40 protein-coding genes, 1 tRNA gene and 1 rRNA gene are annotated in these 43737 nt (G+C 64.1%); 20 read left to right on the top strand and 22 right to left on the bottom strand.

Annotated features, from left to right (window positions below; translation table 11 throughout):
- Window positions 1–248: 248 nt before the first annotated feature.
- On the top strand, window positions 249–1061 hold the full coding sequence (locus GBB14_RS10145) for an HAD family phosphatase (RefSeq protein WP_151529395.1): 813 nt from the start codon (window positions 249–251) through the stop codon (window positions 1059–1061).
- Window positions 1062–1084: 23 nt separating this feature from the next.
- On the opposite strand, the gene GBB14_RS10150 is transcribed toward GBB14_RS10145, so the two are convergent.
- Window positions 1085–1702 (bottom strand): hypothetical protein, encoded by a 618-nt coding sequence (locus tag GBB14_RS10150; protein ID WP_151529396.1) that lies wholly within the window; start codon window positions 1700–1702, stop codon window positions 1085–1087.
- Window positions 1703–1830: 128 nt separating this feature from the next.
- On the opposite strand from GBB14_RS10150, the gene GBB14_RS10155 reads away from it, so the two are divergent.
- Both GBB14_RS10155 and GBB14_RS10160 read left to right on the top strand, forming a co-directional pair.
- The gene (locus tag GBB14_RS10155) at window positions 1831–2322 is read left to right on the top strand and encodes a phage holin family protein (RefSeq protein ID WP_151529440.1); all 492 of its coding nucleotides are present in this window, start codon (window positions 1831–1833) and stop codon (window positions 2320–2322) included.
- A gap of 105 nt (window positions 2323–2427) precedes the next feature.
- The gene (locus tag GBB14_RS10160) at window positions 2428–3390 is read left to right on the top strand and encodes an alpha/beta fold hydrolase (protein ID WP_192796186.1); all 963 of its coding nucleotides are present in this window, start codon (window positions 2428–2430) and stop codon (window positions 3388–3390) included.
- Window positions 3391–3413: 23 nt separating this feature from the next.
- Here the strand turns inward: GBB14_RS10160 and GBB14_RS10165 are convergent, their stop codons facing one another.
- The 4 genes from GBB14_RS10165 to nth are packed head-to-tail and all read right to left on the bottom strand — an operon-like array spanning window position 3414 to window position 6683.
- Window positions 3414–4604, bottom strand: coding sequence for a MarP family serine protease (locus GBB14_RS10165; protein WP_151529398.1), 1191 nt, complete (start codon window positions 4602–4604; stop codon window positions 3414–3416).
- Between the two features lie 46 nt (window positions 4605–4650).
- Window positions 4651–5376, bottom strand: a complete 726-nt coding sequence (locus GBB14_RS10170) for a CoA pyrophosphatase (RefSeq protein ID WP_151529399.1) — start codon at window positions 5374–5376, stop codon at window positions 4651–4653.
- Window positions 5373–5927: a TlpA disulfide reductase family protein gene (locus tag GBB14_RS10175; protein WP_151529400.1), complete on the bottom strand. Its 555-nt coding sequence runs from the start codon at window positions 5925–5927 to the stop codon at window positions 5373–5375. Before GBB14_RS10175 ends, GBB14_RS10170 begins: the two co-directional genes overlap by 4 nt.
- Complete coding sequence (nth, locus tag GBB14_RS10180) at window positions 5928–6683, bottom strand: endonuclease III (RefSeq protein ID WP_151529401.1); 756 nt, start codon at window positions 6681–6683, stop codon at window positions 5928–5930.
- A gap of 61 nt (window positions 6684–6744) precedes the next feature.
- Between nth and GBB14_RS10185 the strand changes: the two genes are divergently transcribed.
- Together GBB14_RS10185 and glxR are read left to right on the top strand one after the other, a co-directional pair.
- Window positions 6745–6936 (top strand): hypothetical protein, encoded by a 192-nt coding sequence (locus GBB14_RS10185; RefSeq protein ID WP_151529402.1) that lies wholly within the window; start codon window positions 6745–6747, stop codon window positions 6934–6936.
- Between the two features lie 389 nt (window positions 6937–7325).
- Window positions 7326–8009 carry a CRP-like cAMP-activated global transcriptional regulator GlxR gene (gene glxR / locus GBB14_RS10190; RefSeq protein WP_151529403.1) on the top strand — a complete coding sequence of 228 codons (684 nt, stop codon included), beginning with the start codon at window positions 7326–7328 and terminating at the stop codon, window positions 8007–8009.
- Between the two features lie 126 nt (window positions 8010–8135).
- Here glxR and GBB14_RS10195 read toward each other — a convergent pair whose 3' ends face one another.
- From GBB14_RS10195 to GBB14_RS10210, 4 genes are all read right to left on the bottom strand, one after another.
- Window positions 8136–8957, bottom strand: a complete 822-nt coding sequence (locus GBB14_RS10195; RefSeq protein WP_151529404.1) for an MBL fold metallo-hydrolase — start codon at window positions 8955–8957, stop codon at window positions 8136–8138.
- A 42-nt stretch (window positions 8958–8999) separates the two neighbouring features.
- Window positions 9000–9464: a RidA family protein gene (locus tag GBB14_RS10200; RefSeq protein ID WP_151529405.1), complete on the bottom strand. Its 465-nt coding sequence runs from the start codon at window positions 9462–9464 to the stop codon at window positions 9000–9002.
- Window positions 9457–9615, bottom strand: a complete 159-nt coding sequence (locus tag GBB14_RS10205; protein ID WP_018019595.1) for a DUF4177 domain-containing protein — start codon at window positions 9613–9615, stop codon at window positions 9457–9459. Before GBB14_RS10205 ends, GBB14_RS10200 begins: the two co-directional genes overlap by 8 nt.
- Window positions 9616–9767: 152 nt before the next feature.
- Entirely contained in the window at window positions 9768–10067 is a 300-nt protein-coding gene (locus tag GBB14_RS10210; RefSeq protein ID WP_151529441.1) for a WhiB family transcriptional regulator, read from the bottom strand.
- Between the two features lie 183 nt (window positions 10068–10250).
- Here GBB14_RS10210 and GBB14_RS10215 point away from each other — a divergent pair, with 183 nt between their 5' ends.
- On the top strand, window positions 10251–12623 hold the full coding sequence (locus GBB14_RS10215) for a transglycosylase domain-containing protein (protein WP_151529406.1): 2373 nt from the start codon (window positions 10251–10253) through the stop codon (window positions 12621–12623).
- On the opposite strand, the gene GBB14_RS10220 is transcribed toward GBB14_RS10215, so the two are convergent.
- The gene (locus tag GBB14_RS10220; protein WP_151529407.1) at window positions 12620–13066 is read right to left on the bottom strand and encodes a GatB/YqeY domain-containing protein; all 447 of its coding nucleotides are present in this window, start codon (window positions 13064–13066) and stop codon (window positions 12620–12622) included. The two genes, GBB14_RS10215 and GBB14_RS10220, sit on opposite strands and share 4 nt — an antisense overlap.
- Window positions 13067–13095: 29 nt before the next feature.
- On the opposite strand from GBB14_RS10220, the gene GBB14_RS10225 reads away from it, so the two are divergent.
- Window positions 13096–14001 carry a metallophosphoesterase gene (locus tag GBB14_RS10225; protein WP_151529408.1) on the top strand — a complete coding sequence of 302 codons (906 nt, stop codon included), beginning with the start codon at window positions 13096–13098 and terminating at the stop codon, window positions 13999–14001.
- Between the two features lie 52 nt (window positions 14002–14053).
- Window positions 14054–14130 (top strand) — tRNA-Pro (locus tag GBB14_RS10230).
- A gap of 59 nt (window positions 14131–14189) precedes the next feature.
- Here GBB14_RS10230 and GBB14_RS10235 read toward each other — a convergent pair.
- The gene (locus GBB14_RS10235) at window positions 14190–15809 is read right to left on the bottom strand and encodes an amidohydrolase (protein WP_151529409.1); all 1620 of its coding nucleotides are present in this window, start codon (window positions 15807–15809) and stop codon (window positions 14190–14192) included.
- 140 nt (window positions 15810–15949) lie between these two features.
- Between GBB14_RS10235 and GBB14_RS10240 the strand changes: the two genes are divergently transcribed.
- Window positions 15950–17314, top strand: a complete 1365-nt coding sequence (locus GBB14_RS10240) for an MFS transporter (RefSeq protein ID WP_151529410.1) — start codon at window positions 15950–15952, stop codon at window positions 17312–17314.
- Here GBB14_RS10240 and GBB14_RS10245 read toward each other — a convergent pair whose 3' ends face one another.
- Both GBB14_RS10245 and GBB14_RS10250 read right to left on the bottom strand, forming a co-directional pair.
- Window positions 17315–18253, bottom strand: a complete 939-nt coding sequence (locus tag GBB14_RS10245; RefSeq protein ID WP_225976596.1) for a potassium channel family protein — start codon at window positions 18251–18253, stop codon at window positions 17315–17317.
- Window positions 18254–18258: 5 nt separating this feature from the next.
- Window positions 18259–19752: a YhgE/Pip domain-containing protein gene (locus GBB14_RS10250; protein ID WP_151529412.1), complete on the bottom strand. Its 1494-nt coding sequence runs from the start codon at window positions 19750–19752 to the stop codon at window positions 18259–18261.
- Window positions 19753–19864: 112 nt separating this feature from the next.
- On the opposite strand from GBB14_RS10250, the gene GBB14_RS10255 reads away from it, so the two are divergent.
- Genes GBB14_RS10255 through GBB14_RS10280 form a run of 6 tightly spaced genes read left to right on the top strand, consistent with a single transcriptional unit; the run spans window position 19865 to window position 25954 of the window.
- Window positions 19865–22786, top strand: coding sequence for a DUF4040 family protein (locus tag GBB14_RS10255; protein ID WP_151529413.1), 2922 nt, complete (start codon window positions 19865–19867; stop codon window positions 22784–22786).
- On the top strand, window positions 22783–23217 hold the full coding sequence (locus GBB14_RS10260; protein ID WP_151529414.1) for a sodium:proton antiporter: 435 nt from the start codon (window positions 22783–22785) through the stop codon (window positions 23215–23217). The genes GBB14_RS10255 and GBB14_RS10260 overlap by 4 nt, the downstream gene beginning before the upstream one ends.
- Complete coding sequence (locus tag GBB14_RS10265) at window positions 23217–24740, top strand: monovalent cation/H+ antiporter subunit D family protein (RefSeq protein ID WP_151529415.1); 1524 nt, start codon at window positions 23217–23219, stop codon at window positions 24738–24740. The genes GBB14_RS10260 and GBB14_RS10265 overlap by 1 nt, the downstream gene beginning before the upstream one ends.
- A gap of 7 nt (window positions 24741–24747) precedes the next feature.
- Window positions 24748–25284 (top strand): monovalent cation/H+ antiporter subunit E, encoded by a 537-nt coding sequence (locus tag GBB14_RS10270; RefSeq protein WP_151529416.1) that lies wholly within the window; start codon window positions 24748–24750, stop codon window positions 25282–25284.
- Entirely contained in the window at window positions 25281–25550 is a 270-nt protein-coding gene (locus tag GBB14_RS10275) for a cation:proton antiporter (protein ID WP_151529417.1), read from the top strand. Before GBB14_RS10270 ends, GBB14_RS10275 begins: the two co-directional genes overlap by 4 nt.
- A 2-nt stretch (window positions 25551–25552) precedes the next feature.
- Complete coding sequence (locus GBB14_RS10280) at window positions 25553–25954, top strand: Na+/H+ antiporter subunit G (protein ID WP_151529418.1); 402 nt, start codon at window positions 25553–25555, stop codon at window positions 25952–25954.
- Window positions 25955–26067: 113 nt separating this feature from the next.
- Here GBB14_RS10280 and GBB14_RS10285 read toward each other — a convergent pair whose 3' ends face one another.
- Complete coding sequence (locus GBB14_RS10285) at window positions 26068–27441, bottom strand: HNH endonuclease signature motif containing protein (protein ID WP_151529419.1); 1374 nt, start codon at window positions 27439–27441, stop codon at window positions 26068–26070.
- Window positions 27442–27535: 94 nt separating this feature from the next.
- Entirely contained in the window at window positions 27536–28918 is a 1383-nt protein-coding gene (locus GBB14_RS10290; protein WP_151529420.1) for a GntP family permease, read from the bottom strand.
- A gap of 53 nt (window positions 28919–28971) precedes the next feature.
- On the opposite strand from GBB14_RS10290, the gene GBB14_RS10295 reads away from it, so the two are divergent.
- Complete coding sequence (locus GBB14_RS10295) at window positions 28972–29547, top strand: TetR/AcrR family transcriptional regulator (protein WP_151529421.1); 576 nt, start codon at window positions 28972–28974, stop codon at window positions 29545–29547.
- Here the strand turns inward: GBB14_RS10295 and mmsB are convergent, their stop codons facing one another.
- The 3 genes from mmsB to GBB14_RS10310 form a co-directional block, all read right to left on the bottom strand.
- The gene (gene mmsB, locus GBB14_RS10300) at window positions 29548–30429 is read right to left on the bottom strand and encodes a 3-hydroxyisobutyrate dehydrogenase (RefSeq protein WP_151529422.1); all 882 of its coding nucleotides are present in this window, start codon (window positions 30427–30429) and stop codon (window positions 29548–29550) included.
- Window positions 30430–30447: 18 nt separating this feature from the next.
- Entirely contained in the window at window positions 30448–31980 is a 1533-nt protein-coding gene (locus tag GBB14_RS10305) for a CoA-acylating methylmalonate-semialdehyde dehydrogenase (RefSeq protein ID WP_151529423.1), read from the bottom strand.
- Between the two features lie 152 nt (window positions 31981–32132).
- Window positions 32133–33680 (bottom strand): catalase, encoded by a 1548-nt coding sequence (locus GBB14_RS10310; RefSeq protein ID WP_225976597.1) that lies wholly within the window; start codon window positions 33678–33680, stop codon window positions 32133–32135.
- A 162-nt stretch (window positions 33681–33842) separates the two neighbouring features.
- Between GBB14_RS10310 and GBB14_RS10315 the strand changes: the two genes are divergently transcribed.
- Window positions 33843–34421: an RNA polymerase sigma factor gene (locus GBB14_RS10315; protein WP_151529424.1), complete on the top strand. Its 579-nt coding sequence runs from the start codon at window positions 33843–33845 to the stop codon at window positions 34419–34421.
- Here GBB14_RS10315 and tgt read toward each other — a convergent pair.
- Both tgt and GBB14_RS10325 read right to left on the bottom strand, forming a co-directional pair.
- Window positions 34418–35653: a tRNA guanosine(34) transglycosylase Tgt gene (tgt, locus tag GBB14_RS10320; protein WP_151529425.1), complete on the bottom strand. Its 1236-nt coding sequence runs from the start codon at window positions 35651–35653 to the stop codon at window positions 34418–34420. The two genes, GBB14_RS10315 and tgt, sit on opposite strands and share 4 nt — an antisense overlap.
- Window positions 35654–35673: 20 nt before the next feature.
- Window positions 35674–38085: an MMPL family transporter gene (locus GBB14_RS10325; protein ID WP_151530569.1), complete on the bottom strand. Its 2412-nt coding sequence runs from the start codon at window positions 38083–38085 to the stop codon at window positions 35674–35676.
- A 138-nt stretch (window positions 38086–38223) separates the two neighbouring features.
- Between GBB14_RS10325 and GBB14_RS10330 the strand changes: the two genes are divergently transcribed.
- From GBB14_RS10330 to GBB14_RS10340, 3 genes are read left to right on the top strand one after another with little or no spacing between them, the layout of a single operon-like run.
- Window positions 38224–39231 carry a pseudouridine synthase gene (locus GBB14_RS10330; protein WP_151529427.1) on the top strand — a complete coding sequence of 336 codons (1008 nt, stop codon included), beginning with the start codon at window positions 38224–38226 and terminating at the stop codon, window positions 39229–39231.
- Window positions 39232–39278: 47 nt separating this feature from the next.
- Window positions 39279–40013 (top strand): ABC transporter ATP-binding protein, encoded by a 735-nt coding sequence (locus tag GBB14_RS10335; RefSeq protein ID WP_151529443.1) that lies wholly within the window; start codon window positions 39279–39281, stop codon window positions 40011–40013.
- Complete coding sequence (locus tag GBB14_RS10340; RefSeq protein ID WP_151529428.1) at window positions 40014–42596, top strand: ABC transporter permease; 2583 nt, start codon at window positions 40014–40016, stop codon at window positions 42594–42596.
- Between the two features lie 66 nt (window positions 42597–42662).
- Here the strand turns inward: GBB14_RS10340 and GBB14_RS10345 are convergent, their stop codons facing one another.
- Window positions 42663–43382, bottom strand: a complete 720-nt coding sequence (locus GBB14_RS10345) for a hypothetical protein (RefSeq protein ID WP_151529429.1) — start codon at window positions 43380–43382, stop codon at window positions 42663–42665.
- 240 nt (window positions 43383–43622) lie between these two features.
- Window positions 43623–43737: ribosomal RNA gene (gene rrf, locus GBB14_RS10350) — 5S ribosomal RNA — on the bottom strand; the annotation flags it as partial.

Raw genomic sequence — 43737 nt, forward strand, 5'->3', positions numbered from 1 at the left:
ATTCAAGCTGTGACATACTCGGAACCGCACGACCCCGATATACAGTGTGGTCTGCCCCGGCCACTGGGGGGGGGGACGGGCCGGGGCAGACCACACTGTATATCGGGGTCGTGCGGTTCCGAGTATGTCACAGCTTGAATAGCACGTCAATAGCCCCACAGAGGCCTAAAGATGCAGGCACAGCCACTTCTCAGTAGCATCACTCTTAGCCACTTGTTTCACATCAGTATCACACGAGGAGGTGGGTCATGGTGCTCGAACAGCCCTCGGAGGAATCTGTTGCTGCCTTCTTCGATTTGGATAAGACCATCATCGCCACCTCCTCCGCCTTTGCCTTCGGCCGCACGCTCGTCTCCCACGGGATGCTCAGCACCAGAGATGCGCTCACTCTGGTGCTCGCCGAAACGGGGTACATGATTGCGGGGCACTCCCAAACCCAGATGGATGGCACCAAGGATCAGTTGACCCAGATGGTCAAGGGGCTGCGCATCGAGGATCTGCAGCACACCATTGACCACACCCTGCTGCATCGCGTGGTGCCCACCATCTTCGCGGAGGCTCGCGAGCTCATCGAAGAACACCATGCCCGCGGCCACGATGTGATCATTATTTCCGCGTCGGTGAAGGAGCTGGTGGATCCCATTGCCCACGAGCTGGGAGCAAATCACACCATCACCACCCGTTTAGAAGTGATCGACGGCGCCTACACCGGCAAGCTCGAGCTCTATTGCCGCGGCGTTACCAAAGCGACTGAGATCAGCAAGGTGGCCGACAGCCACGGCTATGACCTCACCCGCTGCTATGCCTACTCGGACTCGGCTACCGATATTCCCATGCTAGAGATGGTGGGCCATCCGCGGGCCGTCAACCCCGATCGAGTGCTCAAAAAGCATGCGCTTGCCTCCGAGTGGCCGGTGCTGAACTTCAAAAATCCCGTGCCGCTGCTGTCCAGCCCCTCAAAAAAGGATCTGGGTATCGGCGGCGCCGTGGCCGCCGCCCTTGCGCTCGGGATGGGCAGCTGGTGGCTCAGCACCCGCTGGGGCGCACTGCGATCCAGCTAGCAGGTACGACTCGGCGCGGCACTCTACAAGCGATCCGCTACCCGCGCCGCTTCCTCGCCGCCGCGGCGCCAGGCAGCAAAGTGCGCCAGCGCGAGGGAATCGACCTCGCCGCGGCAATAATCGCGGATTAGGACGGTGTGCGCGGCCGGATCGCGCAGCAAATAGGGCTCCGGCATAGCCAGCCCTTTGGGATCAAGTCCCGAGGCCATGGCGTTGAGCCGTGCTGTGGCGTATCCCACGACGATCGAGCGGGGGCCAAAGATGCGGTGGCCCAAGATCTCCCCGTGCAGCAGCGCGCACGTTTCTACCTGCCCCACGAGCTGCGCCAGTGCGCCGAGCCGCGGGGCTTGGCGCTCCGGAACTCCCTTCCCGCCTGCAATACGGTCTAATTTCGCCATGACCTGCAGCGGGGCACGCTGGAATGTCTCCGCGAGCGCGGGGGTGAGCACCCCGTAGACCTCGAGGGCGGATATCTCAGAATCAGCTGCGATTTTTCTGAGAGCCGTGGCGCCCACGAGCGCGGAATGGGCGCTGGTGGCGGCGGCATCACGCAAGTTAGCGCGCTTGCGATGAGCAGTCGCAATACTCGCCTGTGCGGCATTGATATGCTGGTGGATAGCTGGATTGCGAAATATTTCCATGGCGGCCGAGCTGATGACTTTCCGTGTCGAGTTCACAACCGCGCCGGATTCGTGGCACGATGGTGCACAACTAGAGTTTAAGAAAATACCACTAACGGAGGATCAAGACGGTGAGCAGTTCTAAGGGAATGTACAGCGAAGGGGCACCCGCTTTTTCGCCGAAGGTTAACTCGATTCCCCTCAGCGACGCCGATACCCGTGGCCCCGGTGAGGGCTCTATCGGCAATCTCGTGAGCGACGCTACTGCGCAGATGTCCAATCTTTTCCGCGCTGAGGTCGAGCTGGCCAAGGCCGAGGTTGCTCAGGAAGCGAAGAAGGGCGCCATTGGCGGCGGCCTCTTCGGCGTAGCCGGCACGATCGCCCTCTACTCGTCCTTCTTCTTTTTCTTCTTCCTCGCTGAGCTGCTGTCCACCTGGCTGTCGCGCTGGGCGGCGTTCCTCATCGTCTTCCTCATCATGGTGGTTCTCGCTGCCGCTTTCGCCCTCTTCGGCTGGCGCAAGGTGAAGACCATCGGCAAGCCCGAGAAGACGGTGCAGTCGGTCAATGATCTCAAGACCCTTGTCCCGGGCAAGGCCACCAAGAATCTCGAGAAGCGCGAGCAGGACGGCATGTACACCTAAGCCGTCATTGCGCCCGCTCTGATCCCCTTTTCCCTCAGGTATTCTGCAGGGATAAAGGGGGTTTTCCGTATCTTTCCACCCGCACCGTTGTCTAAGGAGTCTGTTGTGTCCCGTCGCCCGCTGAGTCAGCGATTGCTCCCGCCACGCTGGCGACGGAATCACGCCGAGCATTCCCCCGCCATCCCCAGCGCTGTGGCCCTCGAAGGCCCCTTTGCGCACGAATGGATCCACACCCGCGGCATCCGCCTCCACGCCGCGACCGCCGGCGACCCCCACGATCCGCTCATCGTGTTCGTGCACAGCGCCCTCGGCGGCTGGTTCGACTATCGCCACGTGCTGCCCACCGTCGCTGCTGCCGGCTATCACTGCGTGGCCATCGATATGCGCGGCTTCGGCATGTCGGATAAGCCGCCCAGCGACTATGACCTGCGCACCCTCGCCGGAGATGTTTATGGCGTAATCCACGCAACCGGACATAAGGATGCGGTGGTCGTGGGCCATGCCGCGGGCGGTGCGGTGGGCTGGGCCTTGGCCATTCACCACCCCGAGGCCGTGCGCGCGTTGGTCTCGATTGCCGCCGCGCACCCCACCGATCTGCGTCGCTGCACCTTTAGCTATCCGTGGATGTTCGGCACTCCGATTCTGCGTCATCTCAGTGCGCTGCTGCCGCCGCGCCTGCATGCGCTGCTCACCACCCCGCAGTCCACGGCTCGGGTGAATCTGGTGGCTAATACCGCGGAGCGCTTTCATACCACCACCGCCGGCAAGAAGGAGATGCAGCTGCGCACGGTGGCCTATAGCATCGCCAACACCTCTCCCGCGCGCTCGAAGGTGGCACGCATCGAGCTCGCCCCCGTGCCGCTGCGGTGGATGACCGCCTCGGTGGAGCAGCCAGTGCTGCTACTGCAGGATTCCTCCACCCCGTGGTCCCGGCTGGCCGAGCGCGCCGCCAAGCGCGTGAAGGCCGAGACCAACGTGGTGCACATTCCGCACACAAAAAACATCCCCCACCTCGAAGCACCCGCTAGTTTCAGCTCCATGCTCGTCTCTTTCGCGCGGTCTCTCTAGGGCGCTTATCGACGCTTCCTCGGCTAGCCCACAACGCAGGCCCCCGTATTCACGGGGGTCTCCAGGCCCGTGGCATCGGCCACGTGCTTCTCTACTTCGGCACGGGTGAGGGCATAGCCGGTATCGGTGTCATCGGCGGCGGCGCCGAAGACCACACCCAGTACGTGCCCGTCCTCGCTGAGCAGCGGGCCACCGGAGTTGCCCTCGCGAATGCTGCCGCGCACGGTGTACACCTCGCGGTCGATGCGCTGATCGGCGTAGATCGTGGGGCTATTGATCAAAAGCGAATCGATGATGCGGGCGGGGGCGGCCTCGAAGGGGCCGGACTCGGGAAAGCCCATCACCACGGCATCCGCGCCGCTCTCCGCGGGGTCCTCCGCCCAGGGCAGAGGGTCGATCCCGAGGCCATCGGTGGCGAGGATCGCGATATCAATCACGGGGTTGTAGTACACCACCCGTGCGGTGTGAAAGCCCAGCACGGTATCAAGATCCACCTCGTTCGTGCCGGCCACCACGTGCGCATTCGTCATGATGCGATCCGGGGCCACCACGAAGCCCGACCCCATGAGTCGGCGCTGGCATTGCGGGGCCTCGCCGATGATGTGCACCACCGAGGGGCGCACCCGTTCCACCATCGCCACATCGCTGACTTCGATGCGGGGAGCCTGCACCTGCTCCGGCTTGGGGCTCTGGAAGGGCGAGGTAATCATGGGCATGCCCGAATCATTGAGCAGTACCCGCAGCTTATCCGTCAGTGCGGCCAAGGCCCGTGGGGAATGGGTATCCACCTGTTGCAGCACGGTGGAATTACGCACTCCCTTCGCCAGCCGCGAGTTGCCCTCTGCCAGCGGCGTCGCCAGCAGCCAGGCCACGATGAGCACCACCATCACCTGAAAGAAGGCGCCGGCGAGGGAATCGACCCGGCGCAGCTGCGGCTGGGAGACTTTCTCGCGCAGCGAGGCACCGGCGGTGCCCCCAATGAAATAGCCAATGCAGGAGGCAAGCACCAGCACGGTCACGGCGATCACGATGCGCAGCTGGTTGCTCTCGGTTTGCTGCATGGCTAGCGGGGCCAAGGCAAAGCCGATGACTAACCCGGCAGCGATGCCGATAAAGGAAAAAACCGACCCCACCATGCCGTGACGCCAGCCGTCGATAAGCGCGAAGAGCAGGAGAAACACCACAACGCCATCCACTATCACGCTGGGATCCATAAGGGCGCCTCTCTTCTCTGGGGCAGGGACATAGTGATTCTAGGGGCTAGGAGTGGCATTCGTTGTTACGCGACGCGGCTAGGGTGGCGCCCAGATCGTACACCCGATCCTGCGCCCACGGCTGCGCCCAGCCGGCATGGTCCAAAGCTGCACTCAGAATACCGCCTGTAAAGCCCCACACAATGTAGCCACGACAACGAAACGCCGGACCTCGCCAGGAACCATGCTCCACCATGAGGCGATTGTCTGGCTCCACCAGCTCCGCGATGGAGGCTCGGAATACATCATCCGCCTCCTCGGGGCTCACCGGCGCCACCTCGGCGGGGGCGTGCTGATACGCGATCACGGGATGCACTGGGTAGCCGCTGCGGCGCACGTGCACCTCCTCCATCTGGGCCACCGGTGTCACCGCCATCCGGTCGAGGCCCGTCTCCTCATGGGCCTCGCGCAGGGCGCAGTCCACCGCGTTGATATCGGTGGGATCCACCCGGCCGCCGGGGAAAGCAATCTGGCCAGAATGATGGCGCATCCGCGGTGAGCGGTGTGTGAGCAGCACGGTGGCGCTGGCCGGAAGCTGGTGCTGCTGCGGGTCGCCGTCGATAAGCATGAGCACCGCCGCCTGTCGATCGCGGCGAGGGCCGCTCTGGCGCGCCCGATCCGAGAGCGCCCGATGCACATGGCCCTCATCCACGGCCCGCACCAAGGGTGCCAGCCAGGGCGGGGCCGCCTCGGGGCGCAGCCGGGTATTCACCCCACAGGCGTCCGGAGTCATCGCACCGCCTCCTCGAGGTCTTCCACCGAATCGAAGGGTTGCGGCAGGATGCGCTCCACCTCGCCATCGCGCAGCACCACCGTCACCGGCACCACCCCGGGCAGCGACCACGCCGCCGCGGCCGCCCCGCGATCATCCTGGAAGCTGGGAATATCCACCCCAAGATCCTCGAGCAGCGCCGCACCACGGCCGGCATCCCGATCCGCGTGCACCCCCACCACCGTCATCTCTGGGTGGCGGGCGGCGAACTCCTCGATCACCGGCAGCTCCTCTCGGCAGGGGCCACACCACCACGCCCACACATTCACCAGCACATAGGGCGAGGCCTCGCCCTCGGTCGCCGCGCCCAAACAGGGCAGCTCCACGCCGAGATCTGCCTCAGGGCAGGCGGGGCGGCTCGCCGTAACCGAGGAGGTCATCGTGGGCTGTGGGGAGTCGCTCGCCTCCGGTGCAGGCGGGTTCTCGCCGCTGAGAAGGCGGGTGATGATGACCGCGATGAGCACGATCGACACCACCACGAATGCCAGATATAGACGAATATGGGTGCGCATCTAGGCCTCCTCGATCCCTGCGAGCTGCAGCAGATGCTGCCGGGCCTGCTCATCGGGGGCGCGCAGCAGACGCAGTGCCTCGGGCACCTCGGTGGGGCCGACGCGGCCGTAGCTGGGGCACTGCTGCCGCAGAAAGCACACCCCGCACGCGGCGGTGCGTGAGTGACAGATCTGGCGGCCATGGTAGATGATCCGGTGCGAGAACATCGTCCAGTCGGCGCGGGGCAGCTGCTCGGCCAGCACCGATTCCACCTTCACGGGATCGCTCTGCTCGGTGAGCTCGAGTCGGCGCACACAGCGGCCGAAGTGCGTGTCCACGGTGAGGCCGGGAACATCGAAGGCATTGCCCAGGACCACATTGGCGGTCTTGCGGCCCACCCCGGGAAGCGCAGTGAGCTCCTTTAAGGTGCCCGGCACCTCCCCGCCGTATTGCTCGGACAGGGCCAAGGCAATGCCGGCAGCGGCCTTGGCTTTGTTGCGATAAAATCCAGTGGGCCGAATCAGCTCCTCGAGCTGATTAGGGCTGGCTTCGGCCATCGCCGCGGCGGTGGGGAAACGGGCAAAGAGATGAGGGGTAACCTCATTGACTCGTTTGTCCGTGCACTGGGCACTGAGTACCGTCGCGATAAGCAACTCAAAAGCGTTGGAGAAATCGAGGGCGCAGTGCGCATCCGGGTAGCCGGCTGCGAGCATCCTGCTGACCTTGCGCGCGCGTCGCGTGCGGGCGAGCGGGGTGGTGCCAAAAGTTCGTCCCATAGATATAACACTAAGCCACACACGATCACCCCCGCCTGTCCCACTAGTAGAATGGAGTCCCATGAGTTCACTTTTTGCACTTGCAACCCCAGTAGTACTGACGGTTTTCGCCATGGGCATGGAGCGCTGCGAGAGCTTCTCTACGACCTCCCGCGCTCGGAAGCGGCGGCACGAGCGCGAGCAGGCCGCACCGCTGGCCCACGCAGAGCGCGATACCGCCACCGAGCGCACCCCCGACCAAGCGGCGGCATAAGACCTCCTACCTTTTTGCTTGTGTGTGTTTCTTAGCCATCGCTGAGGTGATCACATATAAATCGCCTAGCGCGACAAGTCACACGCAAAGAATGGGTGGCTCACATTCACCCCCAAATTTGTACAACTACACAGCAGCCCGCCATCCCGCGATCCGATCAAAAATCCCCTGACCAGCGGCTTATCCGAGATGACTGGGCAAGATGTCAAATAGTGACACACTCCATAGTAGGATGAGTGAAGACAAACACGGCGCGGGTGCCTATCCCACACTGCCGATCTTGACCGACAGATGTCTGGATATGTTGGTATACAGACGCTCCTCGACATGTGGGCCCACTTTGCTGCATCCTTCGCGCCGTACTCAGCGAAGATACAAGGAGTTAGACAGTGGAATCCGTACAGGAAATCTTGTCGCGGGCAGGCATCTTTCAAGGCGTCGACCCAGTGGCGGTAGCCACCCTCATCCAGGAATTGGAAACGGTGCGTTTTCCGCGTGGCACCACCATCTTCGAGGAGGGCGAGCCCGGTGACCGGCTCTACATCATTACCTCTGGCAAGGTGAAGCTGGCCCGCCACTCCGCCGATGGGCGGGAGAACCTGCTGACCGTGATGGGTCCCTCCGATATGTTCGGTGAACTCTCCATCTTCGACCCCGGCCCGCGCACCAGCGCCGCCGTCTGCGTCACCGAGGTGGCTGCGGCCACCATGAACTCGGAGATGCTGCGCAAGTGGATCTCGGCCCACCCCGAGATCTCCGAGCAGCTGCTGCGCGTGCTGGCCCGCCGCCTGCGCCGCACCAACAACTCCTTGGCCGATCTCATCTTCACCGATGTGCCCGGCCGTGTGGCCAAGACGCTGCTGCAGCTGGCCAACCGCTTCGGCACCCAAGAGGGCGGTGCGCTGCGCGTGAACCACGACCTCACCCAGGAAGAGATCGCGCAGCTGGTCGGCGCCTCCCGCGAGACCGTGAATAAGGCCCTGGCTACCTTCGCCCACCGCGGCTGGATCCGCCTCGAGGGCAAGTCCGTGCTCATCGTCGCCACGGATCAGCTAGCCCGACGCGCCCGCTAAAACATACAAAAACACCGCTGCCTCCCCGGTATGGGAAAAGGCAGCGGTGTTGCTGTGTGCACGGACAGCCGCAGCTGAGCAGAGGGCGGCACCGCCGCACGCCGTGCCGCCCTCATGTACCCAGGTTTATTTCGACGGCACGTCCACGCCCAGATAGCGCAGGGTCACGCGGGTGGACTGCTCTGCGGCGTGGCGCAGTACCGGATCCACATCGGTGTAGATCTCATCGATCAGGCCACGCACGGTGGCTTTATCGCCGAGCTTCTCGAGCGCATCCTCCACCTGCTGCAGGCGCATCTTGCGGCGCTCTAGGTACTTCTTGGCAAAGACGGAGATATCCTCCGCATCGGGGCCATGGCCGGGCAGCATGCGCACATTCTTGCCCCGCTTCTTCAGCATCTTCAGCGTCTTCAGATAGTCCTTGAGATCCCCGTCCGTCTCGGAAATCATCGTGGTGTGGCGGCCGGCGATGGTATCGCCGGTGATAATGCCCTCCAAGGTGGACTTGCCGGGCGTACCCGACCACACGAACAGACACACAGAGTCACTGGTATGGCCCGGGGTGTGCACCACCTCGATCTGCGGGGTAACACCCTCGGCCTTGATGATCTCACCATCCTCCAGCGCGGGCCCACCCAAGCAGTAGCGCTTATCAAAAGCCCGCACTGGGGCGCCGGTGAGCTGGCGAATTCGCTGAGCGGAATCGGCGTGATCCGCGTGGCGGTGCGTCAATAGCACCTCCGCCACTTCGGAGGCGTTCTTATTGAGCACATTCAGGTGCCCCTCATCCTCCGGGCCAGGATCGACCACGATGCTGCGCGGATCACCCTTGGCACGAATTACCCACGAATTGGTGCCCTCGAGCGAGCTGTAGCCGGGGTTAGGGCACAGCACGACTCCCACGGACGGAGATACTGGGCGTAGCTGACTATAAGCGGGATGCTCCATACCCACTAGCTTAACCCTGTTGCCTCGTATACGACTATCAAATTAGGCACGCTTTTCGACGACGAGCTCAACCTCGACCGGCGCGCCGAGCGGCAGTTCCGCCACCCCGACAGCCGACCGCACATGCTGACCGGCCTCACCGAAGATCTCACCAATGAGCTCCGAGGCCCCATTGACCACTCCGGGCTGGCCGGTGAAGCCCTCAGCGCTGGCGACGAAGCCGGTAATCTTCAGCACCCGCGCCACATTATCGATGCCCACTACGGCATCCACGGCGGCCAGCGCATTGAGTACGGCCAGGCGGGCGTATTCCTTCGCCTGTTCGGCAGAGACCTCCGCCCCCACCTTGCCGGTGGCGTGGAGATTGCCCTCAACGAAGGGCAGCTGGCCCGAGGTCCACACCTGGTTGCCCACCTCGGCGGCGGGGATATAGGCGGCCACGGGCGCGGCTACGGCAGGGAGGGTGATGCCGAGCTCCTGCAAGCGAGTGCTGATAGAGCTAGTCATTTTTCACCCGCTTCATGTAGGCCACGAGGTTTTCTGGGTTCGGGCCAGGGATCACAGTCACGAGCTCCCAGCCGTCCTCCCCCCAGGTATCGAGGATCTGCTTAGTGGCGTGGCTAATAAGCGGCACGGTGGCGTATTCCCATTGAGTCATGTGCCCCACCTTAGTGATCTCTGCGCCCTGAAGGGGCGCCGCCCCACCTCAGGGTGACGGAGACGCACATCACACAAATACAGACCCGCAAGTGAAATAACTTACGGGCCCGTCATTTTTGCTCTAAAAAGTGTGGTTACTGTTCGATGTGGCTAAATGCCCACCAGTTCGCCGCCGCGGGCGAGATAGTTGGACCAATTCTCGATGTGCGGGTTCTTCCGCAGCAGCGCACGGCGCTGACGCTCCGTCAGCCCACCCCAGACGCCAAACTCGATCCGATTATCGAGAGCATCGGCCAAACAATGGGTGCTCACGGGGCATTCTTCGCAGATCTGGGCCGCCCGACGCTGGGCTGCACCGCGCACGAACAAGGCATCCGGATCGCTGTTGCGGCAGCGCGCGCGAGTCACCCAATCCTCGCGTTCGACGGGTTCGGTAGAAGAGGAGTGCATTCCGCTGCGGGCCGCTTCTCGATTCAAAATGAGTGAAGTAGTCATCTGCAAAACACGCCTCTCATTGATCAGCAATTTGACACTTGTAAGTGTATTCACAGTGTCGCGGAAGTGTCGAATACGGCATAAAAAGGGGGTACTTGTGGATTCACAAGCGCCAAGCGGTTGCGTACTGTAAGGGAAGTGACCAGCATTGCATCTTTGGGAAAAGTTCTCATCGCCACCGTTGCCGCTGGTGTGCTAAGTGCCGTGGCACTGACGCCACTGGCAGGGCTCTCCGGCGCAGCAGTCGCGCGCGCCCATGAGTCGATGGCCGCTGACATCGAGAATCTCACCGACGGCACCACCCCAGGCGTCACGGAGATTCAAGACCGGAACGGCGCCCCCATTGCGTGGCTCTATAAACAACGCCGCTTCGACGTGCCCCCGGATCGAATCTCTGAGGCCATGAAGCGCGCCATCGTCTCCATCGAGGATCGCCGCTTCTATGCGCATGACGGGGTGGACTGGCAGGGCGCTGGGCGCGCCATGGTGAAGAACCTGCTCGCCGGCAGCGTGTTAGAGGGCGCCTCCACCTTGGATCAGCAATACATCAAGAACTATGCGCTCTTGGTGGAGGCGGAAAATGATGAGGAGCAGGCTGAGGCCATCGAAACCTCCTATACCCGCAAATTCCGCGAGATCCGCGCCGCCGCTGAGCTGGAGAAGCGGCTGGATAAAGACGAGATCCTCGGCCGCTATCTCAACCTCGTCCCCTTCGGCAATGGCGCCTACGGAGTAGAGGCCGCGGCCCGCACCTACTTTGGCATCAGCGCCGCCGAGCTGACTGTGCCCCAAGCAGCCACTCTGGCGGGCATTGTGCAGTCCTCATCCGCGCTGGATCCTTATACCAATATTGCGGGCGTCACCTCGCGCCGGAATGTGGTTCTCAACGCGATGGCGGAGATGAACTACATCTCCGACGCAGACGCCGAGGCCTACGCCATGGAGCCCCTCGGAGTGCTCGAGCAGCCACAGGGGCTGCCTAATGGCTGTATCACCACCGGCGATCGCGGTTTCTTCTGCGACTACGTGATCCGCTATCTGGAGGAGAAGGGCATCAGCGAGGAGGACCTGCGCACCAATGCCTATACCATCCGCACCTCCCTCGATCCGGAGGTACAGTCCGCCGCGAAAAACGCGGTAACGAGCTTCACCGATCCCACCACCCCGGGCGTGGCCCAGGTGATGAACGTGATCAAGCCGGGCAAATACTCCCGCGAGATCCAAGCCATGGTCTCCTCGCGCACCTACGGTCTCGATGGCGCGGCCGCGCAGACGATCCTGCCGCAAACCTCCACCTTGGTGGGCAATGGCGCCGGCTCGGTATTTAAGGTCTTTACCGCCGCTGCCGCAATCGAGCAGGGCATGGGCATCGACACCGAGCTTTCGGTGCCGAAGCGCTATGAGGCCTATGGGCTCGGCGAGGGCGGCGCTGAGGGCTGCCCGCCCAGCGCCTATTGCGTGGAAAACGCCGGCCAGTACCCGCCGAAGCTGTCTTTGAAGGGGGCGCTGGCGAAGTCGCCGAACACCACCTTTGTGGAGCTTATTGAAAAGGTAGGGGTGAGCTCCGTGGTGGATCTTTCGGTGAAGATGGGCCTGCGCTCCTATACGGTCCCAGGCAGCTTCGATGGGGAAAGCTCCATCGCCGAGTACATGAAAAAGGCCAATCTCGGCTCCTATACGCTCGGCCCGACGGCAGTGAACCCACTGGAGCTATCGAATGTTGCCGCCACCATTTCCGCCGATGGCGTGTGGTGCGAACCCAACCCCGTTATGGAGATCACCGACCGCGAGGGCAAGGAAGTGCAGATTGATCGCCCCGAATGCGAGCGGGCGCTCTCCAGTGGTGTAGCGCAGGCGCTGAGCGACGCGATGAGCGATGATTTCCGCTCAGGTACCGCCTCCGAGTCGGCGAAGTCGATGGGATGGAACGGCTCGGCTGCGGGCAAGACCGGCACCACCGAGTCTAACCTGTCGAGCTCCTTCCTCGGCTTCAACTCCGGTTTCGCTGCCGCCACCTACATCTACAATGACGGCACCTCGGCCGCCCCTCTGTGTACCTCTCCGGTGCGCCAGTGCGGCCGCGGCGATCTCTATGGCGGTAAGGAGCCGGCCCGCACCTGGATTGCTGCGGCGCAGCAGATTCCCGCAGCAGCGCAAGGTTCCCTCTCCCCCGCCCATGGGCGTTTCCGAGAAGGCACCGCCAAAGATCGCATCCCGAAGGTGGTGGGCATGCAGGAAAAGGATGCCGTCCGCGCACTAGAGGAGGCTGGGCTTCGCGCCCAGGTCCGGTTTGTGGCCGGCAATGGCACCCCGCGCGGCGAGGTCAAGGGCATCGAGCACGAGCCCATCATCCATCAGGGATCGACGGTGACGCTGAAAATCTCCGATGGCTCCGCGCCCCCGCCGCCACCGCCGCCGCCATCCTCGCGGTCGAACTCGGAACCCCCGCCGCCGCTGCCGAATCCCGACGAGATTTCGAACGCGATTAACGACATTCTGCGAAATCTCTAGCTGAGCTTCGCCTTCACCACAGCGGAGATACGGGCGCCATCGGCACGGCCGGCGGCCTGGGCGGTGGCGGTCTTCATCACCGCCCCCATCTCACGCATCGAGCTCGCACCCGTCTCCGCGATGCAGGAATCAACCAGCTGCTCCAGCTCGACGTCGCTGAGCTGCGCCGGCTGATAGCTCTGGAAGACGGCGATCTCGGCCTCCTCCACCGCGGCAAGCTCCTCGCGCCCGGCGTCGCAATAGGTGGTGACGGATTCGCGGCGCTTCTTAATCTCACGGGCGATGACGGCGAGGATGTCGGCGTCGACAAGCTCAGTGCCGGAGGAGGTCTTCTCATACTGCACGGCGGAGAGCAGCTGCCGGATGGCATTGGAGCGCTGCTTGTCGCGAGCTTTCATGGACTCTTTGAGATCGGCGCGGATCTGTTGTTCTAATTCGCTCATGCCTCAACGATATCGCTAGGGTGTGAGGTGTGACTGCATTATTCCGCCGACTTGGTTCCGCGAGCGCCGCCGTCGCCGCCCTTGGCGCGGGCGTTGCGCTCAAAGGCATCACCAACACCAGCGACTTTCGCCTCGACACCCTCGAGCTGCCCCTGCTCGAGGCAGGAGTGCTGCGCGAGAAGGATTCCTTCGACATCCTGCACATCGCCGACCTGCACATGCTGCCCTCCCAAGGCAGCAAACAGCAGTTCGTCTCCGGGCTGGCCCAGCTGCACCCAGACCTGGTGATCAATACCGGCGATAACCTGGGCGATCCGCAGGCGGTGCCCTATGTGCTGCAGGCTCTTAACCCGCTGCTGGATGTGCCCGGCATGTTCGTCTTTGGCACCAATGATTACTTCGCCCCGCGGCCGGTGAACCCCTTCAACTACCTGCTGGGGAAGAAGCGCACCCCCTCCCGCGTGGAGCTGCCCTGGCGGGGCATGCGGGCCGCCTTCATCGAACGGGGCTGGCACGACGCCACCCACCAGCGGGTAGAGGTGAAAGTAGGCGATGTGCGCCTCGCCGTGACCGGGGTGGATGACCCCCACCATGACCTCGACGACTATGAGCAGATCGCCGGCCCGCCCAATGCCGATGCGGATCTCGCCATCGCGCTCACCCACTCCCCCGAGCCGCGGGCGCTGGAGCGTTTCGCCGCGGACGGCTATCAGCTGAGCATCTCCGGGCACACCCACGGTGGCCAGATCTGCCTGCCCGGTGGACGCTCCATCGTGACCAACTGCGGCATCGACCGCGAGCGCGCCCACGGGCTGCACCGCTTCGATGGGATGCCCATGTATGTCTCCCGCGGCCTCGGCACCTCGAAGTATGCGCCGGTGCGGCTCAACTGCCCGCCCACCGCCACCCTGCTGCGCCTCACCGAACGCCACTAGCTGCTGTTTTGTAGTTTCTTCCGGCGCTGTCCTATAGTGTTTCAGGTAGCGACGGGATATGGCGCAGCTTGGTAGCGCGCTTCGTTCGGGACGAAGAGGTCGCAGGTTCAAATCCTGTTATCCCGACCACTGGAAAAGGTCAATCATCCACCAGATGATTGGCCTTTTCGCATGTCATACGGCGTTATTTAGAGCTCGCCGTAGACTAGCTCGCCACCGAGGATGGTGGCCAGCACCTGCACGCGGCCAATCTCCTCGGGTGCTACCTGCAGCGGGTTGCGATCCAAGAGCACGCAATCGGCCAGCTGGCCGGGCATGATCTGGCCCTTACGGCCCGCCCAGCCCGTGGCCGCCGCCGATCCAGCGGTATAGGCGTAAAGTGCCTGCTCTGCGCTGAGGCGCTCGCTGCCATAGTAGAGCTGCCCCGACTGGGTGGTGCGCGTCACGAAAGACTCGATGGCCTGCAAGGGCGCCCCGTCGGTCACGGGACGGTCCGAGCTTCCGGGCAGTATGAGGCCGGCGTCGAGAAGCCTGCGAGCAGGATAAGAAAAGGCGGCGCGCTCCTCCCCGAGGACCCGTATCACGGCATCACCGAAGGCGTGCACGAAGCGCGGCTGCGGCGCAATCACGATGGGGCGGCCGTTGATCGCGGCCAGCTGATCATCACGCACCACCCCGCCGTGCTCGATGCGGTGCGGAATCGCCGGCGCGCCATAGGTGTCAATAATCTCGGAGAGAATAGCCACGGACAGATCCACCGCCGCATCGCCGAGCGCATGCAAGGCCAGCGACCAGCCGGCCGCCGCCGCGCCGAGCGCTTGTCGACGCATCTCTGCTGGATCACCTTGAAAATAGCCGCGATGCGGGCAGCACAGGTAATCCTCCGCCATCGCCGCAGTAGTGCTCAGTATCGAGCCATCCATAAACATTTTGGTGGGCCCGATCTGCAGCCACTCATCGCCCAGGCCGGTACGGATGCCGCCATCGAGGCCATAGCCATAGCCATCCTCCGAATGGCCGACGATCTCGTGCAGGGCGTCGATGGTGGGCATGATCTGCATCCGGGTATGGCGGGTGGCCTGCTGATAGGCCCCGATCTCCCGCGGGCTATGCCCAATCCAGCCGCCGGCCACGCCACAATCGGTGACCGAGGTCAGCCCCTCGGAGAGATAGTGCGCGGTTGCCTTCTCGATGGCGGCGGCGATCTCGGTGCTCGATTCCGGCAGCAACACCTGCTGCACCAGCCGCATCGCATTCTCGTCGAGCAGGCCGGTGGCTGCCCCAGTGCTATCGCACACCACCTCGCCGCCGTCCACCAGCGGCGGATGCGAGGGATCCACCCCGGCCGCCCACAGAGCCGGGGTATTGACGGTATTCGCATGGCCCGAGACGTGTTTGATCAGTAGTGGCCGCCCCGCCGCGGCGCGATCGAGCGCGGAGATAGACAGCTCGCCATCCTGCAGGGCGCTAGGGCGAAAACCCGCGGCAATCACCCAGTCCCGCTCCCCCACCCCAACGGCCGCGGCGGCGATCGTGTCATAGACCTCGGTGGTGCTACACGCCGCCGAGAGATCCACCTCGGACAGCGTCTGGCCAAACCACACGGTGTGGGCGTGGGCATCATTAAACCCGGGAACAAGGGTGGCGCCGCCGGCGTCGATGCGTCGATCCGCGGGCAGGCGGCGGGCATCCTCGTCGAGCGCCACGAACCGCCCCTGGAGCATCGCCACCGCCGTGGCGCTGGGCTGCTGCGGATTCTGGGTGAGAATCCTCGCGTTCTCCACCAACACAATCGGACTGTGGCTCATAACAACTGCTGTCTCCTCGGGTCGTACATACATCATGCTGGCTGTGTGATGTTCCTCTGCTAGGGGATACGTCCTTCCCTAACCCCGTCGCTCCCTCTAGCCTTGACTGCAATGCCCCATACAGAGCTAGGAGGCTCGACATGAGCAGGACTGATCCCACCATCGCGGACAGGGACCCGCAGGGACCCGAGACCGTCGAGGTAGATTCCCGCGAGGTGGGCAAGATCGCCCGCGCCGCCTTCGTGGGCACCGTGTTGGAATGGTACGACTTTTTTCTCTTCGGCACCGCATCGGCGCTGGTGTTTAATTATCTTTTCTTCTCTAATGCCGATGACACCACCGCCACGCTCGCGGCCTTCGCCACCTTCGGCGTCGGTTTCTTCGCCCGCCCCTTCGGCGCACTACTCTTCGGCCGCATCGGCGATAAGCTGGGCCGACGGCCAGCGCTTATCCTGTCGATCGTGGTGATCGGAATGGCCACCGGATTGATTGGCCTGCTCCCCACCTACGACTCCATCGGCCTCTGGGCCCCCGTGCTGCTCACCGTGCTGCGCCTCGGCCAGGGCGTGGCAGTCGGCGGCGAATGGGGCGGCGCCACCACAATGGCCATCGAGCACGCCCCCGCCGATAAACGCGGCCGCTATGCCGCGCTCATCCAAATCGGCTCCCCCGTCGGCACCCTGCTCTCCTCCGGAGTCTTCGCCCTGGTTCTGCTCATGCCGGAGGAGACCGTGGACTCCTGGGCGTGGCGCATCCCCTTCCTCTTGGCCTTCCCCTTCCTCGGCATTGCGCTGTGGATCCGCCTCAAGGTAGAAGAATCCCCCGTCTTTCGCGCCCTCGCCGCCGAGGCCGACAACGATGCCGAGGAGCAGGGCTCGCTCACGGAGCTTTTTGGCTCCTACTATCGCCAATTGATCCTGGCGGTCTCTGCGGCGCTGCTCGGTATTGGCGGCTTCTTCGTGCTGACCACCTATGTGATGAGCTATGCCACCACCGCCCTCGGCATGGCCCGCCAGGATGTGGTGAACGCCACCCTGCTGGCGGCGGTCTGCCAGATCTTCATCAACCTCATTTTCGGCCGCCTCGGCGAAAAGATCGGCCCAGGCCGCATCATCGGCTGGGGCTCGATCGCCACGGCACTACTGTCCTATCCGGTGTGGATGATGATCGACACCGCCAATGTGGCTCTGCTGACCCTCGCGGTGTGCATCGGGCTGAGCGTGGTCACCATCAGCTACTCGGTCTCCGGGCTTTTGCTCTCCGAGCTCTTCCCCGCCCAGCTGCGCTACACCGGCATCGCCATCGGCTCCAATGTGGCCGGGACGATCTCCGGCATGCTGCCCTTCGTGGCCGCCTGGCTCAATACCTCAGGCGGGCAGCCCTCCGTTTGGCCCGGCATGCTCATCCTCGTGGTGGTGGCGCTCATCAGCGCCGCCGGCGGTTTCCTCGGCGAACGGCACCGCGTCCGCGACGAGGTCGTGCTCGAGGCCACCGACGCCGAGTAACTAGCTGCTCTCCGGCGGGTCGGGGGTGGCGTCAGGGTGGCGTCGATAAGTCAGCTCTGCGAGCTCGCTTTTCAGCGTGGAGGTCTCCTCCCGCAGCTCGCGCACCTGGTGAGAGAGATCCTTCACGGCCGTGAGCAGCTCCTGGTGGCGAGCGGAATCCATGAACTCCTCCGTCTCCGAGGAGGTGGTTTGCACCTGCTCCACCAGCCAGGAGGACAACATCGCGGTCACTACACCGGCGATCGCGATACCGGTGAGCATCAGCACCGAAGCCACCAAACGGCCCTGGGTGCTCACCGGCGCAATATCGCCATAGCCCACCGTGGTCACCGTCACCAACGCCCACCACACAGCGTCACCGAAATCAACAATCTGGCTGCCATCCTGCGGCGCCTCCGCCTCATAGAGCGTGATCGCCGCCACTATAATCACGAGCACCGCCGTCACCGAGGTGTACCACGCCACGCTCACCCGAGCATTCGCCGCGGAAAAACGCTGCAAAATCACTAGAGTCGGCAAAATCCGCAAAATGCGCAGCGGGCGGAACATCGGCAGCACAATCAGCGCCAACTCCCACAAATGGCGCACGAACCAGCGCCACGAATTCTCCGCCAACACCAGCCGCACCGCATAGTCCAGCAGAAAGCACAGCCAGACACCCCACATGCCCACATTGGCGATCTTGGTCAGCAGCGCATCATTGGCGCCCAAGGCCGTCCACGCATACAGCACCAAAAACAGTAGTGAGGCCACCAGCATCGGGCCCTCGGCGTGGCGCTCCCACTTCTCCTGGGCGCTCACATGGTGCGGCACATGGGGCGCAAAGATCTCTCTGAGCACCACCGAGGTCTTCCGCCGCAGCGGCATACCTGAGATATCAACGGGCCCCGCGTCCTCATCGGCCCAACTGTCGGTATTTTTATCAGTCGAAGCAGCCACGGCCACTACTGTGCCACATGCTCCGTCGCCGCGGGCTTATCGACGCCATCCTCTCGCCCCGCAGCCGGCTCGGCGGAGCTGGGGCTGGGGCGGGGGCTCTGGTGGCGGGCGAGCCAGAGACCACCAGCGGCCATGATCGCGAGCACCGCCGCCGAGCTGCCCGCCATCACCCCGTGGGCGCTATTGCCGATGGCGCTCAATCCCGCGGTGGCATAGTGCAGCGGCATCAGCCCCGTCGCGATCTGCGCCTCGAGCTCCACCGTGCCGGTCGTGGCGCTCTTCCACACCAGGCCCACGACGAGGAGCTGGAGGAGGAATACTGCCCCGACAACACCTGGGGCGAAGCGCTGCGGCAGGAGAAGCTGCACCAGCTGGGCGATGGCCGACCCGGCAATCGTGGCGAGCAGCAGCAGCCCAGCGGAGAGCGCCAGGGCGAGCACTCCGAGATCCCCCACAATGGCCAAGGCCACAGCCGCGCTGGCCGCGATCCCCACAGCGGCCACGAGCTGCTGCAGCAGGGACAGCCGCGCCAGCCCCACTGCCGCTCCGAGCCCCATGGCGAGCGCCGCGATGAGCAGCGCATAGAGCGGGGGCAGGGCGTTGGTGGGGGCCTCCGACACCGCGGTGGGGTCTGTCTGCGCAGAATGGGCAGGCAGGGCGCGCTGGATACCGGTGATGGAGTTCTTGTTATCCTCAGCCATCTTCTCTACCCGCTCGGCGCCATCGGCCAAGGCCGTGGCCCCCTCCTGGGCGCGGACGCTGCCGCGCTCCAGCTCGGCGAGTCCCTGGTTGAGGTCCTTGGCGCCCTGGGTGGCCTGGAAAATGCCATCGTGGAAGGCATAGCCGGGGGTATTGAGCTGATTGGCGAGTTCCCGCGAACCCTCCCGCATGCGGGTGAACTGGGCTTTTTGCTCCTCGCTGAGGGTGATATTTTCCAGCTGCGGCCGGTATTCGTTGAGCTGTTCGCGAAGCTCCTCCGAGCGCGGATCCACCGACTCTTCAAGCTCCTTGTCGATCTGATCCAACGCCGCCAGTAGCTGCCCGCGGGAGGCCTCCACCCCCACCAGCGCCCCGGCGACCTGCTCGATGCCATCGGCGAGCTCCTGGGCGCCCGGGCCCATCTGACCCACGCCGGCCTGCAGCTGCACCATTCCCGCGGAGAGCTCGCCGGAGCCGCTATGGGCCGCGGCGATGCCGTCGCGCAGCTGCGTGGTGCCCTCGGCGAGCTGGCGGGAGCCATCGCTCAGCTCCTTCACACCGGAGTTTAAGAATCCCGATTGGGTGCCGGCGTTGCTGGCTGCCCGGCGCGCCGCGAGGAGATCCGCATCCGAGTAGCCGGCCGGGCTGGCGGCCGCAGGCGCGCCGGAGGGCTCATCCTTGGTGGACCACGCATCGGCGGGTTCCATCCTCATCACAGTCGCCGCGATAGTGGCGAGAAGCACAGGAGCAACAATCACGAGCACAGCCAGGAAGCGAGTGAGCATGGAAGAGCTTTTCATGAGCACTAAATCTATCGCTTTCAAGGATGATTCGGCGAGAGACCCACCGGTTTACCCAGCTGGTAACGTAGAATGCGGCAATTTTTCCCGGACTCCTAGTGTGGAACTTTCTATGACCCTATCGACCGTATTGCTGTTAGTGGCAGCCACCGTGGTGTTGGCTCCACTAGCAGTTCGCTTGGGTGACCGGCTTGCGGGCTGGCCGCTCGCGCTGCTGTTCTTCGCAGCAGCGGGTGTGCTGGCCGCCAAGCTACCGGACATCATTGACGGCGACTCGCCCACCTTCTCCATGACGTGGATCAGCGATTTCGCCGCCACAGGCGTAGATGTAAACCTGAATTTTATTGCGGATCCTCTCAGCACCTTCTTTGCTTTGTTGGCGCTTGTGATCGGCGGCGTGGTCTTCGTATATTCCGCTGCTTATCTGCACAACGATGACTTCAACCTCAGCTTCTACTGGCTGATGTCCGCGTTCACCTTCTCCATCCTGCTGCTGGTGCTCACCGACGACATCGTGGTGCTGTTCATCGCCTGGGAGCTCGTGAGCATGGCCAGCTTCATGCTTATCGGGCGCGCCAAGGGATCCAGCGGCCAGATGGGCGCGATCCGCACCCTGATCCTCACCTTCACCGGCGGACTCACCCTCCTGACTGCGGTGGCGATCATGGTGGCCAAGACCGGCACGACCTCCATCAGGGAGATTCTCGCCTCCGACTTCTGGGCGGCGGATCCGAACCTTACTACTGTTTTGGCGGTCTTGGTCGCGGTCTCTGCCTTCACCAAATCCGCCCAGCTGCCCTTCCACTTCTGGCTGCCCGAGGCCATGGCCGCCGCCACCCCCGTGTCGGCGTTCCTACACGCCGCCGCCGTGGTGAAGGCCGGCGTTTATGTGCTCATGCGTTTCTCCGCGGTCTTTGCAGACAACCACACCTGGAATGTGCTGCTGATCTCGGTGGGCATGACTACTGCTGTGATGGCGGCATTCTTCGCCATCCAGAAGACCGACCTGAAGAGCCTCACCGCCTACTCCACCGTCTCCCACCTGGGCTGGATCGTGGCGACTATCGGCGTGGGCACCCCCTTCGCGCTGGCCGCCGCCCTCGTGCACACCCTGGCGCACGGGCTGTTCAAGTCCAGCCTGTTCATGCTCATCGGCGTGGTCGACCACCAGGCCGGCTCCCGCGATATCCGTCGCCTGGGGCCGCTGTATAAGAAGATGCCCTTTACCTTCGCCTCCGCCGCCATCGGCTTGATGTCGATGGCCGCCGTGCCGCCGCTCTTCGGCTTCGTCTCCAAGGAGGGCATGCTGGAGGCCTTCACCGAGGCGCCGCTGACCTCCACGGGCGTGAGCTCACTACTGATCGCGGCCGCGGTGGGCGCATGGTTCACCTTCTCCTACTCCGCACGCTTCTTGTTCGGGGCGTTTATCGACGGCGACCGCTCGGTGGATGACGTCCACGAAGCGCCGGTATCTCTGTGGCTGCCCGCCGCACTGCCCGGCTTGATGTCGCTGCCGATCGTGTTTGTTCTCGGCATGCTGGATAAGCCCATCGCCGCCGCCGTGGGCTCGGTCTCCGCCGAGCCGGAGCTGCACCTGGCGCTGTGGCACGGGGTGAACACTCCGTTCATGATCTCCATGGGTGTGCTGGCCGCCGGCCTGCTCACCATCATCTACCGCAAGCCGCTCTTTAAGGCGATCGGCGAATACACCTTCGCTCCCTTCACCGGCAACCAGGCACTCGCCGTGCTCATGGGCTCCGCCGCCGGCTGGGGCAAGGTCGTGGGCCGCATGGCGGATTCCTTCTCGCCCTCTCGGCACCTGGCCCCACCGCTGGTGGTGGTGTGCATCCTCGGCATCATGGTGAGCGTCTTCAGCGGTGGAGTCGATGGCGTTGCCATGCCGCCGCGCGTGGAGGGCGCCGATACGCTTATGGACTTAGTGCCACTACTGATCGTGGTGATGTCCGTCAGCGGCCTCATCCGCGCTAAGTCCCGGCTGCACGCAGTAGTGCTTGTGGGCACCGCCGGTGTGGGTGTGACCCTGCAGGTGCTGCTTTTGGGCGCGCCCGACGTGGCACTGACCCAGTTCACCGTGGAAATCCTCATCACCGTCATGATGATGCTGGTGGTGCGCCTGCAACCGCGCTACTTCCACCGGACCTCGGATCGGCGCCGCTACTGGTCGGCCGTGCTGGCGATCATCACCGGCATTGTCACCTTCCTCGCCGTCTACGGTCTGCTGGCTCGCAATGGCGGCCGCTCCGAGATCGCGCAATGGTACATCGACAACGCCCCCGAGATCTCCGGCGGCACCAACATCGTCGCGGTGATCCTGGTGGAGTTCCGTGCACTCGATACCTTGGGCGAGCTGTCCGTGCTGGGTATGGCCGGTGTGGTCATCTACTCGGTGGTGTACTCGGTACCGAAGCACAGCTTCCTGCCGGGCACCAAGCCGCCGCGCTTCGGCTTTGAGGATCTCAACGCCACCCCGCTGCGGCACGTATTCAAGGTTGTCGTCCCCGTCCTCATGGTGCTATCCGTGCTGATCTTCCTGCGCGGCCACGAGGACCCGGGCGGAGGATTCGTGGCGGCCCTCGTCGCCGGCGGCGCGATCGCCCTCGGCTACCTGGCGAAACCCGCCGACGAGCGCATCGTCAAGCCCAATACGCCCTTCCTGCTCATCGGTTTCGGCATCATCCTGGCGCTCACCCCCGGCTTTTTAGGGCTGACGGAAGGCTCCTTCCTCTACGCCATCCACGGCCACATCGGTGACATCCACCTGACCACCTCGCTCATCTTCGACATGGGCATCTATCTGGCGGTGCTCGGCATGATCACCATGGGCATCAACGCCCTCGGTGGCCGCCTGCGCCCCGGCGCCTACCCCGGCGATCTCGCCTTCGTCCGCGACGACGAGTCCCCCCTGCCCGATGTCAGCTTCGACGAAGACCCCGAGGCGGAACTGACCGACCCGGACTTCCACCACCAGATGGACGTCGAAAAGCAAGAAGGAAAGAAGGTGCACCAGCAATGATCATGGCACTGACCATCGCGGTCCTCGTCGCCGGCGGTGTGTACCTCGTGATGCAACGCGGCATGATGCGCATCGTGCTCGGCATGTCGCTCATCAGCCACGCCGCGAACATCATCATCCTCGTCGCCGGCGTCCCCGCCTACCGCGGCGAAGTCTTTGGTGACCGCACCGACATCGCCGACATGGCCGACCCGCTGCCCCAAGCCTTCGTGCTGACAGCCATCGTGATCACGATGGCCACCGTCACCTTCATGTTGGCGCTCGCAGCACTCGGCCTCGACGACGACACCCGCAACCCCACCGACCCCGAAGCGCCCGCCGCGTGGAACACCGCCGGCCGCAAAGTCCGCACCACCCAATCACCCCGCCGCGCCGAAAAGCTCAAGCAACGCTATAAGCGGCACCTGAAGGATGCGGAGGAAAACGACTAATGGACATTGTTCTTCCGCTGTTTGTTGCGATCCCACTACTGATTGCGGGCATCGCGACACTACTGCCCAACAAAACCGCCCGCGACGCCCTGCACCTTATCGTGCCTGCGGGGACCATCATCGCCGGGCTGTGGCTCTTTAGCTACACCGCCGAACACGGCCCCATCGCCCACAACGTGGGCAAATACGTGGGCGGCGTCGCCATCCCCTTTGTCGCCGATCCGTTCTCGGCGGTCATGATCGTCACTACTGCCATCGTGGCACTGGCGGCGAACTGGTTTGCCACTACTGTTGGCGAAACCCGCGCCCGGTTCTACCCGGCGCTCACGCTGATGCTGCAAACAGGCATCAACGGTGCACTACTGACCGGCGACCTGTTCAACTTCTTCGTGTTCATGGAGGTCATGCTGCTGCCCTCCTACGGTCTGCTCGCCATGACCGGCACCTGGTCGCGCATGGCATCGGGCCGGCTGTTCGTGCTGGTGAACCTGACCGCCTCGACACTACTGCTCATCGGCGTCGGCATCCTCTACGGTGTCGCCGGCTCGGTGAATATCGCCGCCCTCGCCGGGGCCGGGGCAGGAAACGGCCCCGTGACCGTGGCGCTCGGCATCGTGATGATCGCCCTCGCCATCAAGGCCGGCGTGTTCCCCGTGCACACCTGGCTCCCGCGCACCTACCCGGGATCCTCTGCGGCAGTCATGGCGCTGTTCTCCGGCCTGCACACCAAGGTGGCGGTGTACATGATCTTCCGCATCTACACCGTGATCTTCGACCTCGACGACCGCTGGAACACCCTCATCATCGTGGTGATGGTGGCCTCCATGCTCGTCGGCGGCTTCGCCGGCCTCGCCGAGCACACCATCCGGCGCGTGCTCGCCTACCAGATGGTCAACGGCATGCCCTTCATCCTGGTCATGCTCGCCTTCACCACCCTGGACCCGCAGCGCGCACTCGCCGCCGGCCTGCTCTACGCCCTGCACCACATGATCACCATCGGTGCCCTCACCCTCACCTCCGGAGCGATCGAGGAAACCTACGGCACCGGCCGGATCATTCGGCTCTCCGGGCTGATGCGGCGCGACCCGCTCGTAGCCGCCATCTTCGCCGCCGGCTCCTTCTCCATCGTCGGCTTCCCGCCGCTATCGGGCCTGTGGGGCAAGCTCTTCATCATGTCCGAGGTGGCACGCCCCGCCACTACTGCCTCGTGGATCGTGATCACCACCATCATCGTGGCCTCCATGGGCGCACTACTGAGCATGCTGCGCGTGTGGCGAAAGGTGTTCTGGGGCAAACCGATGCAGACCTCCCAGTTCCCCGCCGACTACGTGATCGCAAAACCGATCATCGCGCCGGCCGCCGTCATGATCCTGCTGTCCTTCGCCATGTTCATCTTCGCCGGCACCATGTTTGATGTGGTGCTCACCGCCAGCGAGGGACTACTGGACGTGAGCAGCTACCAGCAGGCAGTCCTAGACAACTTCGATCAGGCCGTCGGCGTCGTCGCCGGGGCGGCAGGATAGGACAACAATGCACTGGATTAGCTACACCATCTGGTTGATTGGCCAAGTGATTGCGTCGGCAAGCAAAGTCGCAATCGACACGGTTCGCATCAACAACACCCAAGACCCGATCATCGTCAACTATCCCGTGCGGGTCACCGGTGAATGGGAACGCACGCTGTTCTCCACCTCCATCACCATGACCCCGGGCACCCTATCCGTGGGATTCCGGCCCGTCGAGACCATCGACGGCGCCGAATCCGAATCCGGCTACATCCTGCTCGTGCAGGCCGTGTACGGATCCGATCCCGCCGAAGTGATCGCCGACCTGGCGCACATGGAAGAAAAACTGGCGCCCCGCGTCGCAGACACCCCCCTGCACTTCAGCGCATGGATGTATGCCGGCAACGTCGGCGACGGCTACCGCAACGATATCGACTTCCCGCTCGCGGAACTCGACGAAAACAGCGCCAAAAGCAAAGAGCAAAAGCGCGTCGACCGCGTCAAACAAGCCCGTATCGAGGCCGCCAAACGGCAACAGCAGCAGAAAGGAGACAAGAAATGAGCGTTCTTGAGATCATCTGCTACCTCGGCATCGCCACCTTCACCATCGCGCTAACCATCGCGCTATCGCTCGCCATCCGCTCCCAGGACCCGGGCACCCGCGCACTACTGGCCGACATGGTGTTCTACTGCATGCTGGGCATCTACCTCATCTGGACTCTCACGCACCCCGTATCCATCGCCTATGAGGTAGCCATCCTGGCCTCCATCATGGGTGCGCTCACTACTGTTTCGCTCGCCCGCATCCTTTCGAAAGGCAGGAGGTAGTCATGACCATCAGCGACATTATCGTCGGAGCCCTCGTGCTTCTGGCCGCATTCATTGCCATGGTTACCGTGCGTTCCATTTGGGAGGCCAAGGACGCGCTGACCCGCGTGAACCTTTTGAGCCCGCTCACGGGAGTAGCACTACCACTGCTGATTATCGCGAACCTGGTGAACGACTTCTCCACCAAGGGGTTTGACCCCAATAACCTCGTTCGCGCCATCATTTCGATCGCTTTTCTGCTGGCAGTAGTAAGCGTCTCCAGCTTCTACCTCGCCCGCGCCATCTACGGCGTCTCGGTAGATGACCGCGTGCGCCTGGCCAAGGAGCGTTCCTCCCAGCAGGAGGACGGCGCGCCTGCAGGAGACTCCGCCGCTGAGCCCGATCCGCAGGTGTCTGAACAGTAGTACTGTTTTCGCCACCAACCCCCAAGGAATCCTGATCCTTGGGGGTTGTTTTGCTCGCACCTGAAGCCCCACCGCATTCTGGGCGCGGAGGGGCTGAGGCGACAAAAGGGGGTTTAGCTCGCGGGTGGTTCACACCCGGGCGGCCATGGTTGGTTGCGGATGCGTCTGCCGGCGGAGCGGGAGGCGGCGTAGCCGTTGTTGATGTTCACCGATGGATTCGGGGTGCCGCGGGCGGTGCCGACGATTCCGGTGTGGGGGTCGCGGCGGGCGTGGTGTCTTCGCGGGTCGCGTTGGGTGTCGTCGTTGTCGGTGTGGTGGGTGCGGCACCTCGCGGTGAGGTTTTCGATGTCAGTAGTGCCGCCGTGTTCCCACGCAGTGATGTGGTGGATGTCGGATCGCGAGAGCGGTGTGGAGCAGCCGGGGTGGGAGCACACCCCTTCGGAGGCGAAGAGGGCGAGCCGTTGGGCGAAGGTGGCGGTGCGACGCATGCGGCCGACGCGCAGCGCCATCCCAGTGGAGGGGTCGTGGATGACGTAGAAGCCGTATTTGTTGGCTCCGAGTTCTTCGATCTGGTCGAGGGTGAGGTTGATCCCGGTGTTGGTGGGCAGGGTGTAGCCGGCGGCGATGAGGTCGTCGCGGTCGAAGTCTTTGGCGGAGAAGCTGAACACCATGGCGCTGCTCCGGCTGGTGTCGCCGCGGTTCATGACGGCGCAGGCGGCGTCGGCGCTGCGCTGGTCGAAGGTGCGGGTGTCGCCGTGGGGCCGTGGTTTCCGGAGTTCGGCGTCGAGTTGGGCTTTGAAGTCGGCGATGGCGGCGGCGGGGAGTTTGGCGTTGATGGAGCAGGTGCCGTCTTCGTCGGTGCGGGTAATGCGGAAGAAGCGCTTGCGGCGGCCGCGATCGGGGTTGGCGCCGAGTCGGGCGTTGAGGGTGCGGACGCGTTCGATGGCGGCGGCGCGCACGTCGGCGTAGCTATGGGTGGTGGCGTAGGTGACGAGCTGATTGCGCAGGGTTTCGCGGATCAGGGCGTTGTCGGTTTTGAGTTTGGCGAGTTTCGTTTCGATGACCGTGCGGGTTTCTGCGGAGATGAGGGCCTGGCGCAGGAGTTGTTCGCTGGCGGTGCGTAGCTCGGCGGCCTCGGCGCGGCGGGCGCGGACCTCGTCGTATTCCTCGGTGGTGTCATCCACCATGGGCCCGTAGAGCCGGTGCGCTTGGGTGGAGACAGTAGTGGCACGGCTGCGGGACCAGCCGAGGTCTTCTTCGAGCACCCGCACGGATTTCCCCGTTCCGGCGACCACGCTGGATAGTCCGTTGGCGAGCCGGTGCGCGAGGAGCACGTCGATGTGTGCTTTGAGACCCATGAGCGCATCCATGGCGACCATCTCCTCCCACTGCTCGGCGATCTCGGCGTCGCTGGCAGTAGTGAGCACCGATTCGGCGGCCTCGAGGGCGGCGGCGAGATCGGCGCGGGCGCGCTGCAGGGTGGTCATGGCTCACATCGTGGCCCACCCGCCCCGCGTTGTCATCACGCTGCACGCTTATCGACGCCATCCTGTGCATAACCCCTTTTTCTATCCACAGCCCCTAGCCGAGCAGCATCACCCAGCCGAGGATGCCGGTGAGTACCACGATGGGGATGGCCACGGATACTACTGCTATGTCTTTGTAGGATTGCCGGTGCGTCATTCCGCATACGAGCAACATCGTGAGCACCGCGCCGTTGTGCGGCAGGGAGTCGAAGGACACCGAGGCCATGGCCATGAGCCGGTGCAGCAGCTCGGGGTCGATGTTTTGTTGTGCCGCCAGCGCCGCTAGGTCGGGGCCGAAGGCTTCGAGGGTAATGGATAGCCCGCCGGAGGAGGAGCCGGTGACTCCGGAGATCGCGGCCACCGAGGTGACGCCGACCAGGATGGCGTTGTGGGCGAGATCGAAGATGGCGTCGCGAAGCACCGCGAATACGGCGAGGGAAGCCACCACCGCGCCGTAGCCCACCTCGGAGGCAGTCGTAAGCGCGGGAAGGATCGCGTTTTTGGCGCCTTCGGATAGGTCTGCGACGAGCTCGGATACGTGCCGGAAGCGCATTGCCATGATCAGCAGAATGCCCGTGGCCAGTGCCACCACGACGCTCCACAGCCCTCGGACGGCGTCGATCGTGGTGGAGCCGTATTTCTCTGAGTCCAGGTAGGAGAAGTCCATGGCATCGCTGAGGACGTAGATGAAGAGGAAGTTCATCACGATCACTACTGCAATGGGCAGCAGTCCGCGCACTCCGCGCAGCGCCACGTGCTCGGTGCTCGATTCAGTAGTGTCCTCAGGCTCGTCTTCACCGAAGGGCTCCCCGGCGCGGATGAGCGCCCGAGCGCGCCGGTTGAGCCACGCCATGCCGAGCGCGAACATGGCGATGGAGCCGATGAGCCCCACGACGGGTGCCGCATAGCCGGTGGTGCCGAAGTAGCGGGTGGGGATCACGTTGTGCACCTGCGGACTGCCGGGCAGGGCGGCGATGGCGAAGGTGATGGTGCCGAGTGCCAGCGCTGCTGGCATGAGCCTTTTCGGGATCCCAGCCTGCCGAAATAGGGGCGTGGCAATGGGCACGATGGTGAAGGCCACCACCCAGGCGCTCACACCGCCGTAGGTGAGCAGAGCGGTGGCGAGCACGGTGGAGAGGATGGCGCGCTGCGGACCGAACAGCGCCGAGATGCCGCGGGCGAGGTCGGCGGCGAGTCCAGAGCTGGTCATGAGCCGACCGAAGATCGCGCCGCTGAGGAAGAGCGGGAAGAAGCTGATAATGAACCCGCCGAGCGCGGGCATGAAAATTTGGGTGTAGGTGGCCAGTAGTGGGGCTCCGGACAGTAGTGTCGCGAGCAGTGCCGCGATGGGGGCGACGATGATCACGGAGTGCCCGCGGTACGCGAGCACGAGAAGTACACCCAGGGAGAGGAAGATACCACTGAGTCCGAGTACCATGTTTTCTGCCTTTCTGAGCACCGGCGCTGGCCGGTGTACTTATAATGCGGGGCATGAGCACTGATTCGGCGAATGCCCGCACCCGCATTCTGGTGGTGGCCCGCGAGATGTTTGCGGAGAGCTCTTTCGCGGCGGTGTCGTTGAAGGAGATCGCCCGGGTGGCGGAGGTGTCGCCGGCGCTGATCGTGAAGCATTTTCACAGCAAGGAGAACCTGTTCGCGGCTACTCTCGATTTTTCGGAGTCGGCGCGGGCGCTGTTTACGGGTCCTTTTGCGCGGCTGGGTGCCACTGCGATTGAGGAGACGCTGACGGCACCGTGGGCTGCGCCTTATTCGATTGTGCGGGCGTTGACGATCGCGGATGGTTCCTTGGCGTCGTTGCAGGCGATCGGCGAGCGTATTCAGCGCGATATTTTGCAGGTGCTCACCGACCGCATCGCGGCGGAGGCTCCGCATCCTTATCCCGCGCCACGGCTGCGCGCCCAGGCGGCGATGTCCCTGCTGACGGGCTTATCGTTGATGCGCCGCTGCGGGGATGTGGAGTTTGCCTCCTTTCCCCACGAGCAGCTGGTGGGCTTCTATGCCACCCAGCTGCAGTCGCTTATCGACGGCCACCCGCAGCCACGCTGACTACTGCGCCGCACGCACCTGGTTGATCACCACGGAGAAGTCCCGCTCCCCTTCCCCGGCGTCCTGCAGCTGGGTGAATAGCTCGAGGGCGTGCCGGCCCAGCTGGGTGTCGGTGCTGGTCTGGGTGGCGGAGTCGATGGCCAGCGCGAGGTCTTTGCAGATGAGGTTGGTGGAGAAGCCGGCGGCGAAGTCCCTATTGGCGGGGGCGCTATCTACCACATCGGGTACGGGGCAATTGGTAGTGAGCGCCCAGCAGCTGCCGGTGGAATGAGACACCACGTCGAAGAAGGCGCAGGGGCTGAGTCCGAGCCGCTCGCCGAGCACCATGCCCTCAGCGATGGCGATCTGCTGGATGCCGAGGATCATGTTGTTGCATAGCTTGGCGGCCGCACCGGCACCGGGCCCGCCGCAGTGGGTGAGGGATGCCCCCATGACCTCGAGCACGGGGCGGGCCTGCTCCACGGCCTCGGCCTCGCCGCCGACCATGAAGGCCAGCTTCCCGGCGCGGGCGCCCACCACACCTCCGGAGACGGGGGCGTCGATGTAGCGGTGCCCGGCCGCGGCGGCGGTGGCGGCGTTGCTGGTGGCTTCGTCGACGCCGATGGTGGAGGAATCAATGAAGAGCGCGTTGCCGGGGTGCTCGGCGATGATCTCGCGGAGGGTGGCGTGGACAAGCGCACCGTTGGGGAGCATGGTGATGATGATGCTGGCGTCGCGGGCGGCGGCAGCGGCGGATTCGTGGATCTCGATTCCGGCTGAGCGGGCGGCGGTGATGGCCGGTTCCATCACGTCGAAGCCGGTGACGGTGTAGCCGGCGGCGTGGAGGTTGCTGGCCATGGGCCCGCCCATGTTGCCGAGGCCGATGAAAGCGATGGTGGTCATTGCTCTCTCCTTGTCTCTTTAGTCCACGACCGGCATCACGAAGTGGGAGCCGGAGTGGGGGGTGATGACGGCATCGTCACGCGTCCAGCGGGAGGTGACGGTTTTGGTCTTGGTGTAGAAGCGGAAGGCGTCGGGGCCGTGCTGGTTGAGGTCGCCGAAGCCGGAGGCCTTCCAGCCGCCGAAGGTGTGATAGGCGATGGGCACGGGGATGGGGACGTTGATGCCCACCATGCCCACCTGGATGCGCTGGGCGATATCGCGGGCAGCGCCGCCGTTGCGGGTGAAGATGGACACGCCGTTGCCATAGGCGTGTTCGGTGGGCAGGCGCAGGGCCTCGTCGATGCTGTCGGCGTGGACGATGGTGAGCACGGGGCCGAAGATCTCGTCGGTGTAGATCGACATCTCGGGGGTGACGTGGTCGAAGAGGGTGGGCGCCAGGTAGTAGCCGCCGCTGAGGTCCTCGCCCTGGAAGCTGCTATCGGTGGCGCCGCGCTCGCGGCCATCGACGACAAGCTCGGCACCGGCTTTTTCGCCGGCGTCAATATAGGAGCGCACCCGCTCCACCGCAGAGGTGGCCACCAACGGGCCATAGTCGGCGTCCGGGTCGAGGCAGTGGCCCACCTTGAGGCCTTCGATGCGTTCCACCAGTTTCTCGCGCAGCGCGGTGGCGGTCTCCTCACCCACGGGCACGGCCACGGAGATCGCCATGCAGCGCTCACCGGCCGAGCCATAAGCGGCGCCCACTAGGGCGTCGGCCACCTCGTCGAGGTTGGCGTCGGGCAGGATGAGCATGTGGTTCTTGGCACCGCCGAAGCACTGGGCGCGCTTGCCGGTCTCTGCGCAGCGGGTGTAGATGTACTGGGCAATCGGGGTGGAGCCGACAAAGCCGACCGCCTGGATCACCTCGGAGTCGAGCAGGGCGTCCACCGCTTCCTTATCGCCGTGCACCACGTTGAATACCCCGTCCGGCCCGCCGGCGGCGGTGAACAGCTCGGCCAGCTTCAGGGGCACGGAGGGGTCGCGCTCGGAGGGCTTGAGGATGAAGGCATTGCCGGCCGCAAGTGCCGGGCCGGCCTTCCACAGCGGGATCATGGCGGGAAAGTTGAAGGGGGTGATCCCAGCGACCACGCCAAGCGGCTGGCGCATGGAGTAGGTATCCACCCCAGTGCCCACCGAGTCGGAGAACTCGCCTTTGAGGAAGTGCGGGGCACCGAGGGATACTTCCACCACCTCGAGGCCGCGTTGGACATCGCCTTGGGCGTCGGCGAAGGTTTTGCCATGCTCCAGCGACAGCGCGGTGGCCAGCTCATCCATGTGCTCGTTGATCAGCCGAATCCACTCCATGAGCACCCGCATGCGCTTTTGCGGGTTCAGCGCGGCCCATTCGGGCTGGGCGGTGCGGGCGTTGGCGATGGCTTCCTGCACATCGGCGGTGCTGGCCAGCCGCACCTGGGCTTGGACGGTGCCGGTGGAGGGGTTCATCACGTCCTGGGTGGCAGTGGAGCTGCCCGCCCATTCGCGGCCACCGACGTAGTGGTTGATGGTCTTCATGGGAGTCTCCTTACTACTGTGCGAAAGTGTTATACACCACACCGTAGTGAGTTTCCCGTCACATTCCTAGGGTTTATGCGATGGTGAACACCATTTACCCCAGACGCGAAAAACCCGCCCCCGGTACACAGGGGCGGGGATCACACGCAGTCTTAGCTCTGGGTGAAGAGCTCCTTGACGCGCTGGGAGAGATGGGGATCCACCTTGGCCCAGTACTCATAGACCTGCTGCTCGACCTGCTCGCTCACCCCGGCCATGGCGCGGGCAATATTGCCGGCCATGCGCTCGCGGGCGGCGTCGTCAAGCACCTCGCGGTAGAGAAGACCGGGCTGGGCAAAGTCATCATCCTCGGGGTGCTGCACGTAGGCGCCGCGGGTGAAGTCGGTGCCGTGGGTCTCATCCCACAATCCGAGATCCCCGGCCACGCCCACGGTCACGCCGGAACCGGAGGTCTCCTTATCATCGTCCGTACCGGCGCCCTTGGCGTAGGCGTTCGGGGAGTAGACGGGATCGGAAGGATCATTGAACTCATAGGCCATCGCGCCATCCTTGGCGTAGGTATTGACCTCGTTCAACGGGCGGTTCACCGGCAGGTGGTGGGCATTGGCACCCACCCGGTAGCGGGCCGCATCGGCATAGGCGAAGCTGCGGGCGATGAGCATCTTGTCCGGGCTGAAGCCGATGCCACGCACCAGATTGCTGGGCTCGAAGGAGGCCTGCTCGATCTGGGCGAAGAAGTTCTTCGGGTTGCGGTTGAGCTCGAAGTAGCCGACATCAATGAGCGGATAATCCTTCTGGGACCACACCTTGGTGAGGTCGAAGGGGTTCCAGCGATAATCCTCGGCCTCGTCGAGGGGCATAATCTGCACCTTCACGTCCCAGCGCGGGTAGTCGCCACGCTCGATGGCGTTGAAGAGATCCTCGCGGGAGGTATCGGCATTGGCGCCCACGGCGGCCTCCGCCTCCTCATCGGTCCAGAACTCCCAGCCCTGCTGGGTCTTGAAGTGGTACTTCACCCAGAAGCGCTCGCCGTCCTCATTCACCCACTGGTAGGTGTGGGAGCCGAAGCCGTCCATATGGCGGAAGTTCGTGGGGATACCACGATCGCCCATGAGATACGCCACCTGGTGGGCGGACTCCGGGGTGCGGGTCCAGAAGTCCCACTGCATATTGGCATCGCGCAAGCCAGTATCGGGCAGGCGCTTCTGGGAGTGAATGAAGTCTGGGAACTTTATCCCGTCGCGGATGAAGAACACCGGGGTGTTATTGCCCACGAGGTCATAGTTGCCCTCTTGGGTATAGAACTTCAGGGCGAAGCCGCGCACATCGCGCCAGCCGTCCGGGGAGCCCTGCTCGCCGGCCACGGTGGAAAAACGCGCCAGCATCGGGGTGACGCGCCCCGGCTGGAAAAGATCGGCGCAGGTATAGCGAGACACATCCTCGGTGATGTGCAGCTCGCCGAAGGCGCCGGAGCCCTTAGCGTGCACGACACGCTCGGGCACGCGCTCGCGGTTGAAGTGGGCAAGCTTCTCCAGCAGGTGCACGTCGCGCAGGTCGACGCTGCCTTGCCGGCCCTGTGTGACGGAGTGGTTTTCACTGCTCACAGGGGCGCCATTCAGGCGGGTGGTCTGCTCGCCGCCGGGGGTGCGGGCACCGCCAATGACGATGGCATCTAGGTCAGAATTGTGCTGTTCAGCCATGGGTCCTCCTCAAAGGAATTTTTATAGACATCGTCTAATTGATGCCTGATGCTTGATAACTATACCCATAGTATCAGGATTTCTAATTAATCGCCGGACAACTCATAGGCATTACCGAAGCCAAGCCTTAGTTCGCGATCCGTTTTGCTAGGATCATCAGGTATGAGAGCACCCGCCGGCGCAGGGAACCCCGAGCGCGATGACGAGCACGTCACCGAACTCGCACTCGCCGCCGGGCGCGGCAACAAGGCCGCCCTCACGGAGTTCATTCAGGCCACCCAAGCAGATGTCTGGCGCCTGCTCGCCCATCTCGCCGGCCGCGATCACGCCGATGACCTCACCCAGGAAACCTATCTTCGCGTGATGAAGGCGCTGCCGAAGTTCGCCGCCAAGTCCAGCGCCCGCACCTGGCTACTCTCCCTCGCCCGCCGCGTCTGGGTCGATAGCGTGCGCCACGATATGGCGCGCCCCCGCAAATCCATCACCGAAATCGATGACGTCCCCCGCTCCACTACCCCAGCCGCCTTGCCCGAATGGATCGATGCGCGGATGGTGATTGAAAAACTCCCCCCGGACCGCCGCGAGGCCCTCATCCTCACCCAGGTACTGGGCTATAAATACGAAGAGGCAGCCAAGATCGCCGGCTGCCGCGTCGGCACCATCCGCTCCCGGGTGGCGCGTGCCCGACAGGACATCATCGCCGCCACCGCCACCCAGGATTCCCCCGCGCGCAGCTCCTAGCGCTTGGACGCGTAGTAGCGCCCCATGAATTCATCACGGAACTCGTAGTAGTAGCCGCCCTGCAGCGACGCCCGGATACGATCCACCAGCCCCACCATGAAGTAGAGGTTGTGCATGGTGCAGAGGGTGCCGGCCAAAAACTCTTTGGCCTTGAGCAGATGGTGGATATAGGCACGGGAGTAGTTCTCGCTCACATAGCCGCCGAGCTCCTCGTCGATGCCGCTGAAGTCGCGCTTGAAGCGGGCGGCAGCCAGATTCATCCGGCCATCGAGGGTATAGACCCCGCCGCGCCGCCCCAGCCGCGTCGGCGCCACGCAGTCGAAGGTATCGGCCCCAGACTCCACGGCGGTGAAGATATCGTCCGGCTCGGAAATGCCCAAGAGGTGGCGGGGGCGATCCTCCGGCAGCTCATCGCACACCCAGCCGACGATGGTGCCCAGATTCTCCTTCTCCAGCGCCCCACCGATGCCATAGCCGCCGAAGCCGCGCTGGCCCTGTTCTTCCTGCTCATTCGATAGCTGCACCAGCCCCCGAGCGGCCTGGCGCCGCAGGTCCTCATATTGGGCGCCCTGCACCACGCCCCAGAGCGACTGCTCCGGCCGGTGCTGGCGCTCCTCGGAGAGCCGTTCGTGCTCGAGCAGGCAGCGCTGCGCCCAGCGGTGGGTACGCGCCACCGACTGCTCCTGATACTCGCGGGTATCCACCAGGGTGGTGAGCTCATCGAAGGCGAACATGATGTCCGCGCCCAGCTGATGCTGGATCTGCATGGACACCTCGGGGGTGAAGCGGTGCTTCGAGCCGTCGATGATGGAACGGAAATCCACGCCGTCCTCATCCACCAGTGCCATGCGATCCTTCTTCCGGGCGCGAATATCCCCCGCATCGAGCCCAGAGGTGTCCATGGCCAGCACCTTTTTAAATCCCACGCCGAGGCTCATCACCTGGAATCCGCCGGAGTCGGTATAGGTGGGCCCGTGCCAGTTCTCGAAGGCGGCCACCCCGCCGGCCTCGTCCACAATATCGGGGCCGGGCTGCAGGTAGAGGTGATAGGCGTTGGAGAGAATCGCCTGCGCCCCGCTGAGCCGAATCTGCTCCGGGGTGAGGGTTTTCACGGTGGCTTTCGTGGCCACCGGAATGAACGCGGGGGTGGCAATATCGCCGTGCGGGGTGTGAATCACGCCGGCGCGACCGTGCTGGCCCTCGAGGCGATTGGTGACATCAAAGTAGTTCATGGCTTTAGCTCTTTTCCTGCTTATCGACGCCCACTCGCCGTCGATTCCATCTCTTTTTCTAGGCTAGTTCCTTCCACATCCAGCGAGGGCAGGATGCGATCGAGCCAGCGCGGCATCCACCAGGTGGCCCGGCCCAAAAGGAACATGGTGGCGGGCACGAGGGCCATGCGGATGAGGAAAGCGTCGACAAGCACGGCGACGCCGAGGGCGAAACCGAAGATCTTCACGAAGGGCAGCGGCTGGGTGATATTGGCGAAAAAGACCGCCATCATAATCAGCGCGGCGGCGGTGACCACGCGCGAGCCCAGCAGGAAGCCCTGGGCGGTGGACGCATCCACCAGGCTGAAGGGGGTGGTGTTCTCCTCGGGGTGTTTCTGCAATTCGATATAGCGTTCCCGCATGCGGGTGACGAGGAAGACCTGATAGTCCATCGCGAGGCCGAAGGTGACGCCGATGAGGAAGATCGGCATGAAGGAAATGATCGGCCCGGGTGTGTCCACGATGCCCCACAGCCCCTGCTGCCAGAAGAGGATGGTGGTGCCGAATGCGGCGCCGACGCTGAGCAGGAAGCCGAGACCAGCGACCAGCGGCACCATGAGCGAGCGGAAGACCATGAGCAACAAGACGATGGCCAGGCCCACCACCACGGAGAGATAGATGGGCATGGCGTGGTCGAGCTTGGTGGTCACATCCTGCTGCACGGCGGTCAGGCCGGTAATGCCGATCTCGATGTTGAGGCTGCGGCGCAGGTCATCGGCCTGGGCGCGCAGTGCGTGCAACAGCTCGGTGGTAAGCGGATCATTGGGTCCCAGCCGCGGGGTCACCAGAATCTGGGCGGAGGTGCCGGCCTTATTCACCCGCACCACCTGGGCGTGGGCCACATCGGCGTTGGCGTTAAATTTCTCCGCCGCCATCTGATAGGTCAGCGGCGCCAGCTGCTCCACCCCGGCATTCTCTGGAATCCCAGCGACGGCCCGATAGGAGCTCAGCGCCGCGGCTTGGGTGTTCATGTCGCTGACATCCATGACCACGAGGAACGGAGCGTTTTTGCCCTCTCCGAATCCTTCGGCCAACAGCTCGGCCGACTTGCGTTGGGTGGTGTCGCGCTCCGCCACTGAGTCCGAGGGCAGCGCCAGGTCGAGGTGCGTAACGGGGATACTCAAGGCGCTCAGGCCGATGGTCACGGCCGCCAGCACCAGAGCGGGATAGCGCTGCACCTTCGTGATATAGCGATAGGCCAGCCCCGAGGTGCGCTGATAGGAGGGACTCGCCTCGCGCTTGGTGGAGCGCAGGCCGGGGATCTTCAACCCAAATACGCGCCCCTTGAGCACGCCCAGGAGGGCGGGGATGAAGGTAAGGGCGATCAGCACCGCCACAAACACCGTCGCCGCGGCGGCAATACCCATCCAGGAAAGGAAGGGAATCTTCGCGATCGTGAGCGCCGCCAGGGCGATAATCACGGTCAGACCGGCAAAAACCACCGCCGAACCAGCCGTGCCCAGAGCGATGCCCGCAGACTCCTCCAAGGATTGCTCCTCGCCCTTCTCGTCCAACTCGGCGCGATAGCGAGAAAGAATAAAGAGGGCATAGTCGATGCCCACGGCCAGCCCGAGCATGAGCGCCAGCACGGGCGTGATGTTATTCAGATCCACCACGGCAGTACCGAGCACGATGCCGAGCGCGCCAATGCCCACGCCGATCACCGCGGTAATCAGCGGCATGCCGGCGGCCACCACGGAGCCGAAGGTAAACAGCAGCACGATCAGCGCCACCCCGAGACCGATCATCTCCGACTTGGACTGCACCTCAATGGGCTCGGCGAAGCCCGGGCCGCCCGCTTCCACGGTGATTCCCGCCTCGCGGCCGAGCTCAATGGCCTTATTCACCGCATCGCGCTGCTCCTGGTTCACGTCCCCCGGCGCGGGGGCATCGAAGGCGAAGCGGGTGGTGCCGATGGTGCCATCATCGCTGAGCACGCGGAGGAAATAGGCATTGGTTTCCGCGAGTTCGCGGGGCAGGCCCTTCTCCACGGATTGTTCCACCACGCCCTCGATGAGCTTGGGGTTGACATCCACAGGGTTGCCGAAGGTGCGCTCCTCAGCGGCTTCGGGCAGATCCGCGCGCAGGGAGTCAATCACCTTCTGGACGGCCTCGTGATTCTTCGGATCCGCCAGCTTCTCGCCCGGCGGGGCCTGGAACACTAGGTCCACGTCGGTGGCGAAGCCAGGGGAGACACCGCCTTCGAAGTTGTGCTCCATCATCTGCCCCGCCTCACTGGAAGGCATATCGGGGATGGAGAAGGCATCATCGAAGCCATCTTGGAAGGCCACGGCACTCACGCCGACGGCCGCTAGAATGCCCACCCACAGCAGAACCACGATCCACTTCAACCGAAAACACAGTTTGCCGAGGTGATACAAAAACTTCGCCACAGTATCTTCTTTCCGCTTCTTCTTCAGCGTGGAGTTCGCTCGGCCAGCGCACAACGCGGCGGCACTGTCTCACTCATGCTAGTAAACAACATGGACACGTACGTAACAGCACGATTTTTAGATACGCTGAACACTACGATGACTTCCCCCTCTGGGCGGCGCCGCCGCGAACCCCCTCTGCCCGTCAAGGATGGCCTCTCCCCGTCCCGCGTCCGCCTGCCGGACACCCCGCGCGGGGCGGTGAGCGCCCTCGAGTTCCTCACCGATGTGGTGCTCAACCAGCGCCACCGCCACCCCGAGGACGATGAGGCGGCCATACTCGCCCGCTTCAGCCGCGGCGAAGTGGTCTCCCCCACCGGCCGCGCCTACGCCCCGCAGGACATGGTGAGCGTGGGTGCCGATCTGTGGTTCTATCGCATCCCCGCCCCAGAGCCGCCCATCCCCTTCGACTGCCCTATCCTGCACCACGATGAGAACCTGCTGGTGGTGCATAAACCGGCGTTTCTTTCCACCATGCCGCGCGGGCGCCACATCACCGAAACCGCCACGGTGCGGCTGCGTCGTCGCACCGGCAACATGGATGTGGTGCCGGCCCACCGCCTCGACCGGCTCACCTCGGGAATCCTCATGTTTACCACCCGCCCCGAGGTGCGCGGCGCCTACCAGCGACTCTTCGCCGAACGGGCTGTGGACAAGCGCTATACGGCCATCGCGCCGCTGCGCCAGGAGATCACCCCTGGCACGGTGTGGCGCTCCCATATCCACAAAACCCCCGGTGAGATCCAGGCCGTCGAGCTGCCCGGCGCGGCGATCAACGCGATTACCGAGGTGCGGGCCGTGACCCCGCTCAGCGCCGCCGAGCAGCAGCGCCTCGAACAAGACTATGGCCCCCAGCCGCCCCTGGCCTGCTATGAGCTGCACCCCCACACCGGTCGCACCCACCAGCTACGCCTCCACATGACCGCGGCCGGTGCGTCGATCCTCGGCGATCCCTTCTATCCCACGGTCGCAGCCGACGAGGCCGAGAACTACGCCACACCCCTGCAGCTGTGCTCCACCCATCTGGCGTTCACCGATCCCTTCACCGGCCAGCGGCGTAGATTTAGCACCAGTGCGGCGGGACATTCAGCGAGTGAGCGTCGATAAGCGCCGTGAATGACGATCCATTGACCCCGGTAGAAAGCGAGGACCCCATGCCCACCATCCCCGCGGCCCGCGCCGTGAACCTATACAAATCCTATGGTAAGGGCAGCGCCCAAGTGGTAGCGCTGAACCATGTCACCGTGGAATTCGAGCGCGGCCGCTTCACCGCGATCATGGGCCCCTCCGGCTCCGGAAAATCCACACTCATGCACTGCATGGCTGGGCTCGACGCCCCGAGCAGCGGCGAGACCTATATCGGGGAGACCGAGCTCTCGCAGCTTAACGACGCCGCCCTCACGAATCTGCGACGCGACCGCCTGGGGTTTGTGTTCCAGTCCTTCAACCTGGTGCCCACGCTCTCCGCGGCGGAGAACATCACCCTACCGGTGGGCATCGCCGGGCAGCGCGTCGATGAAGCATGGTTCACCGAGGTCACCGAGCGGCTCGGGCTAAAGGATCGGCTGCGCCACCAACCCTCCGAGCTCTCCGGCGGGCAGCAACAGCGCGTGGCCGTCGCCCGCGCCCTGGTGTCGCGGCCGGATATCATCTTTGGCGATGAACCCACCGGCAACCTCGATTCCAACTCCTCCACCGAGGTGCTGCGGATTCTGCGGGCGGCGGTGGACGAGCTCAACCAGACCGTGGTGATCGTCACCCACGACTCGGCGGCGGCCGCCTATGCGGACCGGGTGATCTTCCTCGCCGATGGCAGCATCCGCGATGACATCACCGAGCCCACCACCGAGAAGATCATGTCCATCATGGCCGGAATCGAGGGCCGGTAGATGGCGACACCGACCATAACGCCGCCGCGCATGCGCACGATCTCGCTGCGTTCGGTGGCCGCGCATAAGCTCCGGCTGCTGCTGACGGTGCTCGCCGTGGTACTCGGCACCGCCTTCGTGGCCGGCTCCTCCATGTTCACCTCAACCCTGTCCTCCTCCCTGAACTCGGCGCTGACCACCGCATTCGACGATATTGACGTGGTGGTCGCCGGCACCGAGCGCTCTCCCCAAGGAATCCCCTTCGCGGAGGTGGACGAGCTGCGCGCCCGCCCAGATGTGCGCGCCGTGTCCATCCAAGGCCGCGACTCCAGCGTGATCCTCACCGACCCCAACGGCGCCCGCATCCAGAGCGGAGCGGTCCCCACCCAGGCGATTGCTCTCGTGCCACCGGAGACTCTCCACGGCGAGGACATCCCCAGCCAGGGCACTATCGTCGAGGGCGCACGACCCAGCGCGGAGGGGCAGATCGCTATCAACAGCAATGCCGCCGAGCGCGGCGGCATCTCCATCGGCGATCACGTAACCGTACTGGTCCCCGATACCCGCCTCGACGCAGAAGTCACCGGCATCTACGAGGCCCCCTCCGACCAGGCGGGCTGGCTCTCCATTGCGCTGCGGGAGCAGGACTATCGCGCCCACTTCACCGATGGAGAGCATGCCCAGCTCGCCGCGCTGACACTGAAGGACCCGGATGCCGCCGAGAGCGTGCAATCCGAGCTTGCCGACGCCCTGCCGAACTTCATGGTCAGCACCGGACAGCACCTCGTAGACCAAGCCAATGAACGTATCGAGTCCGCCCTCTCCTTCGTCACCTACTTCCTGTGGGCATTCGCCGGCATCGCGCTGCTGGTGAGCACCTTCATTATCTCCAATACCTTCGCCATGCTGGTGGCCCAGCGCAACCGTGAATACGCGCTGCTGCGGGCCTTGGGCGCCTCCGCCACGCAGATCACCCGCTCCGTGGTAGCGGAATCCGTGGTGGTCGGACTCGTGGGCTCGCTGCTTGGCGTTCTCGCCGGAGTGGGGCTCGTGCGGCTGATCACCTGGCTGCTCAATCGCTCCGACGCGGGCCTGCCCGATGCTGGCGTATCGCTCACCCCCACCACGATCATCGCTCCGGTGATCGTGGGTCTGGTGGTCACTGTGCTCTCGGCGTGGGCGCCGGCGCGGAAAGCCGGGTCCATTCACCCCGTCCAAGCGATGCGGCCGCAGCCACCCACTCGCGCCTCGTTGAAGTGGCGCACCCTGGCCGGCGCCGCGGCGCTACTGAGTGGCGCTGTGCTGTGCGTCGTCTCGGTTCTCATCGATACCGAGGCCCTGCGCATACCACTGTCCTTGGTGGGTGCCGGAACCCTGGCGCTGGTGCTGGGACTGTGGCTGGCTGGGCCGGCACTTTCCATTCCCCTGGTGGGTGGATTGGGTCGGATCCTCGGCGCCCCCTTCCGCACGGTGGGCCGGTTGGCGGCCACCAACTCTCAACGCAACCCCCACCGCACTGCTGCCACCGCCTTCTCCCTCACCCTGGGGCTGATCATGGTCTCATCTATCGGCATGCTGGCTGCCTCTATGCAGCGCTCCACCGAGGACATCGTGGACGATTCCATCACCGCCGACTTTGTGCTCACCGGCGAACGCGGCGCCGGAATAAGCATGCCGCAGGACACCGCGGAGCGCGTCGCCGCCCTGCCCGAGGTGGACTCCATATCGGTGGTCTCCGCTGGACCCTTCATGGTCAATGACGTGTCCATGGGCAATGACTTCGGGCCGCCCACCACCCCGGTGGCCGATAATTCCATGCTCGATAGCGTGGCGTTCACCGCGGTGGAGGGCGAGATCAACCTCGATGCTCCAGGCCTCATCATGAGCAAGACCACTGCGGACTACGTCCAGGTGGGGCTGGGTGATATGGCGCGGGTGAGTATCCGCGGCCAAGACAGCTACGTGGAGGTGCCGGTGACGGCCCTGGTGGATTCCTCCACCTTGTACGGCGGTGTTCTCTCCCGAGCCAGCGCCGCGGAGCTCATCGATCAGACGGGCCTGGTGCCCCAAGAGATCTATGTGCACGCCGCGGCGGGCTTTAGCCCCGCCCAGGTGCGGGCGGCGCTGGACAAGGAGGTCGATCGGGATCTGGTGACCTCGGTCAAGGATCCCGATGAGGTGAAGGGGCAAGCCGCCAGCGAGGTGCGCGGCATGCTCTCCATTCTCTACGGGCTGCTGGCGCTGGCGGTGATCGTGGCCATTCTGGGCATCGTGAATACCCTCGCGCTCTCGGTGATCGAGCGCCGTCAAGAGATCGGCATGCTGCGGGCAGTCGGTATGCAGCGCCGGCAGGTGCGCATCATGTTCTATCTCGAATCCGCGGTGATCGCCCTCTACGGCGCCGTCGTCGGCGCCGTTGTCGGCATCGCGGTGGGCTGCGCCTTCCTCGAGAATCTTAAAGACACCGGGCTTACGGCGATCGTCATCCCCTGGGGCACCGTCGGGATCATGCTCGCCGGCTCCATGCTGGTCGGCGTGCTAGCGGCCCTCTGGCCGGCGGCGACGGCCGCGCGGACGCGCCCGCTCGAGGCGATCACGGACTAGTACCGACACAGCACAGGGGGCCGGATGCGATCGCATCCGCCCCCCTGTGGTCTCTGTCTGAGACAACTAGGAGACGGTGGTCGAACCCACGGTGGGCAGCACCGTGCAGCTATCCTCGCCATAGGACGTGGTGCCGGCGATGGCGGCAATCACGGGACCGGAGCCGGTGTTCACCAGCGCCGAGGTCTGAGCGTGTACATTCGCTCCGAGGACGCTCTCATCCAAGGCGTTGACGCCGGCCTTCATGGTCTTTAAGTTAAGCCACGCCACCTTCATGTCCGTGCCCTTCACCGACGGTGCTAGACGCGTATCCGCGGTGAACACATGGAAGTAGGCGTGCCCGGCGGGAATATAGGGATCCAGGAGATTGCCCTTGCCCAGCAGCGGGCCGAAGCCATAGTTCGGGCCCGGCTGCACGGTCGCCAAAGCGCCGGTAACCGGCAAATCGTCGATACCGCAGCCGAGGACCGGGGCGGGATAGTAGAATTTGCTCTTTTCGGTGGAGTCCCCGCGCTGCACGGCCTTGGTGTCCGTGAAGGCCTGGGGCAGTTCGGAGGACAGCGCCGCGAGGTCAGTATCCTCGGCCTCCTCCATGACCGCCGCGATAGCCTGCTGTACATCCTCCGACTGGCTATTAGCCCAGTCGAGCAGCGTATCGACGTTCACTCCACCCGGCTGCGCCATATCGATGGAGGGAACCTGGACCTCAGCCTGGGCGGGCTGCACCCAGGCGAAACCGATTCCGAGGGCCGCGAGGACTGCGGCGAGGGTTCTGCTGTGTGCCATAAATCAACCTTTGTATGAGGAACCAGCGCCGAGCCATAACAGCCCGCCAGCCGGCGAAAAACGTATTCTTACACCCACGAATGTTACTACAGTTATCTTGTGTACCCTGATGATGTTGCAGTGACATAATATAGTCGTTGGTGCGGGCAATGTCTGGTCATGCCGATAGGGCGGGGGTGAAGTGTCACCTGGTGTGGTGTGTCTTCTCCCCCGCCCTTGTGCGGTGTTTGTGAAGTTTTAGGTCGGCGGTGACTTACTCTCCCACACCCTCCCGGGTGCAGTACCATCAGCGCTGTCGGGCTTAGCTTCCGGGTTCGGAATGGGACCGGGCGTGTCCCCGATGCTATAACCACCG

It is taken from the genome of Corynebacterium sp. 51B (assembly GCF_008930785.1).
GTDB classification, from domain to species: Bacteria; Actinomycetota; Actinomycetes; order Mycobacteriales; family Mycobacteriaceae; genus Corynebacterium; species Corynebacterium megadyptis.

Bases quoted from the DNA above. Each gene is read 5' to 3' on its own strand.
- GBB14_RS10145 (WP_151529395.1), top strand. From the start codon at position 249: ATGGTGCTCGAACAGCCCTCGGAGGAATCTGTTGCTGCCTTCTTCGAT.
- GBB14_RS10150 (WP_151529396.1), bottom strand. From the start codon at position 1,702: ATGGAAATATTTCGCAATCCAGCTATCCACCAGCATATCAATGCCGCA.
- GBB14_RS10155 (WP_151529440.1), top strand. From the start codon at position 1,831: ATGTACAGCGAAGGGGCACCCGCTTTTTCGCCGAAGGTTAACTCGATT.
- GBB14_RS10165 (WP_151529398.1), bottom strand. From the start codon at position 4,604: ATGGATCCCAGCGTGATAGTGGATGGCGTTGTGGTGTTTCTCCTGCTC.
- GBB14_RS10170 (WP_151529399.1), bottom strand. From the start codon at position 5,376: ATGACTCCGGACGCCTGTGGGGTGAATACCCGGCTGCGCCCCGAGGCG.
- GBB14_RS10175 (WP_151529400.1), bottom strand. From the start codon at position 5,927: ATGCGCACCCATATTCGTCTATATCTGGCATTCGTGGTGGTGTCGATC.
- nth (WP_151529401.1), bottom strand. From the start codon at position 6,683: ATGGGACGAACTTTTGGCACCACCCCGCTCGCCCGCACGCGACGCGCG.
- GBB14_RS10185 (WP_151529402.1), top strand. From the start codon at position 6,745: ATGAGTTCACTTTTTGCACTTGCAACCCCAGTAGTACTGACGGTTTTC.
- GBB14_RS10195 (WP_151529404.1), bottom strand. From the start codon at position 8,957: ATGGAGCATCCCGCTTATAGTCAGCTACGCCCAGTATCTCCGTCCGTG.
- GBB14_RS10200 (WP_151529405.1), bottom strand. From the start codon at position 9,464: ATGACTAGCTCTATCAGCACTCGCTTGCAGGAGCTCGGCATCACCCTC.
- GBB14_RS10205 (WP_018019595.1), bottom strand. From the start codon at position 9,615: ATGACTCAATGGGAATACGCCACCGTGCCGCTTATTAGCCACGCCACT.
- GBB14_RS10210 (WP_151529441.1), bottom strand. From the start codon at position 10,067: ATGCACTCCTCTTCTACCGAACCCGTCGAACGCGAGGATTGGGTGACT.
- GBB14_RS10220 (WP_151529407.1), bottom strand. From the start codon at position 13,066: ATGAGCGAATTAGAACAACAGATCCGCGCCGATCTCAAAGAGTCCATG.
- GBB14_RS10235 (WP_151529409.1), bottom strand. From the start codon at position 15,809: ATGAGCCACAGTCCGATTGTGTTGGTGGAGAACGCGAGGATTCTCACC.
- GBB14_RS10240 (WP_151529410.1), top strand. From the start codon at position 15,950: ATGAGCAGGACTGATCCCACCATCGCGGACAGGGACCCGCAGGGACCC.
- GBB14_RS10250 (WP_151529412.1), bottom strand. From the start codon at position 19,752: ATGAAAAGCTCTTCCATGCTCACTCGCTTCCTGGCTGTGCTCGTGATT.
- GBB14_RS10255 (WP_151529413.1), top strand. From the start codon at position 19,865: ATGACCCTATCGACCGTATTGCTGTTAGTGGCAGCCACCGTGGTGTTG.
- GBB14_RS10260 (WP_151529414.1), top strand. From the start codon at position 22,783: ATGATCATGGCACTGACCATCGCGGTCCTCGTCGCCGGCGGTGTGTAC.
- GBB14_RS10265 (WP_151529415.1), top strand. From the start codon at position 23,217: ATGGACATTGTTCTTCCGCTGTTTGTTGCGATCCCACTACTGATTGCG.
- GBB14_RS10270 (WP_151529416.1), top strand. From the start codon at position 24,748: ATGCACTGGATTAGCTACACCATCTGGTTGATTGGCCAAGTGATTGCG.
- GBB14_RS10275 (WP_151529417.1), top strand. From the start codon at position 25,281: ATGAGCGTTCTTGAGATCATCTGCTACCTCGGCATCGCCACCTTCACC.
- GBB14_RS10280 (WP_151529418.1), top strand. From the start codon at position 25,553: ATGACCATCAGCGACATTATCGTCGGAGCCCTCGTGCTTCTGGCCGCA.
- GBB14_RS10285 (WP_151529419.1), bottom strand. From the start codon at position 27,441: ATGACCACCCTGCAGCGCGCCCGCGCCGATCTCGCCGCCGCCCTCGAG.
- GBB14_RS10290 (WP_151529420.1), bottom strand. From the start codon at position 28,918: ATGGTACTCGGACTCAGTGGTATCTTCCTCTCCCTGGGTGTACTTCTC.
- GBB14_RS10295 (WP_151529421.1), top strand. From the start codon at position 28,972: ATGAGCACTGATTCGGCGAATGCCCGCACCCGCATTCTGGTGGTGGCC.
- mmsB (WP_151529422.1), bottom strand. From the start codon at position 30,429: ATGACCACCATCGCTTTCATCGGCCTCGGCAACATGGGCGGGCCCATG.
- GBB14_RS10305 (WP_151529423.1), bottom strand. From the start codon at position 31,980: ATGAAGACCATCAACCACTACGTCGGTGGCCGCGAATGGGCGGGCAGC.
- GBB14_RS10310 (WP_225976597.1), bottom strand. From the start codon at position 33,680: ATGGCTGAACAGCACAATTCTGACCTAGATGCCATCGTCATTGGCGGT.
- GBB14_RS10315 (WP_151529424.1), top strand. From the start codon at position 33,843: ATGAGAGCACCCGCCGGCGCAGGGAACCCCGAGCGCGATGACGAGCAC.
- tgt (WP_151529425.1), bottom strand. From the start codon at position 35,653: ATGAACTACTTTGATGTCACCAATCGCCTCGAGGGCCAGCACGGTCGC.
- GBB14_RS10330 (WP_151529427.1), top strand. From the start codon at position 38,224: ATGACTTCCCCCTCTGGGCGGCGCCGCCGCGAACCCCCTCTGCCCGTC.
- GBB14_RS10335 (WP_151529443.1), top strand. From the start codon at position 39,279: ATGCCCACCATCCCCGCGGCCCGCGCCGTGAACCTATACAAATCCTAT.
- GBB14_RS10340 (WP_151529428.1), top strand. From the start codon at position 40,014: ATGGCGACACCGACCATAACGCCGCCGCGCATGCGCACGATCTCGCTG.
- GBB14_RS10345 (WP_151529429.1), bottom strand. From the start codon at position 43,382: ATGGCACACAGCAGAACCCTCGCCGCAGTCCTCGCGGCCCTCGGAATC.